The organism is Leclercia sp. UBA7405, from assembly GCF_037152215.1.
GTDB classification, from domain to species: Bacteria; Pseudomonadota; Gammaproteobacteria; order Enterobacterales; family Enterobacteriaceae; genus Enterobacter; species Enterobacter pneumoniae.
Map to the genome: position 1 here is coordinate 228,491 of NZ_JBBCMR010000003.1, position 57,529 is coordinate 286,019.

The 57,529-nt window shown below is 53.1% G+C and carries 55 protein-coding genes and 1 tRNA gene (2 of these 56 cut by a window edge); 27 read left to right on the top strand and 29 right to left on the bottom strand.

The annotated features are described in order from the left end of the window. Positions 1-952, top strand: partial view of a nucleoside permease gene (locus tag WFN75_RS16355; protein ID WP_046887158.1) — the 3' portion only. 308 nt of this gene lie to the left of the window's left edge; the window shows 952 of its 1,260 coding nt (coding positions 309-1,260); its start codon lies off the left edge, out of view; it ends in the stop codon at positions 950-952. 36 nt (positions 953-988) lie between these two features. Here WFN75_RS16355 and WFN75_RS16360 read toward each other — a convergent pair whose 3' ends face one another. Further along, positions 989-3,124, bottom strand: coding sequence for an ornithine decarboxylase (locus WFN75_RS16360; RefSeq protein WP_336996504.1), 2,136 nt, complete (start codon positions 3,122-3,124; stop codon positions 989-991). A 399-nt stretch (positions 3,125-3,523) separates the two neighbouring features. Here WFN75_RS16360 and WFN75_RS16365 point away from each other — a divergent pair, with 399 nt between their 5' ends. Both WFN75_RS16365 and WFN75_RS16370 read left to right on the top strand, forming a co-directional pair. Beyond that, positions 3,524-4,234 carry a DUF554 domain-containing protein gene (locus WFN75_RS16365; protein WP_040074057.1) on the top strand — a complete coding sequence of 237 codons (711 nt, stop codon included), beginning with the start codon at positions 3,524-3,526 and terminating at the stop codon, positions 4,232-4,234. A 95-nt stretch (positions 4,235-4,329) separates the two neighbouring features. After that, positions 4,330-4,405: transfer RNA gene (locus WFN75_RS16370), tRNA-Phe, on the top strand. Positions 4,406-4,996: 591 nt separating this feature from the next. On the opposite strand, the gene WFN75_RS16375 is transcribed toward WFN75_RS16370, so the two are convergent. Then, complete coding sequence (locus tag WFN75_RS16375) at positions 4,997-5,875, bottom strand: restriction endonuclease (RefSeq protein ID WP_063848607.1); 879 nt, start codon at positions 5,873-5,875, stop codon at positions 4,997-4,999. Between the two features lie 341 nt (positions 5,876-6,216). Between WFN75_RS16375 and WFN75_RS16380 the strand changes: the two genes are divergently transcribed. The 8 genes from WFN75_RS16380 to WFN75_RS16415 all read left to right on the top strand — a co-directional run bounded on the left by WFN75_RS16380 (position 6,217) and on the right by WFN75_RS16415 (position 12,256). Continuing rightward, a complete protein-coding gene (locus WFN75_RS16380; protein ID WP_181634129.1) occupies positions 6,217-7,773 on the top strand; it encodes an AAA family ATPase in 1,557 nt (518 codons plus the stop codon). Further along, positions 7,766-8,623 carry an HNH endonuclease gene (locus tag WFN75_RS16385; RefSeq protein WP_097758101.1) on the top strand — a complete coding sequence of 286 codons (858 nt, stop codon included), beginning with the start codon at positions 7,766-7,768 and terminating at the stop codon, positions 8,621-8,623. Before WFN75_RS16380 ends, WFN75_RS16385 begins: the two co-directional genes overlap by 8 nt. A gap of 564 nt (positions 8,624-9,187) precedes the next feature. Next, complete coding sequence (locus WFN75_RS16390; protein WP_336996505.1) at positions 9,188-9,607, top strand: Arm DNA-binding domain-containing protein; 420 nt, start codon at positions 9,188-9,190, stop codon at positions 9,605-9,607. A 40-nt stretch (positions 9,608-9,647) separates the two neighbouring features. Beyond that, positions 9,648-9,869: a lecithin retinol acyltransferase family protein gene (locus WFN75_RS16395; protein ID WP_442913313.1), complete on the top strand. Its 222-nt coding sequence runs from the start codon at positions 9,648-9,650 to the stop codon at positions 9,867-9,869. Further along, positions 9,848-10,087, top strand: coding sequence for a DeoR family transcriptional regulator (locus WFN75_RS16400; protein WP_336996506.1), 240 nt, complete (start codon positions 9,848-9,850; stop codon positions 10,085-10,087). Before WFN75_RS16395 ends, WFN75_RS16400 begins: the two co-directional genes overlap by 22 nt. Positions 10,088-10,161: 74 nt before the next feature. Next, positions 10,162-10,548, top strand: a complete 387-nt coding sequence (locus WFN75_RS16405; protein ID WP_336996507.1) for a hypothetical protein — start codon at positions 10,162-10,164, stop codon at positions 10,546-10,548. A gap of 142 nt (positions 10,549-10,690) precedes the next feature. Next, the gene (locus WFN75_RS16410) at positions 10,691-11,440 is read left to right on the top strand and encodes a DUF3944 domain-containing protein (RefSeq protein ID WP_336996508.1); all 750 of its coding nucleotides are present in this window, start codon (positions 10,691-10,693) and stop codon (positions 11,438-11,440) included. A 102-nt stretch (positions 11,441-11,542) separates the two neighbouring features. After that, a complete protein-coding gene (locus WFN75_RS16415) occupies positions 11,543-12,256 on the top strand; it encodes a helix-turn-helix transcriptional regulator (protein ID WP_336996509.1) in 714 nt (237 codons plus the stop codon). A 529-nt stretch (positions 12,257-12,785) separates the two neighbouring features. Here WFN75_RS16415 and WFN75_RS16420 read toward each other — a convergent pair. Together WFN75_RS16420 and WFN75_RS16425 are read right to left on the bottom strand one after the other, a co-directional pair. Beyond that, positions 12,786-13,601, bottom strand: a complete 816-nt coding sequence (locus WFN75_RS16420) for an ImmA/IrrE family metallo-endopeptidase (protein ID WP_336996510.1) — start codon at positions 13,599-13,601, stop codon at positions 12,786-12,788. Between the two features lie 7 nt (positions 13,602-13,608). Further along, positions 13,609-13,932, bottom strand: coding sequence for a helix-turn-helix domain-containing protein (locus WFN75_RS16425; RefSeq protein ID WP_032664388.1), 324 nt, complete (start codon positions 13,930-13,932; stop codon positions 13,609-13,611). A gap of 264 nt (positions 13,933-14,196) precedes the next feature. Here WFN75_RS16425 and WFN75_RS16430 point away from each other — a divergent pair, with 264 nt between their 5' ends. From WFN75_RS16430 to WFN75_RS16445, 4 genes are all read left to right on the top strand, one after another. Then, positions 14,197-14,859: a multiubiquitin domain-containing protein gene (locus tag WFN75_RS16430; RefSeq protein WP_053069300.1), complete on the top strand. Its 663-nt coding sequence runs from the start codon at positions 14,197-14,199 to the stop codon at positions 14,857-14,859. Beyond that, positions 14,834-16,027, top strand: coding sequence for a ThiF family adenylyltransferase (locus WFN75_RS16435; protein WP_336996511.1), 1,194 nt, complete (start codon positions 14,834-14,836; stop codon positions 16,025-16,027). Before WFN75_RS16430 ends, WFN75_RS16435 begins: the two co-directional genes overlap by 26 nt. Then, complete coding sequence (locus WFN75_RS16440) at positions 16,024-16,470, top strand: DUF6527 family protein (RefSeq protein ID WP_336996512.1); 447 nt, start codon at positions 16,024-16,026, stop codon at positions 16,468-16,470. The genes WFN75_RS16435 and WFN75_RS16440 overlap by 4 nt, the downstream gene beginning before the upstream one ends. Positions 16,471-17,332: 862 nt before the next feature. Continuing rightward, positions 17,333-17,896, top strand: a complete 564-nt coding sequence (locus WFN75_RS16445; protein ID WP_046886034.1) for a fimbrial protein — start codon at positions 17,333-17,335, stop codon at positions 17,894-17,896. Between the two features lie 80 nt (positions 17,897-17,976). Here the strand turns inward: WFN75_RS16445 and WFN75_RS16450 are convergent, their stop codons facing one another. Next, a complete protein-coding gene (locus WFN75_RS16450; RefSeq protein ID WP_046886033.1) occupies positions 17,977-19,353 on the bottom strand; it encodes a PTS transporter subunit EIIC in 1,377 nt (458 codons plus the stop codon). 274 nt (positions 19,354-19,627) lie between these two features. On the opposite strand from WFN75_RS16450, the gene WFN75_RS16455 reads away from it, so the two are divergent. Further along, entirely contained in the window at positions 19,628-20,827 is a 1,200-nt protein-coding gene (locus WFN75_RS16455; protein WP_336996513.1) for an enolase C-terminal domain-like protein, read from the top strand. Here WFN75_RS16455 and WFN75_RS16460 read toward each other — a convergent pair. Next, positions 20,815-21,534, bottom strand: coding sequence for a GntR family transcriptional regulator (locus WFN75_RS16460; protein WP_336996514.1), 720 nt, complete (start codon positions 21,532-21,534; stop codon positions 20,815-20,817). The genes WFN75_RS16455 and WFN75_RS16460 overlap by 13 nt on opposite strands. Before the next feature lie 81 nt (positions 21,535-21,615). Then, positions 21,616-22,353 (bottom strand): alpha/beta hydrolase, encoded by a 738-nt coding sequence (locus WFN75_RS16465; protein WP_336996515.1) that lies wholly within the window; start codon positions 22,351-22,353, stop codon positions 21,616-21,618. Between the two features lie 291 nt (positions 22,354-22,644). Here WFN75_RS16465 and WFN75_RS16470 point away from each other — a divergent pair, with 291 nt between their 5' ends. After that, the gene (locus WFN75_RS16470; RefSeq protein ID WP_336996516.1) at positions 22,645-25,686 is read left to right on the top strand and encodes an autotransporter family protein; all 3,042 of its coding nucleotides are present in this window, start codon (positions 22,645-22,647) and stop codon (positions 25,684-25,686) included. Positions 25,687-25,801: 115 nt separating this feature from the next. Then, entirely contained in the window at positions 25,802-26,425 is a 624-nt protein-coding gene (locus tag WFN75_RS16475; RefSeq protein WP_040074049.1) for a DUF2238 domain-containing protein, read from the top strand. Here WFN75_RS16475 and cobT read toward each other — a convergent pair. The 10 genes from cobT to gss all read right to left on the bottom strand — a co-directional run bounded on the left by cobT (position 26,415) and on the right by gss (position 35,929). After that, on the bottom strand, positions 26,415-27,464 hold the full coding sequence (gene cobT / locus WFN75_RS16480; protein WP_207292391.1) for a nicotinate-nucleotide--dimethylbenzimidazole phosphoribosyltransferase: 1,050 nt from the start codon (positions 27,462-27,464) through the stop codon (positions 26,415-26,417). The genes WFN75_RS16475 and cobT overlap by 11 nt on opposite strands. An 11-nt stretch (positions 27,465-27,475) precedes the next feature. Next, complete coding sequence (locus tag WFN75_RS16485) at positions 27,476-28,084, bottom strand: adenosylcobalamin/alpha-ribazole phosphatase (protein WP_286791400.1); 609 nt, start codon at positions 28,082-28,084, stop codon at positions 27,476-27,478. Between the two features lie 3 nt (positions 28,085-28,087). Then, complete coding sequence (gene cobS / locus WFN75_RS16490) at positions 28,088-28,846, bottom strand: adenosylcobinamide-GDP ribazoletransferase (protein ID WP_336996517.1); 759 nt, start codon at positions 28,844-28,846, stop codon at positions 28,088-28,090. Continuing rightward, on the bottom strand, positions 28,843-29,388 hold the full coding sequence (gene cobU, locus WFN75_RS16495) for a bifunctional adenosylcobinamide kinase/adenosylcobinamide-phosphate guanylyltransferase (RefSeq protein WP_336996518.1): 546 nt from the start codon (positions 29,386-29,388) through the stop codon (positions 28,843-28,845). The genes cobS and cobU overlap by 4 nt, the downstream gene beginning before the upstream one ends. Continuing rightward, positions 29,385-30,902, bottom strand: a complete 1,518-nt coding sequence (locus WFN75_RS16500; RefSeq protein WP_233800615.1) for a cobyric acid synthase — start codon at positions 30,900-30,902, stop codon at positions 29,385-29,387. The genes cobU and WFN75_RS16500 overlap by 4 nt, the downstream gene beginning before the upstream one ends. A 32-nt stretch (positions 30,903-30,934) precedes the next feature. Next, the gene (locus WFN75_RS16505) at positions 30,935-31,564 is read right to left on the bottom strand and encodes an NrsF family protein (protein ID WP_336996519.1); all 630 of its coding nucleotides are present in this window, start codon (positions 31,562-31,564) and stop codon (positions 30,935-30,937) included. Further along, a complete protein-coding gene (locus tag WFN75_RS16510; protein WP_336996609.1) occupies positions 31,551-32,108 on the bottom strand; it encodes a sigma-70 family RNA polymerase sigma factor in 558 nt (185 codons plus the stop codon). Before WFN75_RS16510 ends, WFN75_RS16505 begins: the two co-directional genes overlap by 14 nt. A 20-nt stretch (positions 32,109-32,128) precedes the next feature. Further along, positions 32,129-33,361 (bottom strand): protein-disulfide reductase DsbD family protein, encoded by a 1,233-nt coding sequence (locus WFN75_RS16515; RefSeq protein ID WP_046886022.1) that lies wholly within the window; start codon positions 33,359-33,361, stop codon positions 32,129-32,131. Between the two features lie 18 nt (positions 33,362-33,379). Next, positions 33,380-33,931, bottom strand: a complete 552-nt coding sequence (locus WFN75_RS16520; RefSeq protein ID WP_040078395.1) for a peroxiredoxin — start codon at positions 33,929-33,931, stop codon at positions 33,380-33,382. Positions 33,932-34,066: 135 nt separating this feature from the next. After that, positions 34,067-35,929 (bottom strand): bifunctional glutathionylspermidine amidase/synthase, encoded by a 1,863-nt coding sequence (gene gss / locus WFN75_RS16525; protein WP_040074037.1) that lies wholly within the window; start codon positions 35,927-35,929, stop codon positions 34,067-34,069. Positions 35,930-36,082: 153 nt separating this feature from the next. Between gss and WFN75_RS16530 the strand changes: the two genes are divergently transcribed. Beyond that, complete coding sequence (locus tag WFN75_RS16530) at positions 36,083-36,631, top strand: DsbA family protein (RefSeq protein ID WP_336996520.1); 549 nt, start codon at positions 36,083-36,085, stop codon at positions 36,629-36,631. Between the two features lie 41 nt (positions 36,632-36,672). On the opposite strand, the gene WFN75_RS16535 is transcribed toward WFN75_RS16530, so the two are convergent. The 5 genes from WFN75_RS16535 to WFN75_RS16555 all read right to left on the bottom strand — a co-directional run bounded on the left by WFN75_RS16535 (position 36,673) and on the right by WFN75_RS16555 (position 42,072). After that, on the bottom strand, positions 36,673-37,650 hold the full coding sequence (locus tag WFN75_RS16535; protein WP_207292398.1) for an ABC transporter ATP-binding protein: 978 nt from the start codon (positions 37,648-37,650) through the stop codon (positions 36,673-36,675). Next, the gene (locus WFN75_RS16540; RefSeq protein ID WP_286808818.1) at positions 37,647-38,624 is read right to left on the bottom strand and encodes an ABC transporter ATP-binding protein; all 978 of its coding nucleotides are present in this window, start codon (positions 38,622-38,624) and stop codon (positions 37,647-37,649) included. The genes WFN75_RS16535 and WFN75_RS16540 overlap by 4 nt, the downstream gene beginning before the upstream one ends. Beyond that, complete coding sequence (locus WFN75_RS16545; RefSeq protein WP_040074033.1) at positions 38,617-39,462, bottom strand: ABC transporter permease; 846 nt, start codon at positions 39,460-39,462, stop codon at positions 38,617-38,619. The genes WFN75_RS16540 and WFN75_RS16545 overlap by 8 nt, the downstream gene beginning before the upstream one ends. A 5-nt stretch (positions 39,463-39,467) precedes the next feature. Beyond that, on the bottom strand, positions 39,468-40,421 hold the full coding sequence (locus WFN75_RS16550) for an ABC transporter permease (RefSeq protein WP_207292399.1): 954 nt from the start codon (positions 40,419-40,421) through the stop codon (positions 39,468-39,470). Positions 40,422-40,482: 61 nt separating this feature from the next. Further along, positions 40,483-42,072 carry an ABC transporter substrate-binding protein gene (locus WFN75_RS16555; RefSeq protein WP_046886017.1) on the bottom strand — a complete coding sequence of 530 codons (1,590 nt, stop codon included), beginning with the start codon at positions 42,070-42,072 and terminating at the stop codon, positions 40,483-40,485. 246 nt (positions 42,073-42,318) lie between these two features. On the opposite strand from WFN75_RS16555, the gene yghU reads away from it, so the two are divergent. Continuing rightward, complete coding sequence (gene yghU / locus WFN75_RS16560; protein WP_336996521.1) at positions 42,319-43,185, top strand: glutathione-dependent disulfide-bond oxidoreductase; 867 nt, start codon at positions 42,319-42,321, stop codon at positions 43,183-43,185. Positions 43,186-43,212: 27 nt separating this feature from the next. On the opposite strand, the gene WFN75_RS16565 is transcribed toward yghU, so the two are convergent. Further along, complete coding sequence (locus WFN75_RS16565) at positions 43,213-43,884, bottom strand: substrate-binding domain-containing protein (protein WP_336996522.1); 672 nt, start codon at positions 43,882-43,884, stop codon at positions 43,213-43,215. Further along, positions 43,884-44,936, bottom strand: coding sequence for an ABC transporter substrate-binding protein (locus tag WFN75_RS16570; RefSeq protein ID WP_336996523.1), 1,053 nt, complete (start codon positions 44,934-44,936; stop codon positions 43,884-43,886). Before WFN75_RS16570 ends, WFN75_RS16565 begins: the two co-directional genes overlap by 1 nt. Positions 44,937-45,117: 181 nt before the next feature. Here WFN75_RS16570 and WFN75_RS16575 point away from each other — a divergent pair, with 181 nt between their 5' ends. Continuing rightward, positions 45,118-46,101, top strand: coding sequence for a sensor domain-containing diguanylate cyclase (locus tag WFN75_RS16575; protein ID WP_336996524.1), 984 nt, complete (start codon positions 45,118-45,120; stop codon positions 46,099-46,101). Continuing rightward, positions 46,098-46,814, top strand: coding sequence for an L-fucose operon activator (gene fucR, locus WFN75_RS16580; protein WP_336996525.1), 717 nt, complete (start codon positions 46,098-46,100; stop codon positions 46,812-46,814). The genes WFN75_RS16575 and fucR overlap by 4 nt, the downstream gene beginning before the upstream one ends. 50 nt (positions 46,815-46,864) lie before the next feature. Here fucR and WFN75_RS16585 read toward each other — a convergent pair whose 3' ends face one another. Then, entirely contained in the window at positions 46,865-48,496 is a 1,632-nt protein-coding gene (locus WFN75_RS16585) for a methyl-accepting chemotaxis protein (RefSeq protein WP_212476595.1), read from the bottom strand. Positions 48,497-48,999: 503 nt separating this feature from the next. Between WFN75_RS16585 and WFN75_RS16590 the strand changes: the two genes are divergently transcribed. Next, positions 49,000-51,600 carry an autotransporter domain-containing protein gene (locus WFN75_RS16590; RefSeq protein ID WP_336996526.1) on the top strand — a complete coding sequence of 867 codons (2,601 nt, stop codon included), beginning with the start codon at positions 49,000-49,002 and terminating at the stop codon, positions 51,598-51,600. Positions 51,601-51,644: 44 nt separating this feature from the next. On the opposite strand, the gene yghX is transcribed toward WFN75_RS16590, so the two are convergent. Beyond that, positions 51,645-52,532 (bottom strand): YghX family hydrolase, encoded by an 888-nt coding sequence (gene yghX, locus WFN75_RS16595; RefSeq protein ID WP_286808811.1) that lies wholly within the window; start codon positions 52,530-52,532, stop codon positions 51,645-51,647. Between the two features lie 83 nt (positions 52,533-52,615). On the opposite strand from yghX, the gene WFN75_RS16600 reads away from it, so the two are divergent. After that, positions 52,616-53,656: an aldo/keto reductase gene (locus WFN75_RS16600; RefSeq protein WP_336996610.1), complete on the top strand. Its 1,041-nt coding sequence runs from the start codon at positions 52,616-52,618 to the stop codon at positions 53,654-53,656. A 47-nt stretch (positions 53,657-53,703) separates the two neighbouring features. Here WFN75_RS16600 and WFN75_RS16605 read toward each other — a convergent pair whose 3' ends face one another. Then, complete coding sequence (locus WFN75_RS16605; protein WP_046886010.1) at positions 53,704-54,195, bottom strand: TIGR00645 family protein; 492 nt, start codon at positions 54,193-54,195, stop codon at positions 53,704-53,706. A gap of 82 nt (positions 54,196-54,277) precedes the next feature. Then, on the bottom strand, positions 54,278-54,781 hold the full coding sequence (locus WFN75_RS16610; protein ID WP_046886009.1) for an ESA_00282 family adhesion-associated protein: 504 nt from the start codon (positions 54,779-54,781) through the stop codon (positions 54,278-54,280). 101 nt (positions 54,782-54,882) lie between these two features. Here WFN75_RS16610 and WFN75_RS16615 point away from each other — a divergent pair, with 101 nt between their 5' ends. From WFN75_RS16615 to WFN75_RS16625, 3 genes are all read left to right on the top strand, one after another. Next, positions 54,883-55,287 carry a hypothetical protein gene (locus tag WFN75_RS16615; RefSeq protein WP_046886008.1) on the top strand — a complete coding sequence of 135 codons (405 nt, stop codon included), beginning with the start codon at positions 54,883-54,885 and terminating at the stop codon, positions 55,285-55,287. A gap of 1 nt (position 55,288) precedes the next feature. After that, positions 55,289-55,726, top strand: a complete 438-nt coding sequence (locus tag WFN75_RS16620) for a hypothetical protein (protein ID WP_046886007.1) — start codon at positions 55,289-55,291, stop codon at positions 55,724-55,726. A 151-nt stretch (positions 55,727-55,877) separates the two neighbouring features. Continuing rightward, the gene (locus WFN75_RS16625; RefSeq protein WP_040074018.1) at positions 55,878-56,774 is read left to right on the top strand and encodes an SDR family oxidoreductase; all 897 of its coding nucleotides are present in this window, start codon (positions 55,878-55,880) and stop codon (positions 56,772-56,774) included. A gap of 472 nt (positions 56,775-57,246) precedes the next feature. Here the strand turns inward: WFN75_RS16625 and exbD are convergent, their stop codons facing one another. Next, positions 57,247-57,529: the 3' portion of a TonB system transport protein ExbD gene (exbD, locus tag WFN75_RS16630; RefSeq protein WP_040074017.1), read on the bottom strand. 143 nt of this gene lie beyond the right edge of the window; only the last 283 of its 426 coding nucleotides appear in the window; its start codon lies beyond the right edge, outside the window — the gene reads right to left on this strand; the stop codon is at positions 57,247-57,249.

Sequence of the window (57,529 nt, forward strand, 5' to 3'; positions counted from 1 at the left end):
ACTGGCTTATATGCCAACGCTTGGGCTGATCAACTCGATCTCCTACTATCGCCTGAAAACGGCAGGTATGGATATCGTGACCGACTTCCCGCCAATCCGTATCTGGGGCACCATCGGCTTTATCATGGCGATGTGGGCGGTGAGCTTCTCTGGGTTCGAACTGAGCCATATGCAGCTCTATATCGGCGCGGCGCTCTCCGTACTGCTGGTGCTGTTCACCCTGACGCTGCCGCATATTCCGGTTTCCAACCAGCAGAAAAACCAGAGCTGGAGCAGCATGCTCGGTCTGGATGCGTTTGCGCTGTTCAAAAACAAACGCATGGCGATCTTCTTTATCTTCTCGATGCTGCTGGGCGCTGAACTGCAAATCACCAACATGTTCGGCAATACGTTCCTGCACAGCTTTGATAACGATCCGCTCTTCTCGGGTAGCTTTATCGTTGAACACGCGTCGGTAATGATGTCGATTTCGCAGATCTCCGAGACGCTGTTTATCCTGACTATCCCGTTCTTCCTGAGCCGCTATGGCATCAAGAACGTGATGCTGATCAGTATCGCCGCGTGGATGCTGCGCTTTGGTCTGTTCGCTTACGGTGACCCGTCTGCCTTCGGCACCGTGCTACTGGTGCTGTCGATGATTGTCTACGGCTGCGCCTTCGACTTCTTCAACATCTCGGGTTCCGTGTTTGTCGAGAAAGAGGTTCGCCCGGAAATTCGCGCCAGTGCGCAGGGGATGTTCCTGATGATGACCAACGGCTTCGGCTGTATTCTCGGTGGGATTGTGAGCGGTAAGGTTGTGGAGATGTATACCACTAACGGCATTACCGACTGGCAGCCGGTATGGCTAATCTTCGCCGGTTACTCCGTGGTGCTGTTCTTTGCCTTCATGGCTCTGTTCAAATACAAACATGTTCGTACTGCGGATGGCGTTCAGCCCATCGCACACTCATAAGATGTTGCCCCTCTCCCGCGGGAGAGGGGCTGTGCATCACTTCAGCACATAGCCGTACAACCGCTTAATTCCGTCCGCATCCTTTTCGCTGTAGACCCCCTGTAGCTCCGGCGAGAAGCCGGGCAGAAGATTAACCCCCTCTTCCAGCGCCAGGAAGTAACGCTGTACCGCCCCGCCCCACACTTCGCCAGGCACAACGCACAGCACGCCCGGTGGATAAGGCAACGCCCCTTCAGCGGCGATACGCCCTTCCGCTTCGCTAATACGCACCAGCTCCACGTCGCCGCGGATAAACGCCTGGTTAGCATCCTGCGGGTTCATCGCCACCTGCGGCAGACTCTCCTGTCGGAACATCGCTTTTTGCAAATCTTTCACATCAAAGCTGACGTACAGATCGTGCATTTCCTGGCATAGCTGACGCAGGGTGTAGTCGCGGTAGCGCACCGGATACTTCTGCCAGATGGTGGGCAGCACATCCGCCAGCGGCGTATCGTCTTCAATGTGCTGTTCAAACTGGCCGAGCATCGCCACCAGCTGCGCCATCTTGTCTGCGCTCTCCGCCGGGGTGAGCAGGAAGAGGATTGAGTTGAGGTCGCATTTCTCCGGCACAATCCCGTTTTCACGCAGATAGTGCGCCAGAATAGTAGCCGGAATACCGAAGTCGGTGTACTCCCCGGTTTGCGCGTCGATGCCGGGGGTGGTCAGCAGTAGCTTGCAGGGATCGACAAAGTATTGCTCACTGGCGTAGCCCTCAAAGCCATGCCATTTCGCTCCCGGCTCAAAGCTAAAGAAGCGCAGTTCACTGGCAATCGCGTGGGTGGGATGGTCCTGCCAGGGGCGCCCGCCTACCTCCGGCGGAATAAACGGACGTATCATTTTGCAGTTAGCGATAATCGCTTTACGCGCTTCAATACCCAGCGCGACGCACTCAGCCCAGAGACGGCGTCCGCTCTCCCCTTCGTGCATTTTGGCGTTCACATCCAGCGCGGCAAACAGCGGATAGAACGGGCTGGTAGAAGCATGCAGCATAAAGGCATTATTCAGGCGCTTATGCGGGCAGAAGCGTGCCTGGCCGCGAATGTGGTTATCTTTTTTGTGAATTTGCGAGGTTTGCGAGAACCCGGCCTGCTGTTTGTGCACCGACTGGGTGACAAAAATACCTGGATCGTTCTCGTTCAGTTCCAGTAACAGCGGTGAGCTGTCAGCCATCATCGGGATAAACTGCTCATAACCGACCCATGCCGAGTCAAACAGGATGTAGTCACAGAGGTGACCAATTTTGTCGATGACCTGACGAGCATTGTAGATGGTGCCATCGTAGGTGCCGAGCTGGATCACCGCCAGGCGGAACGGACGTGCATCGTTCGCCTTCGCGGGTGCCACCTCACGAATCAATTTACGCAGATAGTCATCGTTAAAGCAGTGTTCATCAATCCCGCCGATAAAGCCAAACGGGTTTCGCGCCGCCTCCAGATAGACCGGCGTCGCACCGGCCTGAATCAGCGCTCCATGATGGTTTGATTTATGGTTGTTGCGGTCAAACAGCACCAGGTCGCCACGGGTGAGCAGCGCATTGGTCACCACTTTGTTAGCGGCAGAGGTGCCGTTCAGCACGAAGTAGGTTTTGTCGGCGTTAAAGACCTTTGCCGCGAATTTCTGCGCATGCTTGGCCGAGCCTTCGTGGATCAGCAGATCGCCCAGTTTGACGTCGGCGTTGCACATATCGGCGCGAAAGAGATTCTCGCCAAAAAAGTCGAAGAACTGACGCCCGGCCGGGTGCTTTTTAAAGAAGGCTCCGTGCTGATGGCCAGGGCAGGCAAAGGTGCTGTTCTCCATGGCAACGTACTGGGTCAGGGTGTCAAAAAATGGCGGCAGCAGCGTCTCTTCGTAGTGGCAGGCGGCGTTTTCGAGCTCCAGCCACTCCTGCGCTTTACCCGCGATGACGGCGGCAACCCCGGCAGGCGCATCCAGCGGCTCTTGCGAGAACATAAATACAGGTAGCTGGAACCCCGTGCGTTTCAGTAAGGCCAGGATACCGCTGTGACTATCAGCGAGGGTAATGACGACTGCCGCCACATCCGTAAAATCGGTGTTATCCAGCGTCACCACTTCCCGGTGCGTGGACAAGGCGGAAACCAGCTCGCGGCTGACGGCAATTTTCATTGTTTTCATAAGCGCAAATACCCGTTAAAGGCGAGAAAAAGCCCCGGACAGGGTGACAACCCTGCCCAACGAATGTGTCTGACCGGAGTTCAGCTCCGACCGCCAGACATCAGTAAAAGCAGAGCATGTCTGATTTTACTGCTGTCCTGCAGCGAGCGTGCGATACCCTCACCGCATGGTGAGGATAGAGGAGAAAGCGGAGATACGGCCAGCCATTCGCAAAGCGACATACAACATATTCATAGGCGGCCCCGTATCCTGAAGGAGAAAATTCGCGCAATAATGGCACCTTTCGCCAGGGGGCGCAAGGAAGAATCCTTATGCAGAAAAGCGGCTAAGAATTGGCGATTACTCTCTGAAAAGAGTAATAATAATGCAATATCAATGAGTAATTAACAGGAGTCCATTTTGGTTATCGGCCCCTTTATCAATGCAAGTGCCGTGCTGCTGGGCGGCGTGCTTGGCGCGGTTTTGAGCCAGCGTTTACCTGAGCGTATTCGCTCCTCCATGCCGTCGATTTTTGGTCTGGCCTCGCTGGGTATCGGCATTCTGCTGGTCATCAAGTGCGCCAACCTGCCGGTGATGGTGCTGGCGACCCTGCTCGGTGCGTTGATCGGCGAATTTTGCTATCTGGAAAAAGGTATTAACGGCGCCGTCGGCAAAGCCAAAAATCTGATCTCGCGCGGCAAGAACGCCGCCGGCGCGCACGATTCATTTATTCAGAGCTATGTGGCAATCATTATTCTCTTCTGCGCCAGCGGCACCGGTATTTTTGGCTCGATGCAGGAGGGGATGACCGGCGACCCGAGCATTCTTATCGCTAAGGCGTTTCTCGATTTCTTCACCGCCACCATCTTTGCCACCACGCTGGGTATCGCCGTGGCGGCGATTAGCGTGCCGATGTTGCTGATTCAGCTTGCTCTGGCGACCTGTGCCACGCTCATATTGCCGCTCACCACTCCCGCGATGATGGCCGATTTTACTGCCGTGGGCGGCCTGCTGCTGCTGGCAACCGGGTTGCGGATTTGCGGCATTAAAATGTTCGCCGTGGTGAATATGCTTCCCGCGTTGATCATCGCTATGCCGCTCTCGGCCCTGTGGACGGCCTTTTTTGCCTGAGTTCGCAGCAATCTGGCGAGAGAGTGTGCAGTCTGTAGCGAAAACAACAAATTTCGTTGACGCGAATGGGCGGATCGGGTTTAATGCGGCCCGTTGCCCGGATAGCTCAGTCGGTAGAGCAGGGGATTGAAAATCCCCGTGTCCTTGGTTCGATTCCGAGTCCGGGCACCACTATTCATAAGGCCTCGCTGCAAAGCGGGGCTTTTTTCTTTTCTGGCTATGGTAGATTTCTGGTCGTTGCAACACGTTATTTGTTTGCTGGATTTCTCGCCATTTTCGCTGATATTCGTTACTTTTAGACACCTCAACATCCTCTGATGTACCTTTTCCTAACCTCACTGCTACGGTCTTTCTACGGTCCTTTACGGTTCCTTTCTCTCAGATCATTCATAAATACGGGGAAAACGGGGGGATTATCATTTCTCCTTAATCCGCTGGTCTTAACGTGATTTTGTCGCGGGGAATAGGGTGGGGAAACCCCCAATAGCAAGCGGGGAAACTTGGCAGCATACACCCTCCACCATTCACATGGGGATTTTCACCAGTCCGTCCACCTGCAACAAGCTCTTCTTGCCCTTTCACTTCTTACCGTTTTCAGAATCCCCCGTCCTCCACGCCATCATAAAATGGTTTATCCGTAGTACTACTTGAGCTAAACGTATTGGACTGTTAAAGCTGAGTGTCCGCTGTCGAGGGATATGCGGGCATTACTAGCAGCATTCTGAGTGAAACAACGGGGAGCATGTCACGCTTCCCAACCCGTTATTTCAGCGTGCCAAACTGTTTGTTCTTCAGTGCATATAGTCGGTCGAACTCAGCATAGGGCTCTCCCGTTTCAGCTGCGTGCCGGATTTTAGCGTCCAGAAGGTCGGGCAAAGGGATCCCATGACTCAGTGAGTGGTAAAGATCATAACCACTGACACAGATAACACGCTTCCCTTTACCAAAAGCCGTCAGACCTTCAGGCGTAAACCCCATCCAGCTGATAAAAACGCCGCGTGTCCAGGTTGCCTTGGTACTGAGCTTTCCTTCAAATACATGGAGATCGGCAGCCGACGTTCTTTTCTGATGCCACTTTGCCTCCATCAGGTAAAATTCATCATTCAGTCGGAAACTTCCGTCAATCTGTTCGCCTGTATTTCGGAAAGACGAACGGGGAGCGAGCTTAAAGATACTGAACAGTTCAGCAAGCCAGGCTTCAAACCGAAAACCACGTGGATGTGGCGGCAGAGATTTCATCTCGTTCATTTCAGCGATAAGTGAGGGCCAGTCAACGCCATGCCATACCTGGACAGGCTTTACGCCTTTGGCTTCATCGGTGTCAGCGTTTTCTAAGCGGGAAATCAGTGCAAGATAGTCATTACGGCTTTGTTCAGCCTGTTCAGGCATGGATTCCGTTTTATACTGCCAGAGAGCGCCAAGAACCCGCAGAGCGGTCTCACGATCTGCCTGTTTCAGCAAACATCTAACTCGTTTGGCCTTTGACGTCCCCTCTTCCTGATAACGTTCATCATCAATATCAATGTTTAGTTCTTCATCAAAAAAAGCAGACAAGGTGCGGTTAGAGAAATCCAGTATCCAGCCAGGATCGCTCTCAAACACGAGATTAAACAGCCTCAAATCCTGCATTTTTAGTTTCACGCCTACCTCCTTTTTTTCACAGTATAACGGTATGAAAGTGGAGGAGGAAATGAGTCAGCACCTGTACACCAGCACTAGCGTGTTCCGCTATTGGCAGAACGCGGCAAACTAACTGTGCAGAAGGTCCACTATGAGCGAACAGCGGACATTAAAGACATCGCAGTATATTAATCATCGCGTAGCAGGTAAAAGCGATGGTATTTGACTGGTGATTAAGTTAAAAAGATTACTTAGGGAATCCTGATTCTCTAAAGAATATCAACCTTAGCCATAGGTAGATTCTTATGTTAAAGGCTGTATTATTTTGCTTACTCTGAAGGGAGTTGTTAAGGAGTTTTAAATTGCCTAGGTATATTTCTTTAAATAAAAATATTTCAAGTGCCATGAAAAGCAGTGATACCGTTTATCTTATCTTTTCAACTTGGAATGACTATTCTTATCGGACTCTGTTCAATTTAGAATATGTTGATGAGCATCGAACTGTTCATCAAATCGGTCAGATTAAAATAGGATTTAAAGGGCAGAGTGAGGAAGTTACTACATTCGAGAAAATGCAAACTCAATTTGCACGATTAAAAAACAACTTCTTCAGTCTTGCAGAAAGTCCGGAATTTTATCAGAAACTTTATGCTTGCGGTAAAGAGTTAAGCTATGAAATATTGCAGGATTTGAATTGTGTTGTCGTTAGTGATAAGGCTATGAATTGTGCAAGGGAAGAGGCAGTATTTAAAAAATCTCTTCTAAGAGATGTAAATATTAACACTGTATATGGCCAATTTAAAAGGTTAGTTAATGGTTTAGGTCAATTAACTGAGTTTGACTTTAGGTTTTTAAGAGTTAATCATAGGTTTTCAGATTTATACCTTGATTTTAACGTGGTTCCATATTCACTGCCTCCAACTAACATACACACAATAATTGGGAGGAACGGGTTAGGTAAAACTACTTTGTTAAATGAAATGGTTAATTCAATAATGAAACCTAATGCTGCTCGCAATGCTTATTTTGAGGATATCTATGACGGTAGGATAACAAATAAATATTTTAGCGCGGTCATTTCCATATCGTTTAGCGCATTTGATTCATTCACTCCTATTAGTGATCAAACTGATCCAACTTTAGGTACTTGCTATTACTATATAGGTTTAAAAAAACCTGGTTCTGTAGATTTAGCCCATCCTATCGAAGACATTAATGCACTTCACGAAAAATGCGCGAAGTCTGTTTATAATTGTTGCTCCGAGGATTCAAAAAGAGAATTATGGTTAGATGCTATAAGTGATTTGGAGTCCGACACTAATTTCCGTGACCTCAATCTTAAAGATCTCCCATACTTTGGTGCGCAAGAGATTGTAGATGAATGCAAAAGACGACTAAAGAGTATGAGTTCGGGGCATGCAATTATATTCATGACAATCAGTAATCTAATTGAGAAACTACAAGATAAGACACTCATATTATTTGATGAGCCAGAGAGTCATCTGCACCCACCGCTTCTTTCAGCATTCATACGTGCACTAAGCAATCTTTTATTTAAGCGAAATGGAATTGCTATCATAGCTACTCATTCGCCAGTGGTCCTGCAAGAGGTTCCAAAAAAATGTTGCTGGGTATTAACACGATTCGGCGAAGTAACAAATTTTTCAAGACCTTCAATTGAAACATTTGCAGAAAATGTAGGTATCTTAACAAAAGAGGTCTTTAAATTAGAAATGGAGAACTCTGGTTTTCATAAGTTGTTAAAAACTAAAGTTGATGAGGGTTTAGGCTTCGATGAAATTATGAGGGAATTCAAGAATAAAATAGGTTTCGAAGGTCAGGCTATTTTAATGAGTATGATTATGCTTAGGGATAGAGGTATTAAAATGGATGCTCCTAAAGGTGATAATCATGAATAAAGTTAATTTCCCTGCATTGCATTGTGATGATGTATATGCGACATGTTTGTTATCGGTTGGGCCTCGAAGCTTAGATTACAAGATTAAATTAAATAGAATCTCAGAGATTGTGGCTACTTCTTGGCAAAAGTTTGATGATCGTTGTACACCAAAAAACCTTCATTTATTCCCTCCTTGCCATCCCAGGAATAAAGAGCAGGTTATCACAGGAAATGTCACTAAAGATGATTTAATGAATCTGTATACACGTCATATGCTAAAGTTAGGCAGTGAATCCAGGAAAATATACGATAAGTTAAGAGCCGCTTCAAATGGTGTATGTCCACTTTGTGGAATCCACGGCGTTGCAACCTTAGATCACTATTTGCCTAAAGCCCGTTATCCTTTGTTCTCCGTTAATCCCAAAAATCTTATACCTGCCTGCCAGAATTGTAATGAAGGTAAGTCAGATAGTGTATTTGTCAATGCATCAGATCTAACTCTCTACCCTTACAATGATGATAATAAATTTTATAAAACTGATTGGATTTCTGCAACAATAGCGACTAGCAATGGGATATTGGTTTTCGATTTTTTTCCAGATCCTCCCAAAAAATGGTTGAATGTTGAACAACAGCGAGTGATAAATCATTTTAAAAATTTTAGCTTGCGTAGTAAGTATTCAATTAATGCTGCACAATTCGTGACCACCATTAATTCTGATATTAGAAGGATGTTATTGAATGGTGATCATAATGTCGTGCAAAGTCATTATCAGGAATTGGCAGGTAAGGTGCCATTTAATTCCACCCTGAGGGTTATGTATAATGCAATAGCTAAAGATTTAAATATTTGTCGCGGTGATTATTAAGTATTGATTCCATTATTATACTAGGCATGCCACTAGACAACTACTTGTGGCATTAGTTGCGTTACTCGTTCGATGAGATCACATATTTTTGCAAAGGCCACCAGATTTTATAACTCCATTTTACAGGGTTTACGATTTTTACCCAGTGCAATTCCTCTGTGCGGTCTAACTTGGATGAGGAATCATTTGAGTTCAAACGATGGATGCAACATCCTGCTTGAACTGCTATGTGGGCCTGACCTGCTTAACATCTCAGGTTGTTGTAACATCAGCTTCTGGCACATAGCCGCCCCACATACAGGCAACGCTACTAGTCCTTATGGCATGTAATTATACCCGACTGAAACACATATTATTTCTGTGGAAGCATCCCCCAACGGCATCTTTCCCCCTAAAGACCAGAATCAGACCGTAAAGGCCGTTTTGCGGTATTTCTCGTCTTCACTCATCTCATGAGGCACCAGCATTCCCTTCTCCACGCCAGAAAATCAACTTAGCCATTAACAACGCCGTGCCGGGGATGGGTCAACCCTGACGTACTTAACACCAGTCACAGGAGGTAATATGTCCAGTCCGAAACGCTTCCGTTTTACCAACCAGCTCATTAAATCCCTTCTTCCTAATTCATCAGATTCACGCAGCACCGATGCCGAATACAGCGACACCGAGATTTCGGGTCTGAAATGCTTAGTCAGTAAGGGTGAAGGACGTAAAAAGTTTTTGCTCCGCTACCTCTACCATGGAAGAAAACGCGCCATCGCTATTGGTCACTGGCCTGAGGTGGATGTCACCTTAGCCCGTAAGATTGCCATGGAACATAAACGCTCACTTGCCACCGGAACTGACCCTAAGCAGGAACGCGAAAACAAGAGACTAGAGATGACATTTGATGAACTCTTTAACCAGCATTATCTGATTTGGGCAAAGTCTGCTAAACGTAGTTGGGGAAAGGATTTCCAGCGCTATCAGAAGTCAGGCCCGTGAGTTTCTTGACCGGCTCGATGGCTGGAATTCCGCTATCTCGGTGTATACCGACTGTATGGATTTAACTCCGCAGGGTTGTGCTCAGGCCGCTGAAAGGGCAATGGCGGCGGTGGGTCAGCGCTATCCCTACAGCCTGCTGGACTTTAACTGCCACCGGTTTACTGCCCGCTGCGTTACCGGCAATTCATGCACTAATATCTGGCTTGCCAGACATCTCGATTCTTTTCAGAAAGGGGACCGATGGCGCGTATGGCAACGATGAAAGCCAGCCGTTGCAGGCAACGTGTCACCGGACAGGGAGAACGGCTTATCCGGCTGACCATGGCTCTGTTTTACGGTCAGACAATATTTGTTCGCTACATCATCCGGCAGTTTGACGTGTCTCCCCGTACAGCAAGACGGGACCTCACCCATCTGGCCTTTGTGCTGGAATCCGCTGGCCCTCACCTCTGGCGACTCTCTCCCTCTCTGAAACCCTGACTTTTTTCTCTGCCGGACATCTCCTGACCACCCTGTATGGCAGGCTGTCTCCGCTTTTCAATCCATAAGGGAACATGATGAAAATTTTTAAACTATTAACCGCCACACTTCTGCTTTCCGCCTTCAGCCACAGTGCGCTTGCCGATGAGCAAGCCGACGCTCAGATGATTACCAACTCGACCTTCTGCGCGATGTACTCCACCCGCCTGACCCAGACCAGTGACAGCGGCCTTCAGGTAAAAGGCGTTAATCTCAATGCTCGCTTCAACGGACCGGTATTCAACCGGGTACTTCAGGTGATGAACAAAACCTATGGCAGAACCTGGCTCGAATCAAATGCCCGTAACGGCAGCATGACCGCCATGCAGCTTTCGCAGTCGGAGCTGCTCTATAACCCGGAATATGCCCGGCAGTGCGATGCCTTTGCGGATAAAGTGGAAAAGGAATGGCGCGGAAAGTAATTCCGACGCGTTATACCTCCATCCGGTGAACAGAAACCTGCTTTCGGGCAGGTTTTTTTTCTCTTTTTCTTTTTCAGCCGGACACGCCCTGTCCGGGGACATCCTTAAACTGTCAGGTCCAATATCCGCTATGAGGTGAAATATGGCTACCTACCGACACGACCCTGACCTTGAGTTTCTGCGCCACTGCCATCGTGACGATCTGGATTTACTGGTTTCTGTACTTATCTGCGATCCGAAAGACGGACTGGCACGTATTACGGAAACGCTGACTTACGATCCTCAGTATAAAAAACACAAGCCCAATCATCCGCGTTACTGGGATGCCATTGCCGCCGAGGTTCAGACATTTGGGGCGAACAGCTATGCCACGCTGCTCCGCTGGGGTAAAGGGGTGCTGTACCGGGAAATTCTTACCGATGCCTGCGATAAAATGAAGGTGAACTACAACAGCAAATCCAGTGTTGAAACCATTGAAATGAATCTGCTGATGAAGATCCTGGAGAAAAGCCTTGAGAAGATGACGCCCGATCAGTTAAAGACCGTGGCGGAAGAGTTGCAGACAGGCTACAGCAATCCCACACCGGAGCTGCTGACCATGGCAATCCAGGCGGGGATAAAAACATCCGGGTTTGCGGCCTATCAGATGGCGCTTGTGGTGACGAATGGCGTGGCGAAAGCCCTGTTAGGCCGAGGGCTGACCGTTGCAGGAAATGCCATGCTGACGCGGACTATGGGCGCTTTTGCCGGTCCCGTGGGCTGGGTGCTAAGTTCTCTCTGGCTGCTGATAGATTTAGCCGGTCCCGCATACCGGGTGACGCTACCATCCTGTATTTTTATTGCCTACATGCGCCAGAAGCATCTTTATTCACCTGAGAATACTGACGTTTAGAATTTACATTTAAGATTTTCAGGCTTTAAAAAACTTCAGAGGGCGGACAAATCCTGTCCGCTACTGCTGGCATCATTTCCGGGCAAAATTCGGGAACGATGTATGACGCTGATAACACAAGAAAACGAACATGACAGACTGGCAACCCGCCTTTCCATCATCCTGAGCCGTTTGTTTCAGGGTGAAAAGCTGCATATCGGGACGCTAGCAGAAGAATTCGGGGTGACAACGCGAACGCTGCGGAGGGATTTCAATGTCCGCCTCACGTATCTTGATATTGAACAGAGCAACGGCGTATATCAGCTTGCCTCACATTACTTTCGTCGCCGCACGGAACGGGACATGAGCATACTGGCGAGACTGCTGCATCTTGACCGTCTGTTACCCGCGATGGATGCCAAACTGCTGAGCCTGATGCTTGACGGGGAACGCCCCTCTCCCTACAGGATTATGCTTCCGGAACCGCGTCAGAAACCCACGCTGTTCGGTGATTTCAGCAGACTAACGCTCGCCATACTTAACCAGACCAAGGTGCGTATCAGAACCGATGAAAACGTCAGCCATACCGTTCATCCCTATCGCCTGCTTTGCAGCCATGCAGAGTGGTATCTTGCCGGATGTGCTTTATCGGGCATGTTCGTTATATCCCTGTCCCGAATCAGGCTGGTTGAGGTATTGCCGGATACAACGTTTGAAATCGATAACGCGCTCATTTCGCTGATTGAACAGTCTGATTTTATGGAAGCGTTACCCCACATGAACATTATTCATCAGATAATGGATTACGGGGCAAAACAACCGAATAATCGAAATTAAAATCACAACATATTATTAGTAATGATTAAATCACATTAACATGGTAAGTGAGAATATTATGATTATCGATAGAGAATACGCACTTGTAGATACGACAGCAAGACTTAACACTGACCTGCGTGACTTTGAAAGAGAAATATACAGAGTCGCCAGCGTAACTTTTGGCAATGACCTAACTGACATAAGCATTTATCAGTTCAGTTTTATCATTAAAGTCAGAACAAATGGTGAGAAGATAAAGCACGGTCTTCTTATTAACTTCGGGAAAAACATAGCAAGACAGGTTTCATCACTTTGTGCATCCGCGATGCGATTCTACCCGAATGAAAGACACAAACCGAGCCGTCAGCTTTTTAGATGCATAAATAAAAATTCGTGACATTGATTATATTTATCGAAAGATAATTAGTGATGCACTTCGGATAGTAAGCCTTAATATTCCAATATCAAGGCGAGGGTTATACTAAACAAATTAACTCTCGCCATAACTGAAATTAATAAAAAGCATTATCAATGCAAATTTATTTAATCATTCACTTTCAAGTTCAAGCACACCCAGAGTATAGTCATATCCTTCAGTTGCAACAAACACATGTTCAATTAAATGTAAATCTTTCGGTTCATCAGGAAACCATAAATTTGCTGGCTGTTTTTTACTTTCACCAACAGGATTCGTTGATAATGAGGACATTAATGAACCCTCTGGAATTGATATAGGTGGAACACCTTTTGTTTTGATATATACTTTGCTTTTATATGCTTTTTGGTTAGAGGAAGCCCATAAAATCATACCATCCCTAGCTGCGACAACTACAATTCGCTTTGGAAGAATTTCCTTCAATTTCAACGCTGCAGCCATAAGAGATACATTATATCTATTGGCGCAGTGAATAAGTAATTCAATACTAAATTGCTGATGAGATGTTTGTTTTCTACAATCGTCCAAAGGCATTAAAAGATATGATGCAAATGTATCTGCCTCATTTTCTATATCGCGGACTGATAGAAATTGCTCACCAACTATAGATGTACATAAAAATTCATCCATTTCAGCACGATGCAACATGTAGTGCCCTAACTCATGTGCAATCGTAAATCTTTTACGACCTTCTGAACGAATATTTTCTTTATATAAAATCATCCATTGGCTTTTATCTGGATGTTTAATTAAGGCACCTTCAAAATTATCAACATCACTCTTTTTTATTTTCACTATAGGATCACTAGGAGAAGTTTCTTTAGAATACTCTAGCGCTAAAGATTCAACATCAACAGGAAACCTATCCTCTCCCAAAAAAATGCTCAGGATCTTTGATAACTTATTTGCCTCTGCCTTTGGCTTCATTTATTATTCAATCCTCGTCATCCCAAACATCTATTAACTTCCTCACTTTTTTCTTATCGCTATCTGAAAGACCTTTATATTTCCTAAAGAATGCCTCATCTATCACATCCTCATCAGGATTAGCACTTTTACTTTCGAGCAAAAATTGAGTTGTCACACCTAATGCTTTTGCTATATTTTCTATCTTTTCAGCTGAAGGGTTAGAGCTTTCCCTATTTTCTAACTCCCAAATATAGCTTTTACTTGTTCCAGACAATTCAGCAAGTTTATCAATACTAAATTTCAACTCTCTACGCCTTGCATTGATTTTATTACCCAATGTAGAACTCATGCTTTCTCCTTGGTGCTCTATTACTCGTTATAATCATTATAGTTTTGAAGTTAGCCAAAACATATGCCTATTAGTATAGCGAACATTTTTGTACTTTTACATAGTAACTATTGAGCAAAAGATCAACACATTTTCGGTAAAAAGAACGATAAAAACACACTTGACCGAACGAAAAAATCGATCAATGATAGCTGCAAGTTCGATGAGTCGAACAAAATCGTTCAATACCTCTGACCTTACAGGGTTCTATACCAAGGAGAACACATGAAAAATAAATTCATAAAAATCAATGACAAAATTGTTGAGATCGATGATCTCACTCCTACAGGGGCTCAAATCCTTCTTGTAGCTGGTGTCAAAGACATTGTTGAGTATGTTCTGTTCCAGAAGCTGAAAAATGGTTTGCTTGAAGAGATTCGTCCTGAAGAAAAAACGACTCTCGATAAAGAGGGGGTTGAAACGTTCCTGATGTTTAACTCCGATCGCACTTATCGTTTTACACTTAATGGCAAAATGTTTGATTGGGGAGCACCAAGCTTAACAGGGGCCACAGTAAAATCTCTCGCAGAGTGTGATTTTGACAGTAATGACGTATGGCTTGAAATGAAAAATGAGAAAGACAAACTCATTACTGACCATGAACATATTGACCTTACTCAGCCAAATGTTGAGCGCCTTTATACCCAGGAAACCAGTATTAACATCATTGTCAATGCAAAAATGCGGGTCGTAAATCGCCGCGTGATTAGCTACTGGGATGTTGTTCATCTGGCATATGAACATGCCGAAAATAAGGAAACATCAATCTATTCTGTAGATTACGCTAAAGGGCCAATTAGCAATCCAGAAGGCTCAATGGTTGATGGTCAATATGTTCAATTAACCGACGGGATGATTTTTTATGTCACTCAAACTGATAAATCTTAATCCTTGCCTGAAAAGACTTCAGGATGAGGGCTATGAACTCGAAATTAGAGATGGTTTCCTTATGGTTCACTCAGTACCATATGTAAACTCCAATAAAGAGGTCCTGAAAGGGACCCTTATCACTAATCTTGTTTTAGTATCCCCCGATGTTGTTGGTAAACCTAATACACACCAAATGTATTTCAATGGGGAACATCCCTGCCACCCTGATGGAAGAATATTAACAGCCATTCAGCACACCACTCCAAATCAAACACTTGGGAATGGCATCATAGGGAATCATTGGTTTTCCAATAAACCACCGTCAGGTAGCTATGATGATTATTATCATCAGGTTACTAGTTACGTTAGAGTTATTGAGAGCCAAGCCAAAGCTATTGATGAAAATGTTTCAGCGAAAACATTTATTTCGCATTACCTTACTAATGATGAAGACATTTTCACATATCAAGATACAGCTTCAGCTCGTATTGGAACTGTTCAGCTCAACAATCTAATTGCAAATCAGAAACTAGCTATTATCGGGTTGGGTGGAACTGGCTCTTATATTTTAGATATGATATCTAAGACCTGTGTAAGTGAAATACACTTATATGATAAAGACCAATTCCAACAACATAACTCATTTCGTGCTCCTGGAGCCGCATCGATAGATGACTTAGAAAAAAAACAAACAAAATGTGATTACTATTATCAAACGTATAGTAATCTGAGAAATGGAGTCATTCCTCATAATGAAATGCTGTCAGAAACTAACTTACATGAACTAATTAATTATGATTTTATCTTCATAAGCATAGACAGCGCCACTTCACGTAAGATGATCACTGATTATCTATACCAACATAAAATCAGCTTTATTGATGTAGGTATGGGATTAAGTTTTACTGAAGACAAAAGCAGTATTTTCGGCACTTGTCGTTCTACATTATATAAAAAAGATATGGATGATACGCCTTTAAAATCACTGCCAACCATATCAAGAGATGATGAAGTATACAGATCAAATATTCAGTTGGTAGAATTAAACTGCCTAAATGCAGCATTTGCTGTCATACAATGGAAAAAACTATTTGGTTTTTATTGTGACGACATGAGTTCGTATGAAATGACTTACAGTTTAGGGTTAAACAAAATAGCAAATAAGGTTATGGAGAGAGTAGAATGAAAACTCTATCCATTACTTTTACTGAATTTATCCCCGAGCAATTAGAAGAAGGCATCCTGTATGTTTCGATGCCATATTCTACGATAACTCATCTATGTGCATGCGGATGTAAGAATGAGGTAATTACTCCACTTTCTCCACTTGATTGGAGTATGACTTATAATGGAAAAGAAATTTCATTACATCCATCTATAGGAAATTGGCAATTCCCATGTAGATCTCACTATTGGATAAGAGGCAATAAAGTTGTCTGGGCCGGAAATATGCACAACGATATAATAGAAAATAATCGTAGTGCAAACTTAGCATTAAAAATGAAGAAATCTGAAATAAATATTACTTCACATAATTATACTGAAACCGGCATGAACGATAAACCTAAGCAAACCTCTTATTTCAATCAATTAATGAACACAATTAGAGAGTGGTTAGGATATAAGTAAAATCATTCTCAACATTATAAGCAGCGCTTTAACATATGCATTTGAACCCAGGGAGGGAAAGTACTCCCTATTTCAATTAACTCACTTAAAATATTCATATCCATTTTCTCATGAATAGTAATTTTCACTTCTCAGTTAACAACAAAAATACTGATTACCAAGGATCTTAGTGCAGATTGCATCAAGAGGAGATAACCACCGTGATAAGCATAGGTAGTGCCGCTATGTTACCTCTTACAAGGTAGAATTCTGGTAAGTTTAATTTGATTACTTTGCAACCGATTATGAAATGATGCCACTGTGAGAACATTTTTTTGATAAGGTAATCCAATGAATCTATCTTTTACATACGCAAAGGAAAGCAGTTCATAGGCACTTTTAAAGGGATTGAAAATCCCCGTGTCCTTGGTTCGATTCCGAGTCCGGGCACCACTATTTAGAAGAACCCGCCTATGGCGGGTTTTTTGCTTTCTGGAGCCGGACTCTCCATCGAACTTCGTTCGATTATTGGCTGCAAACACTTAAATCATTCAGCCTGCAAATCTAAAAAATAAACAACAACCCTTTCTAATATTATTTATAGAAATGGCTCAGGTTAATTATGAAATATATTAATCAGGGCCATAAAAAAATAAATGTATTGTCGAGATGAATCCCAGCCGAATAAATTCCTAATCTACTCCTTTGAGGGAATAATAGCTTTCCGTTTATGAAAATCACTTCAGGTCAGGCTCAGGGCAAGGTAATATTATTTTTGCGAAAAAGCAGAACAGCAAATTCAGTTTGTATCACCAGGAAATTTCAGCGTGATCATTTCTATTTGCCTCAGGAATTTTCATTTTATTAAATATGGATTGTGTAAATGAATAAAAATATTCAAGCCGCTATTATTGCCGTAGCGACGGTGATGAGCGTCCCGGCTATGGCCGCAGGGAATACGGCTCAGGTTGTGATTGACGGCATTGTCATCGATGACACTGAATCCTGTAATATTACTCCGGGCGGCGCCATAACCAGCAATACCGTCAGGCTCGACGATATTAGAGCGAATGAACTTGAAAAACTGGCAGTCAACGCCCCTTCAATGACATTTGCGAAGGACGTGTTCTATACCATTCAGGACTGCAAAACCGGAGGACGTAATTTTACGGGGAATCTGACGGTAAGTATGTCAGGTAACTTCAATGCTGCGATGGATAATGTCCTGGTCAACGAAATTACCACTAACCCAGCCCGCAATGCGGCAATCACCCTCGTCAATTATGACAATAGCCGCATCAAACTTGACGGCTCAAGCACTAAAACGGTCGCGTTTACGCCGGGCGCTCCTACCCTGGTACGCTACAAAGCAACTTACGTGAAAACGGCAAACGGCGTCACTGCAGGTGATATTAAAGGCACCTCCGTCTTCACGATCTCCTACTAAAAGCCAACAAAGCCTGCCGCTGGCAGGCTTTGCTAAATACCCATCGGGTTTTATCGGTAAAGCATTCAGCCTAATGCGCGCTATTTCTCTGCCGTCTGCTCTCTTCCCACCAGTACCGTCGTGATGACAAACGACAGCACCAGCGCAATAGCCACACCCGATAGCGCAAACATAAAGTATGGGCCGATATAGGCGGGCAAACTAAAGATGCTCGACAGAATGTAGCCATACAGGCGCACCCCGAAGAAGGCGATAAACGCCGATGCCAGCGAGCTGGCTACCGTAGCCGCGATAAAGGCTTTTTTGTAGCGGGTCAGTACGCCAAATAGCGCCGGCTCGGTGATCCCCAACAGGGCCGAAATCGCGGCTGACAGCGTGACCGTTTTCTCCTGACGATCGCGGCTCAGGCGCCAGATTGCAAAGGTCGCACCGGCAATCGCCATGTTAGCCATAAACATCATTGGCATCAGCATGTCGTAGCCGCGGTCGCTGAAGTTTTGCAATGCGATGGGCGTCATGGCGTGGTGCATGCCGGTAAGAATGGCCACCGGACGTATCGCACCGACGATTAACCCGGCAAAGCTCGCCGATACGCCGAACAGCCCTTCAATAAAGTAGGCCAGCCCTTTGCCCAGCCAGATCCCGATGGGGCCAATCACCACCAGCGCGGCCAGCGCGCCAATAAACAGCGTAAGCGTGGGCGTAAAGACGGTTTTCAGCACATCCGGCATGATGCTGTCCACCCAGCGATGGATATAGCTCAACGCCAGCACCGAGAAGATGACCGGAATAACGCTTGAAGCGTAGTTAAACACCGATACCGGAATAGCATTAAGCAGCCAGAGCGCGCTTACCGCCCCTTCCTGATGCGCCGCCAGCGCTTTAGCCGCCTCAATCAGCGAAGGATACATCAGGCAGGCCGCAACGGCTGCCGCCAGGTATTCGTTCGTTTTAAAGATCCTGGCCGCCGATACCGCCAGGAAGAAGGGCAGGAAGTAAAAGACGCCGCTGGCGATCAGATCGATAACCATCACGGTATCGCTCTTCGCAGAAACCACCTTCAGCGCAATGAGACCCGCCAGCAGCCCTTTGATCATCCCTGCGCCGGCAATGGCAGGTACGATGGGGCCAAATACGCCGGAAACGGTATCCATAAACATCGAGACCAGGCTCTTGCGCCCTTTTGTCTCCGCTGGTGCGCTGTCGGTGCTCTGTCCCAGCACCTTCAGCATTTGTTCATACCAGCTATTCACCTTTGGCCCGATAATGACCTGAAACTGGTCGCTCTGGAGCTGAGCCCCCAGCACGCCCGGGAGATTTTTAATGGCGGCCTGATCCACTTTATTGTCGTCGATTAAATCGAAGCGTAATCGCGTCATGCAGTGCCAGACTTTATTTATATTCCCCTGGCCACCGACCAGACGAATAATATTGTTGATGGCTTCTTGCGTCCCCATAAAGACTCCTGCCGGTGTTGTTGTTTTAATGTTGTCCAGAAGCATAATTAAACCCATCTGACAAAACAAACCAATAAAAGTTGATTAGCTTCACAGTTACTTATAAACAGAGGCCAAAAAACCATGCTTTAGCAAAATTGGTACGGTTTTTAATTCATTTATTCGCAAATAACTGACCAAAATAAATAATAAAAAAAACGGTTTACCTGCCAACATTTTTAGAGCGATGATAAACCTATCACCTATTCCCAAAGTCGCCGCAAAGGAGTTCTTCGTGACGCCTGTGATTATTAAAGATATTGCCTGCTTTATTACCCGTCCGGACAGACATAACCTGGTGACTGTGCGCGTTACCACTGAACAGGGGGTAATCGGACACGGCTGCGCCACTTTCCAGCAGCGTCCGCTGGCGGTCAAAACGCTGGTCGATGAATATCTAAAGCCGCTGCTGATTGGCCGCGATGCCAGTAACATCGAAGACCTGTGGCAGATGATGAACGTGAACGCCTACTGGCGTAACGGCCCGGCAATGAACAACGCCATTTCTGGTGTGGACATGGCCCTGTGGGATATCAAAGGCCAACTGGCGGGTATGCCGCTTTACCAGTTGCTGGGCGGCAAATCTCGCGATGCGATCCCCGCTTACAGTCATGCCAGCGGCGAGACGCTGGGTGCGCTGTTCGCCTCTGTGGATACGCTACTGGCGCAGGGCTATCGTCATATTCGCTGCCAGTTGGGGTTTTATGGCGGCACGCCGTCAGCCCTGCACGCGCCTGATAACCCCACCCCCGGGGCCTGGTTCGATCAACACGAGTACATGGCTAACACCGTGGAGATGTTCCGCGCCCTGCGGGAAAAATATGGCTGGAAGCTCCAGTTCTTGCACGATGTACATGAGCGCCTCTTCCCTCAGCAGGCCGTTCAACTGGCGAAACAGCTGGAGCCTTATCAGCCTTACTTTGTCGAAGATATTCTCCCGCCGCAGCAGAGCGGATGGCTGGAGCAGGTTCGCCAACAAAGCTGCGTCCCGCTGGCGATGGGCGAGCTCTTTAATAACCCGGCGGAATGGCATGACCTGATTGTGAATCGCCGTATCGACTTCATCCGCTGCCATGTTTCGCAAATTGGCGGCATCACGCCGGCTATCAAACTGGCGCATCTCTGTCAGGCCTTCGGAGTACGCCTGGCGTGGCATGGCCCCGGCGACATGACGCCCATCGGCGTGGCGGTGAATACCCATCTGAACATTCACCTGCACAATGCCGCTATTCAGGAGTTCATCCCGCGTTCGGACACCACCGATCGGGTGTTCCCGGGTGCGCCAGAGGCGAAAGAAGGCTTTATCTATCCCCCTGACGCACCAGGCATTGGCGTAGGGTTCAATGAGGAGCTGGCGCGGGCGCATCCGGTGGTCTATCGCCCACACGAATGGACGCAAAGTCGTCTGCCCGATGGCGCGATTCACACGCCCTGATTTTGCCGCCAGGCTAAGTTATCGCGGTTCCACGGGGTGACGTAGGTACAGGTATAGTTGATATCAATGATATCGCTGACTTCAAAGACGCGCCCTCCCTCCAGAATCCCACGGTTACTGATATGCATTGCCGGGCTGCCTTTTTTGCAGCCCAGCATGACGGCCTGTTCACGGCTGACGCTCACGGCGCGATAGGTCGTGAGCATGTGCGAGATAGTTAAACCTTTACTCACCACATACTGCTGGATAGAACGCTCGATCGCCTGTTGATTGAGGTCGGGAAAGTCCGCGACAGGCATACTGGAAACCTCCAGCTGTACCGGCTGATCGTCGACATAACGCAGACGGCAAAAGTGCCAGATGAAGCTCTCTTCCGCGATGCCAAAGATCTGTTGCGCCGCCCGGTCAGGCCGCCGCTTATGCAGGCTGAGCATCCGGTAACGCATCTGATCAAAGCGCTTTTCGGTGATCGAGTTGTAGATCAGTGGGTTGTTACGCGCATGCTCGTTGATCCAGATCCCCGAGCCCTGCACAATGCGCACCACGCCAATGCTCACCAGTTTTTCCAGCGCCTGACGAATCGTAAAGCGCGACACGCCATACTCTTCGGCCAGTTGCCGCTCAGGGGGCAGTTTACGCGGCTCAGACGTGCTCTCCTGATAAATTTTGCTCAGAAGATCCTGGGTAACAAACTCACTTTTTTTCATGGCTCGGCCCTGCCTATTTTCAACCCTTGCGGCGAGCGATGAGTTTATCATTTTGCGCCTGGTTATTTTATAACGCTTCACTTAACACGCAGGAACCCCCTTCGCCAGCAGCGCTGGCCAGACGGATGCCCAGTCAGATCCATGCGCCATACCTGCTACGCGCACAACCCGAACACAATCGCCGCCCACCGCCTGCTGAAAACGCACGGCGACGGCAGGCGGAACGGTCGTATCCTCTTCACCGCTGAAGTGGGTTTGCGGCACGTGGCGCAGGGTCGCGGCTGCATCCATCGCGCTAAGCGCGTGCGGCATGGGGCTAACCTTGTGCTGCCTATTCACAAAGGCCACATCCAGGTTGCCTGCTACGGTGCGCAGAGTCCGCACATCGCGACGTCGCTCAGCCAGCAGCGCGGCAATATTTCCGCCGCCGGAGTAGCCAATCACATCGAGTTGCACGCCCGGGTAGCGCTGCACGACCTGGTCGAGCGCCTCGTTCATGGCATCAATCACCGCGGGAGAAAAACGATCGTTTGTCCACATGTTTACCTGGCACTGGCGCGGCAGAGGCGAAGATAAAAACTGACAGGGCCGGGCGAGATAGAGCACATTGGCCGCTGTATCGCTGGCGGCCAGTTTCAGGCCAACCGGATTATGCGGGGTGGGGTTATTTGATGGCTGGGTACGACTTTTCCATGCAAAGCCGTCCCCTTCAATGTACACCCGCAATAAATTAACCGGAGGGGTAATTCGGCTCCAGCTAACGAGGATAAATTGATTAGCCTGCAAATCAGTGCTGATCAGACCAGAACGGGCAGCCATTTTATTTGCCGCCTGATTAAGATCCCCTGAAACACACCCTGTTAATAAAAAAGATAAATGAATCAATAGCACCAGAAAGAATATATTTTGTTTTTGCTGCATTTAATTCCAATCCCTAAGTTAAATTAAAAGGCACATAAAAAAGAGGCCTTTGTTTCAATAACAAATAATTAAGCAGCGCTTATTGTTTTTGGCAACAAAATGTATATTCTCCACACCAATGATATCGGATTAATCCGGAGATTAGACCAGCTGCATCTTACAATGTTTGCAACTTTATGATGGTACACCATGGAAAAAAAACGCCTTAGCCAGCTGATTTCTCTGCTGCTGGCCTCCGCGGCTGCGCAGGGTTTGATGACTACGCACGCCTTTGCTGTTGCCTCTAGCGATCTCGTTATCACGACCTCTGCTGATAGCGTCATTATTGATGACCCACTGATCGGTAACCCCACCACGGCGTTAGCGGTGAACTCGGGTATTACTGTTGGAACCCTTATTAATAACAGCCATATTCAGGATATGGCTGACAATAATTCTTATAGCAATCTTAATATTGCCCAAATTGATGGTAATGTCGGTACACTGATTAACAATGGCACCCTTGCCAGCGTCAATCGCTATCACTATGGCAGTATTCTTGAAGTCAGTTCTGCCGGTGTAGTTTCAAACTTCATCAACCATGGCAAAATTGAATTTTCATCCGACAGCTATAGCCTTAATTATTACGATACTGGCGCGATTGATAATGCCGGCAATATCGGCACGCTGACTAACGCAGTTGATGGCACAATTAACGGGCCACGCGGTATCAGTAACCTGGGGCGAATTGATAATTTAAATAACGCCGGGGTCATCGCAACCGAATCGGGAAATATGCCAGGATTTGGCAACAATGGCGCTATTTACAACAGCGGCTCCATCGGTACGCTGCATAACACCGGAAGTCTGATCGCCACTGAGGATATGATGGGTGACAGCTCAGGGGTTTATAACCAGGGCACCATCACCACGCTGATTAACGATAATACCATTGAGGCCAGTAACAGCGGCATTCACAACTACGGTATCATCAATACCCTCGAGAATAATGGCACGATCCACGGTAGCATTGGTATCTTTGACAGTACCTCCGGCACTACCTCAATCAAGAGTATCGTTAATAACGGCGAGATCGTTGGTAGTTACTCAGGTATTTACCTGATTAATTTCAATACCACGCCGGATGCCATGACCATTGTGAATAACGGCGTGATAAGCGGCCAGACCTACGCGCTCTATATTTACAGCGACATCAATAATGGCAATGCCAGCGCTGACGTGACGCTGACTAACACCAATATGGTGAAGGGCATTATTGAATCCCGTAGCCCTGTCGCGCTGAAAATTAACGGCGGCGATCACTCTGTGGGCGTGCTGACCGGCCTTGATGGGCTCAACACTGTCGGCACCATTACCACCACCAAATCCGATCTCATCTTTGGTACCGGTTCCCTGTTGCTGAATGACAACGTGTTGACCAACAACAGCACCGTGGTGAACGACGCGGCCTCGCTGCAGGTGAATAACGCCATCAGCATCACCGGCGATTACCATCAAAAAGCCGCTGCGACGCTGATTTCCGGGATCTCCGATCTGGCGACCCAGGACCTCGACCTGCTGAGCGACAGTGGCTACGGCCGCCTGAACGTTAGCGGCAACGCCGTCATCGACGCGGGTTCCAGCGTTAACCTACTGCGTACCGGCAGCACCTACAAATTCGCTGAAGGTCAGCGCTATGTGGTGATTAACGCGCAGGGCGCGGACACGCAATACAACGCCAGCGCGTTGAAATATAAAGCCGTCGGTTATAACGGCAAGGTTTACGGTTCAGTGTATGAGGTTGATGCCAATAAAGCCCTGGTGCTGACCGTGGGCCCACAGAACAGTGAACCGGATGTGGTGACGAACCCAACCAAACCTGAGCCGACAACGCCGACGCAGCCGACGCCAACTCAACCGACTACGCCAACTCAACCGACTACGCCGACAAAGCCGACTCCAACTCTGCCGACGAAGCCGACTCAGCCGACGCCGACGCCGACGCAGCCCACTCAGCCAACTCAGCCGGCGCAACCTGAGCCGACTCTGCCGACGCAACCGACTCAGCCATCACAACCTGAGCCGACAGAACCTGCACAGCCAGGTAAACACAGCTGGGCTACCACGCCAACCGCAACCGCGGCGCTGGGCGGTCTGAGCAACTACTCTGGCATCGCCTCTCCGCAGCTGCTTGAACTGTATAACGCCTCTTTAGCGATCGATGGCACTGCAGAAGCCAACCGCGTGGGCGAGAAGCTTTCTCCGGGTCAGAACATCAACACCAGCACCGCAGCAGGGGTAGCAACCTCTACCGCGCAGGCCGTGGTTGGCGCACACATTGATGCCGTACGCAATCCACAGGCCTCCGGCACCACGGGCGTGGCGACCGGCGACGACTATAGCGCGAACTGGATCGTCTGGGGTCAGCCGTTTGGCGGTTATGCCCGTCAGGACAGCACCCGCGATATCAGCGGTTACTCCGCCAAATTCGGCGGTCTGATCCTCGGCGCCGACCGCGCGCTGGGCGACGACTGGCGTCTGGGTGCGGCGGTGAACTACAGCAACACCTCTGTTCACGGTAAAGACAACCTGAGTGGTAACACCTCTACCGCCGATAACTACGGTGTGATTGCTTACGCAGGTTATACCGGCGAACCCTGGTACCTGAACCTCTCCGCAGGGCTGAACCGTCAGAACTACAGCTCCGTTCGTCGCGCTGAGTTCACCGGTTTCTCCGGCTCCGCTCAGGGTAAATTTAACGGCTCTTCCGTCACCCTGCAGACCGAGTTCGGTTACCCGATCACCCTGCCGGCAGACGTGGTCGTCACGCCGCTCGCCAGCCTGACTTACGGTTATCAGCATGTTGATGGCTATACCGAGACAGGCGGAAACGGCATGGCGCTGGACGTGGGCAGCACCCACTCTGAATCGGTGGTGAGTGATATCGGTGCCCGCATCGAAAAAACCTTCGACACCGGTCTGGGTAAGCTGACGCCATTCGCACAGGTTTCCTGGATCCACCAGTATGACAACCGTCAAATGAGCAGCCGTGCGACCTACGCCGCAGATACCATTGGTGAAACCAGCTTCATCACCAAAGGCGCGGCCCCGGTCGAAGATATGGCCGGTCTGGCGGTTGGTAGCACGCTGTATGACGCAAACGAGCTGAGCATTGATGCCCGTTACGATCTGCAGGCAGGTGACCGTTACCAGGCGCATACCTTCAGTCTGCGTTTACGTAAGATGTTCTGATAACCACAGCTGAAAAACGGGGCCACTACGGGCCCCGTTTTTTTATCCCTTTGCCAGCCATTGAATTTTTACCCCTGCAGGTCGATAGTAGTCATTTTTCAATAAGTAGAATGCTATGACTGCAACCACGCTCTCCCCGGCATTAAAAGGCGGCGCGCTGATCCTGCTGCTTGTCCTGATCTACACCGGTGTCTATACCGGCGACCGTATCACCTGGCTGATGGAAGTCACGCCGGTGGTGATCGTTGTGCCTCTACTGCTGGCAACACATCAGCGCTATCCCTTAACCCCGCTGCTCTACATTCTGATTTTCTTCCACGCCCTCATTTTGATGGTCGGCGGGATGTACACCTATGCCAAAGTGCCCATCGGTTTTGAGGTGCAGGCGCTGTTTGACCTCAGCCGCAACCCCTACGACAAACTGGGTCACTTCTTCCAGGGGCTGGTGCCGGCCCTGGCCGCGCGGGAGATCTTGCTGCGCGGTCATTACGTTCAGGGGCGCAAAATGACCGCGTTTCTGGTCTGCTGCATTGCGCTGGCCATTAGCGCCACCTATGAGCTGATCGAGTGGTGGGCGGCGCTGGCAATGGGACAAGGCGCGGATGATTTCCTCGGGACCCAGGGCGATCCCTGGGATACCCAGTCGGATATGTTCTGCGCCCTGCTCGGCGCGCTCACCACCGTCCTGCTGCTCGGGCGCACTCATCAGCGACAGCTAATGAGGACGGTTAAGCCTTAAGGTCAATGCCGCTGTGCGCCAGCACGCCCATCTGGCTATACATGGCGCAGGCGGCGCTGACGATCGACATGCCCAGCGCGGCGCCGCTCCCCTCGCCAAGCCGGAGGTCGAGCCAGAGATAGGGCTGTAAACCAAGATGTTCCAGCGCACGCTGCGATCCCTTCTCTGCTGAGAAATGGGAAGGGATGCAGTAGTGTTTCACCGCCGGCGCGATCTGGCAGGCCGCGATTGCCGAAGCGTAAGAGAGAAAACCGTCGAGCACCACCGGCAGTCCGCAGGCCCCGGCCCCCAGGATAACCCCGGTCATCCCCACCAGGTCATACCCCCCTACCTTCGCCAGCACGTCCAGCGCATCGGCGGGATTGGGCTGATTAACGCGGATGGCCTGCCTGACAATCGCCTCCTTGTGCTGCAGCCGCTCGGGGGGCAGGTTTGCACCATGCCCCACCACCTCATGCGGATCGCAGCCGCACAGGACGCTGATCATCGCCGAGGCGGGGGTGGTGTTCGCCATCCCCAGCTCACCGGTACCCAACACCGCGATCCCCGCTGCGGCCCGCTGTTTTACCAGCTCAGCGCTCGCCAGCAGAATCTGTTCCGCCTGCTCGCGACGCATTGCCGGGCCGACGGCGATGTTATCGCTGCCCCGCGCCACTTTCAGGCTGAGCATCCCGTCGAGTGGGTCGCCGTTAATGCCCACATCCACCGGCAGCACCGTCGTCTGGTTGCTTTTCGCCAGCACGCAGACGCCAGAGGAGCCATTGAGCATATTCTGCGCCTGAAGACGGGTGACCGCCTGCGGAGCCAGTGCCACCCCCTCCTGATAGACACCGTGGTCGGCGCACATCACGATAATCTCTTTGGCCAGATCGCCCAGCGGCGGCAGCCCCCGCATACCCGCCAGTTGAATAGCCAGCGCTTCCAGCCTGCCAAGGCTATTCAGTGGCTTCACCAGACCATCAATGTGCTGCGCGGCCTGCGCCATTTTCTCTGCGTCCAGCGGGGCGATCGCCGCCACCAGCGCTTCTATGCTCTGCATCGGTGTTATTCTCACTGTTCTGAACGGAAGGGACTTTGATGATTAAAGTGGCGTAAGATCATAAACCCACCGCGATTTTCCACCATCGTCCAGCTGCCCTGCTGAAACGGAAAGTGCCACATCGCCTCTGCCGGCATACGTAGCCAGTGGGCCAGCATCAGGCTTAATACGCCCTGATGAGCGACGACCAGGCTGTCGCCGTCTTCCTGTTGTTGCGCCAGCTCGTCGGCAACGCTTTTTACCCGTCCGGCAAATTCGGCAAAGGGCTCACCGCCGCCGGGGGTGACGTTCTGCCAGTCATCCACCCAGCGCTGCCACGCCTGGGGTTCCTCTTCGGCAATGCTGCTGTGGTGGCGCATCTCCCAGCTGCCGAAGTGCATCTCGTTGAGCCGGGGATCGCTGTTAGTGATAATGCCGTTGGGCACCACCAACCGGGCGGTTTGCTGCGCGCGCTGAAGCTGGCTGCAGTGAATTTGCCCGAAGGTGAGCGTCGCCAGACACTCCCCCACTCGCCGCCCCTGCTCAATGCCTTTATCGGTTAATGGCAGGTCGGTGCTGCCGTAAAAGAGGCCGCTCTCATTGGCTGCGGTTTGCCCGTGACGTACCAGAACCAGGCGCATGATTTAGCTCCACATCAGGGCCAGCAGAAACAGCGTCTCGCCGGTTTCTGCCAGCGCGCCAAGGGTATCGCCGGTCTGGCCGCCTAAACGGGTACGCAAATAGCGCACCAGGCACGCCATCAGCCCCCAGGTGACCACCATCGCCGCCACGCCGTGGAGTCCGGTCAGCGCCACCACGATAAGCGCGCCGATGAGCAGCGTTATCGCCGCTTCGTGAAACAGAATGCCGCCAATGTACAGCGTACCCAGCCCCTCGCCTTCCCGGGCATAGCGCTGACCATACATCCCCAGCACCAGCCCTGCCCGTGAGACAACCGGCGCACAGACCAGCAGCGCGAAGAGTTCCGCAGGGGGGCGAGAGGATAGGCCCGACACCGCCATCACCTTGAGCAGAATGCAGAAGATCAGCGCCAGCCCGCCGAAGGTGCCGAGGCGGCTGTCCTTCATGATCGCCAGCATCCGCTCCCGGCTACGGGCAGAGAAGATCCCGTCGCAGGTATCGGCCAGCCCGTCGAGATGGAAGCCGCCCGTCAGCAGGGCCATCGCCAGCGCCCAGACGGCGGCCCCCAGGTAAATGCCGCCCCCGGTCTGGCTCACCAGCAACGCGGCCAGCGCGGCCACCACGCCGACAAACAGCCCCACCAGCGGGAAATAGGGCACGCCGCGCCCAAGCTGGCGAAACTTGACCCCATCGGCCCACTTCTCCGGAACCGGGAAACGGGTCATTAGCCGCAGCGTGGCCCAGAGTAAATTCAGCTTCATTTAATTTTGACTCCAATCCCTGAGACCATCAGCCATACGTCGTCTGCGGCCCGGGCCAGCTTCTGGTTGGCCCGCCCGGCGATATCGACAAAGTGACGTGCGAGGCGATTTTCCGGGGTGATGCTCATCCCCAGCTCATTGGTAACAATAAATACCGGTGCCGCAGTGTGCTGGCAGGCGGCAATCAGCGCGTCCACCTGCTGCTGCAGCCAGATCTCCAGCGGCGCGAAATCGAGCGTATCCGGGTCGGCACCGCCGGAGGCCTCGTACAACAAGTTCGCGAGCCAGGTGGTGATGCACTCCAGCACCACCCCTTCTCCCGGCTGCACCTGTTCGCGTAGCACCCGATCGAGCGCACGGTATCCCTCCCAGGTGCGCCAGTGTGCGGGGCGCTGCGCCTGATGCTGCGCAATGCGGCGAGCCATCTCCTCGTCCGTCACGACGGAGGTCGCGATATAGAGCACCTGCTGACACTGTCCGGCAACCAGCTTTTCAACCTGCGCACTTTTGCCGCTGCGCGCCCCGCCCGTGACTAAAATCATGCCATCGGCTCCTGATGCTCGCGCATAATCCGGTAAATGCTCTGTAGATCGAGATGCTGGCGCATGCTCGCCGCCAGCTTGTCAAACTGCTGCGCTTTATAGGCCGCGTAGTCTGGCAAGGTTTCCAGGGGGGCGAGCCCTTTTCGCACCCGCAGGCTGTCCACCAGGGTACGGGTAAAGATGTCGTTGTCGAACAGACCGTGCAGATAGGTACCCCAGACCAGACCATCGTCGCTCACCGCGCCGTCGGCGACGGGCTGGCCATTTTTTTGCAGGTACAGGGCCGGCTGCGCGCCGGTAGCCAGGGTGGTTTGTCCCATATGGATTTCGTAGCCGCGCAGCGTCAAGCCTGAAGCGCTGGCCAGCCAGCCGGGAAGTTCAGCCAGTCTGGCATCGACCAGGGTAGTGGTTTTAAGTGGGGCGAAACGGGTGACGGTCTCCAGCAACCCCAGCCCTGGCAGCGTACCGAGGCCGGACTCCACCTCATCTATCAGGGTGTTGCCTAGCATCTGATATCCGCCGCAGATCCCCAGTAGCGGCACGCCGTTCCGGTGTTGCACCCGCAGCGCCTGCGCCATCGCGCTCTCCCGCAGCCAGGTGAGATCCTGTAATGTACTTTTGCTACCCGGCAGGATAATCAGATCTGCGCCTGCAAGCTGGTGCGGATCGCGGACATAGCGCACCCGCACGTCCGGCTGCGCGGAAAGGGCATTAAAGTCGGTGAAATTGGACATGTAGGGCAGTTGCACCACGGCGATATCGACGCTGCGCTGCCCCTGCTGCATGGCGCGGCGTTGTAACACCACGCTGTCTTCCTCTTCCAGATCAAGCTCCAGCCAGGGCAGCACGCCCAGAACCGGCACGCCGGTGAGCGCCTCAATCTGACGCAGCCCAGGAGTCAGCAGCGACACATCACCGCGAAATTTATTGATGATGACCCCTTTCACCCGCCAGCGCTCATGCTCCTGCAGCAGGGCCAGGGTGCCGTAGATCGCCGCAAAGACGCCGCCGCGATCGATATCGGCCACGAGGATCACCGGACAGCGGGCAATCTCGGCCATGCCCATATTGACGATATCCCGGTCGCGCAGGTTGATCTCTGCCGGGCTGCCCGCCCCTTCCAGCACCAGCCGGTCGTACTCCTGCGCCAGGCTCTGGTACACCGCGGCAATCTGCTCGCGAAGCCGGGGTTTGAAATCGTGGTAGCGAACGGCATCCATATCGCGCAGCACCTCGCCCATCAGCACCACCTGCGCCTGGCAGTCAGAGGTGGGTTTCAGCAAAATGGGATTCATACGCACGTCCGGGAGGATCCCCGCCGCTTCGGCCTGCATGATCTGCGCCCGCCCCATCTCTTTACCGTCAGGGGTGATGCCGGAGTTGAGCGCCATGTTTTGTGATTTAAAGGGGGCGGTGCGCCAGCCATCCTGATGGAATATCCGGCACAGCCCGGCCACCAGCACGCTTTTTCCCACGTCCGAGGCGGTGCCCTGCAGCATGATTGCCTGCGTCATTACTTCTCCTGAATACCTTCACTGAGAGGGATTCAGCTTATCACTACATGCCTCCAGCCCAACACTATCGTTGCGCTGACAATGGTGAGGATGGCGGCAATATGCAGCAGAAAATCCATCGGGTGTATCTCAACGGGGTGGCAAAAGGTGAGCAGCGTCAGCGCCATGCTGGCGACACCGGCCCCGGCGGTCGCCAGGGTGCGCAGAGGATAGAGCGACCGGGTGCGGCGCAGATACGCAATGACAATCACCACCATCGGGGCGCTGACCGTGAGCATAAAGGCATAGCAGTTCACTTCGTCGCTGTGATGCCCGGCAGGAGGCGATGAATTGAGGCTGAACAGCGCCCCTACGGCCCACAGCAGCAAGGGCAGCGCAAACCAGCGCCAGCTCAGCGGCTTGCGCCCGGCAATACTCAGGGTGAACGCATTCGCAATCGCCATCCCCCCTACCAGGAAAGCGAGAGAGAGTTGCACCACCGCCAGCCAGGATCCCGCTGCAGACCAGTCGGTGGCGGCACGGTTCACCAGCAGGCTGCTTAATCCTGCGCAGGGGAGCGCCAGCAGCATCCAGGTGAGCACCCGCAGATTGCGGGCCTGCGGGCGCGTCACGGGCGTCGCCTCGCGGCTCAATTGTTTAATTAAGAGATCATGATCGGCCATGGTTCGCTCCCATCCGGCGAAGATTGGTTAAGGCTCTGTGCAGGAGAGATTTGACCGCCGAAATGGTCAGGTTATGCCGTGCGGCGGCCTCGGCGAGGCTCATCTCCTGCAGGTGGATATGCTCCACAATCTGGCGCTGTCGCGCCGGAAGCTGGTCTAAAATCGACGCCAGCTCCTCTTCGGTTTCTTGTTGACCGATATTACCGGTCCAGACCCCTTCCGCCAGCGGCTCATCGTCGCTTTCCCGCCGCTGTCGCCGTCCGCGCTGGCGTAACGCATCCACGGCACGCGCCTGCGCGATCGCCATCAGCCAGGGTAAAAAGGGGCAGGCCGGATCGTAGGTATGACGCACCCGGTGCACGGTGAGCAGCACCTCCTGAATCACATCATCGATCAGCACAGGATCGGCAATCTGCTTACGGACCAGCGCCCGAATCACCGGCACCAGGGCCCGGAGCAGCAGGGAATAGGCGTCGCGATCCCCGGCCTGCGCACGTGCCATCAGCCCGGGCCAGGACTCGCGGGGAGCCAGATTGCTATCCATCATTCGCCATGCGAACTACCTCACGCTTTTTTACCGGCCGCCCGATCGAGGGCGTTCACCACAATCGACGGGGTTAGCACCTGCGGCAGCACCTTAGGTTCGCTACCGTCGGCCGGATAGACGACGTACAGCGGCAGCCCTCCCTGCCCGAAGGCCGTCATGGCATCGTCGATATCGGCGTTAAATTTGGTGGAATCCGCCACCATATAAATAGTGCCAGTGCGCGACAGCGCCTGCTTCACCGCCGCGGTAGAGAGCGAAGTGCGATCGTTCACCTGACAGGTGATGCACCACGAGGCGGTAAAGTTCACAAAGATAGCTTTGCCGTGGCCGCGCATCTCTGCCACCGTTTGCGGCGACCACTTCACCGGCGCGACCTGGCTCGCAACGGCCGGTTCTGCCGTAACGGACTGCGTCTGCATGATGCCCGGCAGGGGGGTAATCGCCGCCACGAAGAGCACCACCGTCACCGCCAGCAGCACTTTATACGAACGCCCGGCGAAACGTCTGCGCTGGGCCATCCCATACAGCCACGCGGTGAAGCTCACCACCACGGCACAGGCCAGCATTGCCGCCAGCGCGGTGGTTCCCGCCTGTTGCGCTAATACCCACACCAGCCAGGCAAAGGCGCCAAACATCGGAAACGCCAGCCCGCGCTTGAGGATATCCATCCAGGCGCCCGGTCTGGGCAGGCGAGCGGCGATCGCCGGGAAGAGCGAAATCAGGGTAAAGGGGGCGGCGAACCCCAGCGCCAGGGAAAGGAAGATAACCAGCGAAACCGCCGGCGGCTGCACCAGCGCATACCCTACTGCACCCGCCATAAAGGGGGCTGAGCATGGCGTAGCGACCACAATCGCCAACGCGCCGGTTAACGCCGAACGGGTAAATGCCCCGCGCCCGCCTGAGATCTCACCTGCCCGCTGCAGGGATAATCCCACCTCAAACACCCCCAGCAGGTTCAGCGCCGCGCCGAGGATAATCAGCGCCAGCGCGGTAATGACCAGTGGAGATTGCAGCTGAAAGCCCCAGCCCACGGCGGTACCGCCAGCGCGCAACGCCAGCAACACGGCAGCCAGCGCCAGCATGGTAAAAATCACGCCCAGTAAAAAACCGAGCCCTTCGGTGCGGGCGCTGGCCCGGTCTCCCTGATGTCGCAACAGCCCCAGCGCCTTCAGCGAAATCACCGGAAAAACGCACGGCATAAAATTGAGGATAATGCCGCCGGCGAAGGCGGCCAGAATGGCGGTTAACATAGCGGGCCCCAAAACTAATTATGAATGTGTGTTCGCGTATTGCTTCACGGCATCCATGGACTTCTGGATATGCTGGTCAGGGTTACGGTCGGTATAGCTCATCAGAATTTTACCGTCGGGGGCGATGACGTAGGAGGTGCGGTCAGAGACCGTTTTACCGTTCATCTGCATCAGCGTTTTGTACTCGCCCGCCACTTTCGCGCCGGGATCGGCGGCCACGGCAAATTTATCACGGCACTCCAGCTTCGAGAACTCATCCACCTGATCGACATTCCCGGCGGTGACCCCAACCACGGTCGCCCCCAGCTTTTTAAAATCATCGCTCGCTTCGGCGAAAGCATGTGCCTCCAGGGTGCAGCCTTTGGTAAAGGCTGCCGGGAAGAAGTAGAGCACCACCGGGCCTTTCTGTAATGCCTGCTGAAGCGAGAAGGTGAGCGGCTTGCCCCCCAGCGCCCCTTTCAGGCTGAAATTGGGCGCGTTATCCCCCACCTCGAGCGCCGCGTTGGCATTCAGGGTGAAGAGGGAAAAGGTCAGTACCGCAGCAGCAGAGAGGGTGTTTAACAGTTTCATGGTCAGCTCCATCAGGAAAAAACGTACTTTATGAATCATAGTTCGCACGCCAAGGCCCGAAGGTTTCGCTCGCCGATAAAAAAAATCCGCAAGGGTCGCTTGCGGAGGGGAAGAGAGCGTCAGGATGGGTGGAGGTTACCGATCTTTTTCCACCATTAACGGTTCGATATCGCTCTCTTTCTTAATCACCAGCGAAGTATCACCGCGCAGGCAGGTACCGCCGTAATTGCCGCCGACGGTAAAGGTACAGACCTGGATATACTTCTCGTCCACCTTCGGCAAACACCACAGCTGCTGGTAAATATTTTTGCGATCGACAAACTTGCCGCTCGATTTATCCAGTAGCTCCTCCTGCGGGCTGATGAGATCGATATTGCTGCCGCAGCGCCCGGCGATAGGCTTCACGGCGTACCCGGTCTGGCTAAGCAGTGCGTTGACCTCAAAATCGGTATCCAGCAGGTAGCGGTGGTGAGGGAAGAGCTGCCACAGCACCGGCAAAATGGCTTTGTTGCCGGGGATCACCGTCCATAAAGGTTCAAAGACCAACACTTCCGGGCGCAGCAACACATCGATTAAGCGCACCTCGTTTTGCGGATGGCCGGTACGGATAGGAACCGCCGCGTACTCGGTTTCACTGACTTCGCGGATCTGCTCGATGGCCGTCTCCCACGCCCAGGTTTTCCAGACGCAGTTAACCAGCCGCCCTTCATCATCAATTAATTGGCCTGCCGCATCCCAGCTTAACGCCCCCAGCCCATGCAGGATTTTGGTTTCAAACCCGGCCTGAAGCAGCGAACGCTGAATAAAGAGGGCGTGGTAATCCTCCTCCACATCGTTGTCCTGCATGATGTGCACAAAGGGGCGGGCCTGGCTGTGCTTCCAGGCGCCAGAAAGCTCTTCCAGTAACCCTTCCGCCGGGTTATGTCCGCCGCCGCGATAGCCATTTTTCACCCACTCTTCCAGGATCAGGCCACCTTCGGTGTGGCACGAAGCGGAGTCGGCGTTGTACTCATACACCTTGATGCCGCGCTCATCCATGCAGAAATCCATGCGGCCGGTAATCATATGGTGACGACGCCACTGCCAGGAGAGACGCAGGCGCGGCCAGAGAATTTTCGGAATGTCGAAAAGCGCCAGTAAGTTGTCATCTTTCAGCACCTTGTCGGTGGCATGCAGATACATCAGGTGCAGCTCGTTGGTCGCTTTGATCAACTCCTGCTCGGCGCTTTCGGTGATGGTGAAATAGTGGCAGGGATCGTGATTGATAAAATGGCCGTTGGCACGCACGTAGGCCTGCTGCAGCGCATCGTTCTCATTGAGCCATTTGCCATCAAACTGGCGGTTGTTTTTCAGCCGCGCGCCGCGAATATTCAGCAGTTCGCCGTTAACTTCTGGCTGCGGGAGGCTGTGTTCGGTGTCGCTGGTCTGGATCATCCAGCCCAGAATTTCGGTGTCGCTGAAGGTGTCATGAAGCCGGTAGCAGCCGTTCTCCACGCTCATTCTGAGTTCGCGCGTCCACTGCTGTCCCAGCGGCAGCGGAGAGTGAATAACATTCTGCTCCGCAATGCGCACCTTATCACCCAGCCGTTGCGTGATGACGGCCACGTGGCCGGTTTCGTGGAACTCACCACCCTTTTGCCAGATAAGCAAAGCCCCCGCCTCCGGCGCGCGCTGAGAGCCGTTAGCAAAGGCCTGCAGCGGCAGGATATCGTCATTCACCACCTGACGAACAAAGCGTAAAGAGAAGATCTCCCACGCCATGCGCACATCGGTAAAGACAAAGCCGTAATTCAGGAACAGGAAGCGGCGGGCAAACTCAACGCACTGCCACTTGTGCCCCATATATTCATTGCCGGTATAGCTGCGAAAATCGGCATCTTCCGGATAATTTCGCGGATCGAGGGAGCTGTAATTCGAGGAGTAGATCGCCACGCCTCCCGGCGCATAGCCTAATAATGTCCCGAATGGCGCATCACTGCTTAACGTTCCTTTACGCATGTTTCCAACCTAATAAAGGCAGGCGGCAATTTTTTAGGGGGTTGTCGTCGTCTGCACGTTGTAATTAACCTGACAGAGGTGGATTTATCATACACCCGCGTGGCAAATTATTCGCCGCAGCAATAACGAAAAACAGACAACACAGGAGTCAATATGAGCGTACAGGCGCAGCCGCTGGAGTGGGGTCACGGCCCACGCATCTTTGAAGTGTTCCTGGAACCGACCTGCCCGTTTTCGGTCAAGGCCTTTAATAAGTTAAACGCGCTGCTGGAACAGGCTGGCGAGGATAAGATCACCGTCAAAATCCGTTTACAGTCGCAGCCCTGGCATCTCTTTTCCGGCGTGATTGTGCGCTGCATTCTGGCGGCGTCGACGCTGCCCGAGGGGAAAGCGGCGGCACACAAGGTGATACAGGCGGTGGCCGATCGCCGGGAAGAGTTTGAATTTACCGACCACTGTAGCGGGCCGAATATGCAGGCGACGCCTGAGGAGATTATCGCGCGCATCGAGGGTTACAGCGGGGTGCAGCTTGCCGACGCCTTTGCGCGCCCGGAACTGCAAACGGAAATTAAGTGGCACTGTAAATATGCGCGCCAGAATGGGATCCATGTCTCCCCAACCTTTATGGTCGATGGTCTGGTGCAGCCCGATTTGGGCAGCGGCGACGAGGTTGCGGTATGGGTGAAGCGACTGCTGGGATAAACGCCACCCTCTCTCGTACGGGCGAGAGAGAGTGGCTCCTGTTACGTTTTAAATAACCAACAGGCGGTAAAGTGCCCCGGCGCGATCTCCTGCATCGCCGGTTCCTGCGCCTGACACACCGGCATCGCATGGGGGCAACGGCTGCAAAAACGACAGCCTGGCAGCGCCGAGGTCGGCCCTGGGATCTCGCCCCGCAACGTGGCGTTATCAAGATTGCGGATGCGCGGATCGGGCTGGGGCACCGCCGCCAGCAAAGCACGCGTGTAGGGATGGGCCGGATGCTGATAGAGCGCATTCGCGGGTGCAACCTCCACCAGCTTACCGAGATACATCACCCCAATGCGGCTGGAGATGTGGCGCACCATCGACAGATCGTGGGCGATAAACAGATAGGTGAGCCCCAGCTCCTGCTGTAAATCCTGCAGGATATTCACCACCTGCGCCTGCACCGAGACATCCAGCGCCGACAGCGGCTCATCGCACAGTACAAACTCCGGGCGCACGGACAAGGCGCGGGCAATGCTGATGCGCTGACGCTGGCCGCCGCTGAACTCATAGGGGAAACGTTGCAGATGTTCCTGTTTGAGCCCCACTTTATAGAGCAGCGTTTCGGTACGTTCACGCTGCTCCTCCCGACTGTAGCCGTGGATCTGCATCGGCTCGGCAACCAACTGCTGCACGGTCATGCCGGGGTTGAGCGAGGAGTAGGGATCCTGAAAAATCGCCTGCATCCTTCTGCGCAGCGGTTTCAGCTGTTTCTCGCTGGCCTGGGCAATGTTCTGCCCGGCAAAGTGGATCTCGCCGGAGGTGATAGCAAACAGGCGTAAAATGGCGCGTCCGAGGGTCGATTTGCCGCAGCCTGACTCCCCCACCAGGCCAAAGGTTTCACCGGGCATGATGTCAAAACTGACGCCATCCACCGCTTTCACCGCCGCCCCCTTTCGCAGTAGCCCGCCGTTTAGAGGATAGTGTTTGCGTAGCTCACGCACGCTGACTAACGGAGTACGTTGTTCGCTCATGCCTGAACCTCCTTATCGGCCCATAGCCAGCACGCGGCGCGGTGGCCTTCGTCCATCCGGTAAAACGCCGGCTGCCGATCACACTGCGGCATCCGCTTCGGACAGCGCTCAGCAAAGGGGCAGCCGGGAGGCGGATTGAGCAAGCCAGGTGGCGTGCCCTCGATCGGCGATAATCGCTGATTCACCTCCCCCGGACGGGGCAATGAGGCCAACAGCCCCTGGGTATAGGGGTGCGCCGGACGGTAAAAAATGTCCTCAACGCTCCCCTCCTCCATCACCAGCCCGCCATACATCACCACGACGCGGCTACACACTTGCGCCACCACGCCCAGATCGTGGGTGATGAGCAGGATGGCGGTCTGGGTTTGTTGTTGCAGGCTTTTCAGCAGACGCAATATCTGCGCCTGAATCGTCACGTCCAGAGCGGTGGTCGGTTCGTCGGCAATCAGCAGCTTTGGGTTACAGGAGAGCGCAATGGCTATCATCACCCGCTGGCGCATGCCGCCGCTGAACTCATGGGGATACTGATTGTAGCGCCGTTCCGCCTCGGCAATGCCGACCTGCTCCAGCATCGACAGCGCCGCCGCTTTGGCCGCTTTTTTGGCCAGCCCTTTATTACGCATCAGGATCTCAGACATCTGCTTGCCGATGGTGAGCACCGGGTTAAGGGCGGTCATCGGATCCTGGAAAATCATGGCGATCTCATTGCCGCGAATGGCGCGCATCTGCTGCGGCGTTTTTTGCGCCAGATCGGCATTCTGAAACCGAATACTGCCACCGGTGATGCGGCCGTTACTCCCCAGAAGCTGGATAATGGATTTACAGGTCACGCTCTTGCCGCAGCCGGATTCGCCAACAATGCCGATAAGTTCCCCCGGCTGCACCTGAAAGCTCACACCGCGAACTGCATGGACATCTCCCTGTCGGGTATGGAAGGTGGTTTGCAGATTATCGAGTTCGAGCAAGTTACTCATCGCGGTTCGCTCCCGGCTCAAAGGCGGTACGAAATACGTCGCCTAATACGTTAAAGCTGAACACCGTCAGCAAGATCAGAATGCCGGGGAACATCGCCAGCCACGACGCTTCGCCAATGTACGACTGGGCGTTGTTGAGCATACTTCCCCAGGAGGCGGCCGGTGCCTGTACGCCAAGCCCAAGGAAGCTCAGCGTCGACTCCATCAGGATCGCCGAAGCGATATTGAGCGTGGCGGCCACGATAATGGTCGGCAGCACGCCGGGAATGATATGGCGCACGATGATCCGTAGCGGCTGTTCGCCGGAAGCACGGGCATAAAGCACATATTCGCGCTCTTTAACCGAAAGCGTTTCGGCACGTACCAGCCGGGACATGTTCATCCACGTCAGCAGGCTGATGATAAAAATGATGTTATCCACGCCTGGCTTGAGGTAAGCGTTCACCACCAGCAGCAGGAAGAAGGCCGGGATCGCCATCAGAATATCGACGATACGCATCATCAGGTTATCGAGCCAGCCGCCAAAATAGCCGCTGATCGTGCCGACGAGGGTGCCAATCAGCGTAGAGAAAACCATCGCCAGAAAACCCACCATCAGCGAGATCTGCCCGCCGTAGAGGGCGCGGGTAAAGTAGTCGCGCCCGTACTCATCGGTACCAAACCAGTGAGTACTGTCCGGCGGCAGGGTACGGGCGTTCAGCGCCATCTGATCCGGGTCGAACGGGCTCAGCCCCGCGCAGAGCGCGGCGACAACAAAGATAAAAAGGACAAATAACGAGAACTGCGCCGGACGGTTGCGGCGCAGCTGGTGACGAACTTGCTGCCAGCGTCTGCTCATCCGGGTTACCTCAGAGTACGAATGCGGGGATCGGCGAAGCGATACAGTAGATCGGCGATCAGGTTGCCCACGATCAACATCATGGAAGAGAGCATGATGATCGCCATGATCAACGGGTAATCCAGCGAGGTGATCGACTGGATCCCCAGCAACCCCATGCCCGGCCAGGAGAAGACGCTTTCCGTCACGTAGGCCCCGACCACCAGCTCCCCAAACGACAGGCCGAACAGGGTAATCACCGGCAGTAGCACGTTTTTCAGCACATGGCGGAACAGAATGCCGGAACGGGTCGCGCCGTACGCGAGCTGGGTCTGCACGTAGTCGGCAGAGAGCTGCGTGATGGTATTGGAGCGAATGTAGCGCACATAGCTTGAGAGATTGTAAAAGGTGAGCGCAATGCACGGCAGCACGCCGTGGCGAACCACATCCAGCCAGTTATCTTCCATGCCGATGGTGCGCATCCCCATGCTGGGAAACCAGTTGAGTTGTACGGCAAACACGGTGATCAGTAGTATGCCGAACCAGAAGATCGGCACCGAGATGCCAATATAGGCAAACAGATTCAGCAGATGATCCAGCCAGCGATGTTTAAACGCCCCGGCAAGCAGCCCGAGGGGAATGGCCAGCACGATGGCCAGCAGCAGCGACGCCCCCATCAATCCCAGGGTGGCCGGAATGCGCTCGGCGATCATCTCCAGCACCGGGCGGTGATAGATAAGCGAGTAACCCAGGTCGCCCTGCGCGACGTTTTTCAGCCACAGCAGGTACTGGGTGACCAGCGGCTTATCCAGCCCCAGGCTTTGACGGATGCGCTCGATATCTTCCGGCGCCATCCGCGGGGTGATATAGGCGGCAACCGGGTCGCCAGGGGCGAGTTTGACCAGCAAAAAGGCCACCAGCGAAATAAAGAACAGCATCGGCAGCAGTTGCAGCAACCGACGCGTGAGTAATGTGTTCACGACATGCCCTTAAACGACTTACCTTGACGTAAGACCCCGGCGAAATGGCCGGGGCAACCGCTTATTTCTGATAGATTTTTGATAAGTCCTGGAACAGATAAACCGGCTTCGGCTCCGCCTCTTTTGTGCCGCCGAAGCGTTTATCCACGGCAACGATCGCATTGGTATAGGCGATCGGGTAATAGGTCATGTCGCTCGCCACGGTCTGCTGGATTTGCTTGTAGATCTCCGCACGTTTTTTGGCATCGGTTTCCACAGCACCTTTATCCCACAGGGCATCGAACTGCGGATTTTTATAGTGCGCGTAGTTGTAGGCCTCGTTACTCATAAACAGTGATTTGTAGCCGTCCGGCTCTGCGCCCATGATGTAGCCACCCAGATTCAGATCCCACGCGGTGTTGTTCATGTCCAGACTGCGCTGCGACATGGCGTTGGAATCCAGCGGCATCAGCTCAACGATCACCCCAATTCCCTTCAGGGCCTGCTGGATGTACAGCGCCTGGCTCTCCTGGGTTTTATTGGTATTCACGTAGGCCAGACGCAGCTTCAGGTTTTCTGGCGCGCCTGAGTCCTTCAGCAACGCTTTGGCTTTTTGCTGATCGAACTTGTACTGCTCTACGTCGGCGGTCTGGTAGAGGGTATCCGGCGTCAGGAACGAGGCGGCGGGTTTCGCATAATCCAGCGAGGTGAAGGCGGTCTGGGTCAGCTCGTCTTTGTTGATGGCGTAAGCGATAGCCTGGCGCAGCGCTTTGCTCTTCATGACCGGTACGTTCTGGTTGAACGTCATATAGGCCAGACGCCCTTCCGGATAGACCACAAAGTCGAATTTACCGGTGTTTTTCAGGCGTGACACATCCTGCGGATCCACCATCTTCATGTTGATCTCGCCATTTTGCAGCGCAAGGTTGGCAGAGTTGCTGTCTTTAGCAAAACGGTAGGTGACGGAATCGAGCTTCGCTTTGCCGTTCCAGTAATCGTCGAAACGCGTCAGGGCATAGTACTGCCCGGCGCGATACTCTTTAAATTTGAACGGCCCGGAACCGACCGGCGTATCGTTTTTGGCGCTCTTTTCAAAATCGCTTTCACCGGCGAATACGTGCTGCGGGATGGGGTAAATTTGTACCAGCGTGCCGGTAAATGCCGCACTCACCTGCGGTAGGGTGAACTTAACGGTGCGATCGTCAACCTTGCTCACCACCACGGGTTTGCCGCCATAGGTGAACATGCTGCGGAAGAAGCTATGCTGGCTGGGGTCGAGCAGTTTATTGAAGGTGAAGACCACGTCGTCGGCGGTCAGCGGCTGGCCATCCTGCCACTTAAGATTGGGTTTTAAGGTCAGGGTATAGCTCAGGTTATCGGCGGCGGGCGTCAGGCTTTCGGCCAGCCCCCATTCGATTTTCCCCTCATTGAAGCTATATAGCGGTGCATACAGCGCCTGCATGATAGTTAACGTAGTACGGTCGCTGGCATAGAGCGGATTCACGGCCAGCGGGTCGCCGGAGGTGATGCCGATAATTAACGAACCGCCCGCTTTAGGCGCGTCATTGTTGGCGGCAGGCGCGTTGGCCGCCTCTTTATTTTTTGCCTCATCACAACCCGCCAGACCTAACGCGAGCGAAACCACAACTGCCGAAAACAGAAGCTTACGCATCTCACTAACTCCTTGCCTGATAAAGTGTTTATTACTGCCCGTTTTTATATATGTGCAAGCATCATAGGCAGCTTTACGCCCTTTCGCATTAACAATGAAAATGCGATTTTCGATTAAGCTTATACCGAATTTGATATATATAAGCGCAATGTGGAATAGCGCATAACCTTATGCGCTCGCAACGTTAAAGGGTTCACGAATCTCCTGCTAAACTGCCTCAACACATCATGCAAAAGGCAGGTCAACATGTCAGACAACAACTATCAGCCACCGAAAGTGTGGGAGTGGAAGCAGAACACCGGCGGCGCGTTTGCCAATATCAACCGCCCTATTTCCGGCGCAACGCATGAAAAAGCGCTGCCCGTCGGCGCGCATCCGTTGCAGCTCTATTCGCTGGGTACGCCGAACGGCCAGAAGGTGACCATTCTGCTCGAAGAGCTGCTGGCTCTGGGCGTAACCGACGCCGAGTACGATGCCTGGCTGATTCGCATTGGTGAGGGCGATCAGTTCTCTAGCGGGTTTGTTGAGGTGAATCCTAACTCCAAGATCCCGGCGCTGCGCGACCACTCCACCACCCCGCCGACCCGGGTGTTTGAATCAGGCAATATCCTGCTCTATCTGGCCGAGAAGTATGGTCATTTTCTGCCGAAAGACCCGGCAGGCCGTACCGAAACGCTGAACTGGCTTTTCTGGCTGCAGGGGGCTGCCCCCTTCCTTGGCGGCGGTTTCGGCCACTTCTATAACTACGTCCCCGTGAAGATCGAATACGCGATCGATCGCTTTACCATGGAAGCGAAACGTCTGTTCGACGTGCTGGATAAACAGCTGGCGCGCGGCCGCTACGTGGCAGGCGATGAGTATACGATTGCCGATATCGCCGTCTGGCCGTGGTTTGGCTGCGTGGCGCTGGGCAGCGTGTACAACGCCGCCGAGTTCCTGGATGCAGAGAAGTACACAAACGTGCAGCGCTGGGCGAAAGAGGTCGCCAACCGCCCAGCCGTCAAACGGGGCCGTATTGTGAACCGTACCTATGGCGAGCTGAACGAACAGCTGCATGAACGCCACGCCGCCAGCGATTTTGACACCAACACAGAAGATAAGCGCCAGGCATAAGCGCAGGCCGGGTGGTTCGCCGCCCGGCTATGCCTCAAATCCCGCTTCGCGTAAGATCCCCTTCGCAATCTCTGACTGTAAAAACATGCCCAGCCGCTGCCCTGCAGGGGTTATCACCGCACAGCCATACTCCGCGCAGGGGTTGTAAGGCGCCGGGAGAGGTATCACGGTTAAGCCGGGGATCGTGCGCAGCCTGGAGGCATAGCTGGCGTAGCCGATAAACAGCTCTGCCTGGCCGCTGTGGATAATCCACTCCGCCGCCAGCTTGCCCGCAGGAATCGGCGCAGAGTGTCGCCCACCGACCAGCCCCCTCGCCCGGGCTCTTACCCCCTCGCCGCTATCGCCCATGCGATCAAATAACGTCTGCGCATAATCTCCGCAAGGATCTTCCCCCGCCGTCGAGGTGGCGAGGCGCAAATCGGCGCGGGTCAGCAGCGATAGCCAGTTATCCCCCTGCTGCAGCACATCACTGCGCACGGTCAGGCAGAGTGAATTGCGGGCGAAGGGGATGACGGCGAGCGGATTAAGCGCCCGGGGATGGGCAAGGTTTGCCGAGGCGAAAAGGTCGCACGCTTCACCCGCCGCAATACGCGCCCGCAGCAGCCCCGCCGGGCCAAACGCGGTCTCTACCGGCTCCGGGAAGTGGCGCAGTAACGATGGCCAGACCCCGCGCAAACTGCCTGCCGCCAGGACGCGCATTAATCGATGCCCTGGTAGTCAGTGCGGTAAAAACGGTGATACCAGGCGTTAGCCTCTTTACGCATATCCACGTCTTTGAACTTCCCGGGATAGAGTTTTTTGGCCATCCACAACTCGCCCAGCCCCATCGCTTCCGGCATCGGGTAACCCCAGGCTTTCGCGTAATCGGGCATCAGGTAGACACGCTGATTTTTCACCGCATCGAGGGTTTGCCATTGCGCAGAAGTTTTAATCTCATTGACCACGGAGGGGTAGCGATCCTGCACGAAAATTACCTGCGGGTTCCAGGCGATAACCTGCTCCATCGCCACGGTTTTAAAGCCCTTGATGGTGGCGGCGGCCACATTCAACGCCCCCGCATGCGCCATCATTAAACCGGTATATTTTCCGGAGCCGTAGGTGGTTAACGCCGGGTTCGCCATATAGGCACGCACGCGCTCTGCGGCCGGGATCGCCTGCAGGCGATCGCGCACCTTTTTGCGTCCCGCGTCCGTTGCCGCAATCAGCGCCTTCGCTTCTGCCGGCTTATTCACGATCTCGCCAATCAGGGTGATCCCTTCCCGCAGCCCCAAATCGTAGGCTTTCTCTTCATCGGCCTGGGTGGGGTTCAGTTTGTCTTGTTCACCGGGGGCGTCGTGGCGTAGCGAAATCGCCACCACCGGGATCCCAAGGCTAGCGATCTTGTCGATCATCTCCCGCGGCGCATAGTTTGTGACAAACACCACCTGCGGTTTTAGCGCAACCAGCTTTTCCGGATCCACATGGGTGAGATCGCCGAGCATGGCTTTCTGGTTCAGCTCGGGCGCAAGGCGGGCATAGCCATCACCGAGTTGTTGCTTCCAGTTCGCCATCACCCCAACGATTTTATCGCTGGCGTTCATTTGCACCAGCAAGTTCAGCGTCTGGTGCTGCAGTACCACCACGCGATTCACCTCATCCGGGATCGTTACCTGACGGCCAATCTGGTCGGTAATCTGGCGCGACGCCTGAGAAGAGAACGGAGAAATGGTCAGAAAAAGAAAAGGTAATACCTGCCAAAAGCGCTGTTTCATCGTAGCCTCACATTCGTTATATAATTTATTATATAACGATTACACAACCCGTGTCCCGGCCCCTTTAGAGGTAGAGCGGGCAGGCGTGCCTTAACGCAAATCCCTCTCTTTTTTCAACGGCATGTTTACAACCATCCGGTAATCGCGCAAGAATCATTCTTATTTACCGATGAGCCTTTTCATGTCAGAGCAGGCGTTAAGACAACAGATCCAGAATCTCAAAAAGCACAATGCCCGGCTCGTCAGGCTAGCACGTGACGCCCGCAGTAAGCTGAGCGCTGCGCTGGATGGGACGGGTCTCTGTCTCTGGCAGCTGGATATTCCCAGCGGCAAGCTGATTATCTTTAACCGCCGATGGGGCTCGATGCTGGGCTATCAGCCGAAAGCGCTTAGCGCCCAGTTTGAGGTCTGGCGGGAACACCTCCATCCCGATGACAAGCAAGACGTGCTGGACGCGTTTTACGATCATCTGAACGGTAAGACCCCCTTCTATGAAGCGCTGCACCGTATGCAGCACAGAAACGGTACCATCACCTGGGTGCTTGACCGGGGCCGCGTGACCGAATGGGATGAAAACGGCGCGCCGCTGAAGGTGACCGGCACCCATATTGATATGACCAAAGAGAAGCAGTACGAAGAGCAGCTGGCGCAACTGGCTAACCACGACCCGCTCACCGGGCTGGCTAACCGTCATGCCCTGCTGCAACACTTTGCACAGCTTAAAGCCCGCGGTCCGCTGTGCGTGGCCTTTATTGATCTTGATGATTTCAAAGCCGTTAACGACGCCTTCGGGCACCGCAGCGGTGACGAACTGCTGATCCAGCTTAGCCAGCGTTTACGGGAAAGCTGCCCACCAGACAGCATCGTCGGGCGCCTCGGTGGCGACGAATTTGTGCTTTTACTTCCCCTTGCACTCTCCAGCCTGCAGGTGACGCGCATTGCTCAGCAGTGCCTGCACGCCGCCCTCACCCCCTTTGAGCTGGACAATGGCCAGGCGCGGGTGGGCGCGTCGGTAGGCATTGATGAAGTGCAGGAGGAGGATGACTTTGTGAATGCCCTCAAGCGCGCCGATCGGTCGATGTATCAGATCAAACATACCGGTAAAAACGGCGTCGCCCTCGGGCAGACGCCCCTCTCTCTCCTCCGTCTGGAAACCGGAACATGAAAAACAGCCGTCAGCAGGCCATTATTCAGCGGCTGGCGACGTGCGACTGGCTGACGACGGACGCGCTGGCCGACGCGCTGGCGGTGAGTAAAGAGACGATACGCCGGGATCTGAAAACGCTGCAGGAGCAGGGGAAGATTGTGCGCCATCACGGGCGGGCGCGGGCGATCCACCCGGACCGGCAAGACGGTGGTGAGCCCTTTGGCGCGCGGCTGAAAAGCCATTACGCCGACAAAGCCGATATTGCTCGCCTCGCACTGGACTGGGTGAGCGAAGGGATGACACTGGCGCTGGATGCCAGTTCGACCTGCTTTCATCTGGCAAAACAGCTCCCCGATATCGCCCTGACGGTGTTTACCAACAGCCTGCCGATTTGCCAGGAGATGGCCAGACGCGAACGCGTTACGCTAATTTGCTCCGGCGGTACGCTTGAGCGTAAATACCGCTGCTATGTGAACCCCATGCTGGTCACCCAGTTGAAATCGCTGGAGATCGATCTGTTTATCTTTTCCTGCGAGGGGGTAGATGAGCAGGGCATTATGTGGGATCCCTCGCCCGATAATGCCCGTTTTAAAACCCAGCTACTTAGCCGCGCCAGCCAGTCCTTGCTGTTGATCGACAAAAGTAAGTTCCGACGTTCCAGCGAAGTGAAAATTGGCCACCTGTCACAGGTCACCCAGCTCATCTCAGACGCGGAGCTCGTCAGGCGATAGCGCCGCGTCAGGCCGAATGCTGGCCGCGCGAGGCGGCCATTTTCAGATCCTTAGAAATTGGTCCAGTCGTCTGCGGCTGACGCCGCGGCGGGTTTCAGGCGAACCGGAGCGCTCGGCGGCGCGGCGACGGGCTCCTGAGCTGAGAGACGGAACTTCTGCACCGACCGCTGTAGCTCTTCGGTCTGGCGCTCAAGCGCAGAGGCGGCGGCGGAAACTTGCTCCACCAGCGACGCATTCTGCTGAGTCACGCCATCCATCTGGGTGATGGCGACGCCCACCTGCGAAATGCCCTTGCTCTGCTCTTCCGAGGCGGCGGCAATCTGCTTCATGATGGTGGTCACTTCGGTTACCGCCCGCAGCACCGCTTCCATGGTGGTGCCCGTGTCGTTAACCAGCTGCGAACCCTGCTCCACCCGGGAGACAGAATCAGCGATCAGCCCTTCGATCTCTTTCGCCGCATTGGCGCTGCGGCTGGCCAGATTACGCACCTCGCCCGCCACCACTGCAAAACCACGTCCCTGCTCGCCCGCACGCGCCGCTTCCACCGCAGCGTTCAGCGCCAGAATGTTGGTCTGGAAGGCGATGCTGTTGATCACATTGGTGATCTCAGCGATTTTCTTCGAGCTGTCCGAGATGCCGGTCATGGTGCTGATCACATCTTCAACCAGCGCACCGCCCCGGCTGGCGGTAGTCGAGGCCACATCCGCAAGCTGGCTGGCCTGACGGGCATTATCTGCGTTCAATTTCACCGTGGCCGTGAGCTGCTCCATGCTGGCGGCGGTCTCTTCCAGCGCGGCCGCCTGCTCTTCGGTGCGTGAAGAGAGGTCGTTATTGCCGCTGGAGATCTCCGTCGCCCCGCGCCAGATGTTATCGCTGCCCGAGCGGATAGTGCTGACCGCTTCGCGCAGGCTATCCTGCATGGCGCTCAGCAGCGGCACCAGTTGGCCGACGCAGTTACGGCCAAACGGGGTGATAGGCTGGCTGAGGTCGCCCTGCGCAATCTGGCGGAAATGTTCGCGAATACGATCCAGCGGTTTCACCAGCATGGCGACCAGATAGCGATCGGTAAAGAGCAGGATCAACAGGCCAATGATGGTCGCCACGATAATCACCGTGCGGGTGATGCTGGTGAAGTTGTCTACCATCACGCGGGTCGTATCCAGCAGGCGATCGGCGGCTTTATTGAAGTTTTCAGCGCTGGCGCCAAACGCACGACTGAGCGGCGGCGTGACGTTATTGGCCTGCTGACGGTAACCGTCCACGTTGCCCTGCTGTGCGAACTGCATCTGAGGGATGACGCCGTTTTCCAGTAACGCCTGCCAGCTGGCAATGACCTGGGCTGAGACCTGCGCATCCATCGGCCCCGGAGACATGGCTTTCATCTCCGCCAGTTTTTTGCTCATGTTATCCAGCGCCTGCTGTACAGGCGCGAGATCTGGCGAGCCTCCTGCCGCTTTAACATCCATAGCGCGGGTCAGGCGGGTCACGAAACGAAAATACTGATCGTTGCCCTGGCTCAGGACCGTCATCTGTTTGACCAGCTGGCGGTCGATTTCATTACCGTCCGACATTTTAGAAAGGGACCAGGTGCTATACAGCCCGACGCCTGCCCACATTAAACAAAAGATCCCAAGAATCGTCAGCAGAACGAAACGGATCGTGAAATTACGAAGCATTTGCATTTTTTTTCCTTACCGTGAGGAAGATATCGCCCGAAAGCGACTCCTGATCCCGTTATCGGCAGAAAAAAGCGAAGTTATACCTTTTCGCGAGTAATTTTATAAAACTTTTCATTCACCTTTAATTAGCGGAGAAACGATAATCATGCTGGGGAAATATCCCTGGAAATAACGTGTTTTTACATTTCATAGAATTAACAAATGTAAGTCATCCTCGCCATTCATTACCCGCATAATCCGAAAGGATTAGGGCGTTGAGAAGCGTTGCCAATGAATCGCCCGCCTTCAGCCTAAAAGCCCCGCTTTTTGTACGTTAATAAAACCATCACATTCACCTTAAGAATATATTTATTTTGATTAATCAGGTTTAATTAAGTTAATTGCCATATTTTTAGCGCGGTCAATTTTTAAATTTCATTACATCCTTTACCCGTCAGACGTTTCTGAATTACGCAATTTTAAATTAAAAAGAGTCCACTTTTTTCTGGACTCAAAGAGGATTTGAAATGCGTCATTCCGTAAAACGGACAGTATTGTCACAATGTGTATTACTGGCTTTAACATCTTTCGCCGCGCAGGCCCAGGCGGGCACCGCCACCCCTTGTCAAAATGGTGATACGACCCAAACCTGCGGCCTCTCCCATTACGATGACGGCAATTATTATCAGGATAAGGGCGCGACTAACGCCGTTATGGCCGATAAAACCGCAACCGATATCTATATGGATGGTCACCGCTCGCCAACCGATAGCCAAACCTTAACCGTCTCTGGCACGGATATGACAGGCTATTATATTCAGGGCAGTACCGGCGGTACCGCCGATATTAATGTCACCAATAACGCTAAGGTGGATATGGTCGAAGTCGGATCGGCTAAGGATACTACCAATACTACGGTCAATATCGATCATGCCACCCTGAACGGCGAAAACAGCGCGATCGAATACGGTGGGAAAAATAAAAGCTATATGATGGGCGCCGCCATCTATGTTGACCCTCTTGATAAGGGGGCCCACAACGTGAATGTCAGCAATGGCAGTGTCCTGCACGGCAGTATTATCAGCGCGGGGGCGGGCACGCAAAATATTGCTATCAGTAATAGCACCATGGACAACGCCGGCATTTATACCGGCAGTGCCACTTCGGATGTCACCGTCTCGCTGACCAACGCCACTCTCGACGCCAGCAACAGCCAGGTGGCGAAGAAGATGAAAACACTCGTGGACACACTGAGTAAGACCGAACCGTTCAGCGATATCAACCTGGATGCCTTTAGCGATGTGGCGATTGCGATGTATGGCACTACCCACGAAAGTTTAACCCTGAATAACAGTACCGTGACCGGGGATGTGGGCATCATCAATGATAAAGGTCAGGTCGATCTCTCCGTCACGAATAACAGCGTGGTGAATGGCAATGTGACCCTCAACGGCAATGCCACCGACACCATCCTGGTGGATAACAGCACCATTAATGGTGATGTGAATACCAGCCAGAATAGCGGCAATACCACGGTTACCCTGCAAAATAACGCCAACGTCAATGGCGATATCACCACCGGTACCGGCAACGATACCGTCGTGCTGGTCAATAACTCCCACGTCAGCGGCAACGTGTCAGGCGGCGACGGCACCGATACCCTATCCATGGATGCGGGCAGCTCTATATCCGGGCAGATTAATCAGTTCGAAACCATCAACACCACCAGCGCGAACAGCATTACTATCGATACTATTAACGATGCCACGAGCTGGAATCTACAAAATGGCTCACGTCTTGTCTCCGCTACCACGGGCAGTAATGCCGTTGTGAATATGAGTACCGATAGCTTTGTCGATTTCGGACAGATTACCGGCAGCGACAACGCGGTCGTGGTGAATAACATCACCCCCTCGGCGCTGAATCAGCAAAACCTGGTGATCGGCACCTTTACGACAAACACAGAGGGTGCGCCACAAGATTACGCAGCCGCCCGTTTTACCAATGGCGAGCAGCAGGTTGAGAACCGGAGTGGAGCCTATAACTACGATAACAGCCTGGACATTGTCGCCGCCAATGGGGATGTCACCCCCCAAACGATGCTCGCCGCAGACAACAGCCAGAGCTGGAATATCGTCTTTAACAGTGAGCGAGGCTCTCTGGCGAGCGATGTTCAGGGGCTGATCGCTGGGCTGGATGCCGCCGAACAGGCGGGCCACCAGGTAACTGACGACATTACCAGTCACCTGGATCGTCTGCATCTTGCTGCCCTGACCGGGACGCAGCAGGAGGGGGCGCAGGTATGGGGAGATTTCCTCTATCAGAACGGCACCTTCAGCAACGATGTGGATTACACCAGCATCACCCAGGGCGCGCAGGGCGGCGTTGACTGGACGCACGCGCTCGCCAACGGTGACAGCGTGACCGGCGGTATCGCCCTGGCCTGGACCCGCAGCCGCGTGGACGATACCCAGAGCGGCCCGGATAGCTTCAAAGATACCGTCTACGGTAACTATTACAGCCTTTATGGCGGCTGGCAGCAGGCAATGAATGGCCGTGACTGGGGCCTGTTCGCGGACGGTAGCTTCAGCTATGGCGATATGCGCTACACCCTCTCCGCCAACAACGTGACCGGCAACACCAGCGGCATGACCGAAGCCCTGCACGGCTCCACCGACGGCAACCTGTATATGGCGCAGGCGCGTGCTGGGGTGAACGTGCTCCTGCAAGGGGAGACGCTGCTACAGCCGTACGCCATTCTTGGCTGGGATCAGACCAAAGCCAACGGCTTCTCTGACAAGGAGGTGACCTTCGCCGACAGCCAGGTCTCCTCCTGGAACGGCGGCGCAGGGCTGCGTCTCTCCACCACCCTCACCGATCTCAATAAGAACGTACAGATCACCCCCTGGGTGGATGCCCGCTTCCAGAAAGAGTTCAGCGATGATACGGATATCCAGGCGGCGGATTATCACAACACTCAGGGTCATAACAATACGATGGGCATGTTCGGTGCGGGGATCAACGCCACGGTTGCCCATAATTTCTCGGTCAATACGGGCATTTACTATGGCACCGGCGATGTAGATAACGACGCCAGCGTGCAGGCCGGTTTAAGCTATAGCTTCTGATAACCTTATGCCCGGTGCCCTTGCGCGCACCGGGCGCTTTGCGCTTAGCTCAGATACTTTTCAAACCATCCTAACGTGCGCTTCCACGCCAGCTCCGCTGCCGCTTCGTCGTAACGTGGCGTCGAGTCGTTATGAAAGCCATGATTCACGCCGGGGTAGATATAGGCCTCGTAAACCTTATTATTGGCTTTCAGCGCCGCCTCCCAGGCGGGCCAGCCTTCATTAATGTTTTTATCCAGTTCGGCAAAGTGCAGAAGCAACGGTGCCTTGACCTTCGCGGCATCTGCCGCCGGGGGCTGACGACCATAGAACGGGACGGCGCAGGCGAGCTCAGGCCAGGCGACCGCCGCCGCGTTAGAGACCCCGCCGCCATAGCAAAATCCGGTTATCCCCACCTTGCCGGTGGCCTCCGGATGCTGCTGCATAAACGCAATAGCGGCAAAGAAATCGTTCATCAGTTTGGTGGGGTCGACCTTCTGCTGTAACACCTTCCCCTCTTCGTCGTTACCCGGATAGCCGCCGACTGAACTCAGGCCATCAGGCGCCAGGGCGATATACCCCGCCTTTGCGACCCGACGCGCAACGTCTTCGATATAGGGATTCAGGCCACGGTTCTCATGCACCACTACCACTGCCGGGATCTTGCCGGCGGCTTTGGCCGGTTTGACCAGATAGCCCCGCACTTCACCGTGACCCTCGGGCGAAGGATAGGTGATGTACTCCGGCACAATATCGGGATCGGTAAACTTCACCTGCTCTGCCAGGGCATAGTTGGGCTTGAGCATGTTAAACAGCGCCAGCGCCGTCACGCCGCCAACAGCATACTTTGCCGCCAGGTTGAGGAATTCGCGTTTGCTGATTTTGCCGTGGGCATAGTAGTCGTAGCAGTCGAGCAACTCTTGCGGAAAATCTTTGGCGGTGAGACGTGTCATAGCATATATCCATGAATTGTGGGCTCTGTAAGGATAGAATGAAAACGCTGTTTCGAAAATTTATCGATAATAAAGGAGACATCATGCCCTGGAACGCCTCCCCCGAACGTTACGAAACCATGCAGTACCGCCGCTGTGGTAACAGCGGCCTGCGTCTGCCCGCACTGTCGCTGGGCTTATGGCACAGCTTCGGTCACGTTCATCCCCTCGAATCCCAGCGCGCCCTGCTGCGTAAAGCCTTCGACTGTGGGATCACCCACTTCGATCTCGCCAATAACTACGGCCCACCGCCGGGCAGCGCCGAGGAGAACTTTGGCCGTCTGCTGCGTCAGGATTTCGCCGCCTACCGCGACGAGCTGATTATCTCCACCAAAGCGGGATATGACATGTGGCCCGGCCCCTATGGCTCAGGCGGCTCGCGCAAGTATCTGCTCGCCAGTCTCGACCAGAGCCTGAGCCGGATGGGTCTGGATTACGTGGATATCTTTTACTCCCACCGGGTAGATGAGGCGACGCCCATGGAGGAGACCGCCTCTGCGCTGGCCCAGGCGGTGCAGAGCGGAAAAGCGCTCTATGTGGGTATCTCGTCCTACTCGCCCGAGCGGACGCAGAAGATGGCTGACTTACTGCGCGAGTGGAAAATTCCGCTCCTGATTCATCAGCCCTCTTACAACTTGCTGAACCGCTGGGTCGATAAAAGTGGATTACTGGATACGCTCAGGGCCAACGGCACGGGTTGTATCGCCTTTACCCCGCTGGCGCAGGGTCTGCTGACCGGCAAATACCTGAATGGCATTCCTGAAGGGTCGCGCATGCAGCGTGAAGGCAAAAAAGTGCGTGGACTGACGGAGAATATGCTGACCGAAGCGAACCTCGCCAGCCTGCGGTTATTGAATGAGATGGCGGAACAGCGCGGCCAGACCATGGCGCAGATGGCGCTGAGCTGGCTGTTAAAAGATGAGCGCGTTACATCCGTGCTTATCGGCGCCAGCCGACCAGAACAGCTGGAAGAGAATGTGAAGTCGCTGAATAACCTGCACTTTACCGCAGACGAGCTGGCAAGGATTGATCGCCATGTGGCGGATGGGGAGTTGAACTTGTGGCAGGCGTCGTCAGATAAATAGAGGTAAACGGACAGCCCCGCGCTACAGCAGGGCTGTCCGGGTTTGGCTTACTTGCTGCGATTCAGCTTATCCAGATACCCCATCACAAACGCCGATAACACGAACGTCAGGTGGATAATCACATACCACATCAGTTTGTTATCCGGGATATTTTTGGCGTCCATAAACACCCGCAGCAGATGAATCGATGAGATTGCAACAATCGACGCCGCCACTTTGTTCTTCAGCGAAGACGCATCCATCTTGCCCAGCCAGTTGAGCTTCTCTTTATCGGCAGAGATATCCAGCTGAGAGACGAAGTTCTCGTAGCCAGAGAACATCACCATCACCAGCAGACCGCCCACCAGGGTCATGTCTACCAGCGATAACAGAACGAGGATCAGATCGGATTCGGCGACGCTGAAAATATGGGGCAGGACGTGAAAGATTTCCTGAAAGAATTTAATACCGAGGGCAATTAACGCCAGCGAAAGGCCAAAATAGACCGGGGCTAATAACCAGCGGGAAGCATACATTGCGTTTTCGAAAAAGCGTTCCATAGGATCCTGTCCGCGAAAAAAAACCAGCGTGCAGTATATCGCAAGGTGGCAATTCGTATGCAACAACTAAACGATAAAGACCTTACACATGCTCAGGCTTAACCATCGGGCGCTGGTATTCCGGCCACACCAGCACCACCAGTGCCGGATAAGCCTCCATGCTAAATTCGCGGAAACACTGGCGCAGGTTCAGCACATCGAGATCGGAGTGGGAGACCTTTTCTCCGTTCAGGCAGCGCTTTTTGATATTATCGTAATATTTGTAGACCGCCGAGTTGAGATCGCTACAACGGCGTTGAGCGTCAAACAAGCCGGGAATACTATTTAATTCCGCCATGTTCATTCGTTTAATTGTGGCATGGAGAAAATCAATATATTCATGATTAACCCGCCAATACCACACCGGGGTAATGGCATTCATTAACAGCGAAAAATGGTCCTCCCCCTCCTCTTTGGACAGAGGCGGTGGCGGCGGCGAGGCCTGCCCGACTGCATCATTGCTGCTTTTATTGAAATCGCGCATCAATACAAGAACAACCGCAGTAAGCAATAACAATGTAATGACAGTATAAAAAATGCTGTTCATGAGAGGCTCCATTTTTTTTGATTTTAAATTTGCCTCATGTTATTGTCAACGAATCTCACGCTTCGAACAACCTCACCCCGTTGAATTTAAAGGACATATAAATGCTGCCTGAGAATCTGGTTCCGTCCAGGTTTCACATTTCTTCAGTGGAGCCGAAACAGGCGGAAGCAGAAACTGACGCTAATTTAACTAAGGGGAAAAGAACGCTCGCTGATTATGCGCCAGATATATTAATTGGCGTAACCCGCAATGGTCAGTCACGCAATATGTTGCTGGAAGAGCATGACCGTCATATTAAAGACCGTTTATTTCGCGTTTTTAAAATCGAAACCTTTGCCCGCTTGCTAAACGATCTGCAAGCTGAAGGGGAAATTGACGCGCAGGAACTAAGTCAAATATTGGCGGAAAAGACCGAAGAAATAAATGAAGCGGGTAATGAAATTTGGCTTAATTTAATTACCTGCGAAAAGGAAACGCCCCTTTTTTATCAACTTGAGGACGAATAAAATGAAAGAAGTTGATAATAACAATGTGTATTTGACTTTAGATGATAAAAATAGCGACGAGTTTATCTTAAAGCAGAATCTCGACACGCTTAAAATGATCAAAAATGAAGAGATGGCGCGCATCGCCAAAGAGCTGGTGTCGATTCCGGCCGCGCTGGTTCGTCTGAAGTGGCATAATCGCCGCGAAATTTATCCCCTGCAGGTCAAAGAAGAGATCTACGGCGCCACTCTCAGCGCCATAATTGAACGCCAGCCCGCGCTGAAAGATAAAATTATGGCCCGACTGGAGAGCAACTATCAGTATCTGCTGGCCCGCGAAACGGCCACCCTGCGCATTACGCGTAAACTTGCTGATGAGGGCTATCGCACCTCTTGCGTCACTACCGTCGCGCTCGACGAGGAGTATCTGGCAAAGCATCAGCAAAACGACCCTGTCTGACCCACCTTTTCTGCGTCACCCACTCGCCCGACTAACGTCTACCGCTTCGCTTCCCGTTGTAAAAAAACTTAAGGATTATCCTGAATATTTCTCAAAGTGCAGTTGATTCTCCTAAGCTTAGATTCTCTCTACGCAAACAAGGAGCGCAGTTATGGCTAAGAATCAAACCGAACTTCAGGACCCAACCACCCAGTACTACACCGGCGAGTATCCGCAGCAGAAGCAGCCTGCGCCGGGCGTTCAGTCGAAAATGGATCCGGTACCCGATTGCGGTGAGCAGAGCTATAAAGGCAGCGGCCGACTTCAGAATCGTAAGGCACTGGTGACAGGGGGCGACTCCGGCATCGGGCGTGCTGCCGCCATTGCTTACGCGCGTGAAGGGGCGGATGTGGCGATTAACTATCTGCCTGCCGAAGAAGAGGATGCGCAGCAAGTTAAGCAGCTGATTGAAGAGGCTGGCCGCAAAGCGGTGCTGTTACCCGGCGATTTGAGCGATGAGAGCTTTGCCCGCTCGCTGGTGCATAAAGCGCATGAGGCGCTGGGCGGACTGGACGTGCTGGCGCTGGTCGCGGGGAAACAGACGGCGGTCGAGGACATTGCCGACCTGACTACCCAACAGTTTAAAGAGACCTACGCGGTGAACGTGCTGGCCCTCTTTTACATCACGCAGGAGGCGCTGCCGCTGTTGCCAGCCGGTGCGAGCATCATTACTACCTCCTCTATCCAGGCTTATCAGCCAAGTCCACACCTGTTGGATTACGCCTCTACCAAGGCGGCGATCCTTAACTACAGCCGCGGGCTGGCGAAGCAGGTGGCGGAGAAAGGGATTCGCGTGAACGTGGTGGCACCGGGTCCAATCTGGACAGCGCTGCAGATTTGTGGCGGCCAGCCGCAGGAGAAAATCCCGCAGTTTGGTCAGCAAACGCCGATGAAACGCGCCGGTCAGCCGGCAGAGCTGGCGCCGGTATATGTTTATCTGGCAAGTCAGGAATCTAGCTATGTTACCGCAGAAGTGCATGGGGTATGCGGCGGGGAACATCTGGCATAACCCCTCTGCGGGCTGATGCCCTCACCCCAGCCCTCTCCCACAGGGAGAGGGAGCTGATATGCAAAAAGGCAACTGAGGTTGCCTTTTTGTTTTGGCTTCTATGCGGGCTGATGCCCTCACCCCAGCCCTCTCCCACAGGGAGAGGGAGCTGATACGTAAAAAGGCAACTGAGGTTGCCTTTTTGTTTTGGGTTCTGTGCAGGCTGATGCCCTCACCCCGGCCCTCTCCCACAGGGAGAGGGAGCTGATACGCAAAAAGGCAACTGAGGATGCCTTTTTGTTTTGGCTTTTGTGCAGGCTGATGCCCTCACCCCAGCCCTCTCCCACGGGGAGAGGGAGCTGATAAGTAAAAAGGCAACTGACGTTGCCTTTTTGTTTTGGGTTCTGTGCGGGCTGATGCCCTCACCCCGGCCCTCTCCCACGGGGAGAGGAGGCTGATATGCAAAAAGGCAACTGACGTTGCCTTTTTACTTTTATTTCGCTGCCGTTTTCTCTTCGCCGACCAGACCAATCTTCAGATAACCCGCCTGGTGCAGCGTGTCCATTACCTTCATCATGGTTTCATAGTCGACGGTTTTATCGGCGCGGAAGAAGACCGTCGTGTCTTTCTTGCCCTGCGTTAGCGCGTCGAGCGCCGGGATCACAGACGCATCGGTCACCGGGTCATTGCCCAGGAACATCGATTTATCTGCCTTAACGGACAGGTAGATCGGTTTTTCCGGACGCGGCTGCGGCTGGCTGGAGGAGGCCGGCAGA

Bases quoted from the DNA above. Each gene is read 5' to 3' on its own strand.
- WFN75_RS16460 (WP_336996514.1), bottom strand. From the start codon at position 21,534: ATGAAAAAAAGTGAGTTTGTTACCCAGGATCTTCTGAGCAAAATTTAT.
- fucR (WP_336996525.1), top strand. From the start codon at position 46,098: ATGAAAAACAGCCGTCAGCAGGCCATTATTCAGCGGCTGGCGACGTGC.
- gss (WP_040074037.1), bottom strand. From the start codon at position 35,929: ATGCGTAAAGGAACGTTAAGCAGTGATGCGCCATTCGGGACATTATTA.
- WFN75_RS16425 (WP_032664388.1), bottom strand. From the start codon at position 13,932: ATGAGTTCTACATTGGGTAATAAAATCAATGCAAGGCGTAGAGAGTTG.
- WFN75_RS16360 (WP_336996504.1), bottom strand. From the start codon at position 3,124: ATGAAAACAATGAAAATTGCCGTCAGCCGCGAGCTGGTTTCCGCCTTG.
- WFN75_RS16470 (WP_336996516.1), top strand. From the start codon at position 22,645: ATGGAAAAAAAACGCCTTAGCCAGCTGATTTCTCTGCTGCTGGCCTCC.
- WFN75_RS16510 (WP_336996609.1), bottom strand. From the start codon at position 32,108: ATGGATAGCAATCTGGCTCCCCGCGAGTCCTGGCCCGGGCTGATGGCA.
- WFN75_RS16400 (WP_336996506.1), top strand. From the start codon at position 9,848: ATGGCGCGTATGGCAACGATGAAAGCCAGCCGTTGCAGGCAACGTGTC.
- yghX (WP_286808811.1), bottom strand. From the start codon at position 52,532: ATGACACGTCTCACCGCCAAAGATTTTCCGCAAGAGTTGCTCGACTGC.
- WFN75_RS16440 (WP_336996512.1), top strand. From the start codon at position 16,024: ATGAAAACTCTATCCATTACTTTTACTGAATTTATCCCCGAGCAATTA.
- WFN75_RS16415 (WP_336996509.1), top strand. From the start codon at position 11,543: ATGACGCTGATAACACAAGAAAACGAACATGACAGACTGGCAACCCGC.
- WFN75_RS16520 (WP_040078395.1), bottom strand. From the start codon at position 33,931: ATGAAACTGTTAAACACCCTCTCTGCTGCTGCGGTACTGACCTTTTCC.
- WFN75_RS16530 (WP_336996520.1), top strand. From the start codon at position 36,083: ATGAGCGTACAGGCGCAGCCGCTGGAGTGGGGTCACGGCCCACGCATC.
- WFN75_RS16590 (WP_336996526.1), top strand. From the start codon at position 49,000: ATGCGTCATTCCGTAAAACGGACAGTATTGTCACAATGTGTATTACTG.
- WFN75_RS16605 (WP_046886010.1), bottom strand. From the start codon at position 54,195: ATGGAACGCTTTTTCGAAAACGCAATGTATGCTTCCCGCTGGTTATTA.
- WFN75_RS16430 (WP_053069300.1), top strand. From the start codon at position 14,197: ATGAAAAATAAATTCATAAAAATCAATGACAAAATTGTTGAGATCGAT.
- WFN75_RS16385 (WP_097758101.1), top strand. From the start codon at position 7,766: ATGAATAAAGTTAATTTCCCTGCATTGCATTGTGATGATGTATATGCG.
- WFN75_RS16435 (WP_336996511.1), top strand. From the start codon at position 14,834: ATGTCACTCAAACTGATAAATCTTAATCCTTGCCTGAAAAGACTTCAG.
- WFN75_RS16505 (WP_336996519.1), bottom strand. From the start codon at position 31,564: ATGGCCGATCATGATCTCTTAATTAAACAATTGAGCCGCGAGGCGACG.
- WFN75_RS16485 (WP_286791400.1), bottom strand. From the start codon at position 28,084: ATGCGCCTGGTTCTGGTACGTCACGGGCAAACCGCAGCCAATGAGAGC.
- WFN75_RS16475 (WP_040074049.1), top strand. From the start codon at position 25,802: ATGACTGCAACCACGCTCTCCCCGGCATTAAAAGGCGGCGCGCTGATC.
- WFN75_RS16540 (WP_286808818.1), bottom strand. From the start codon at position 38,624: ATGAGTAACTTGCTCGAACTCGATAATCTGCAAACCACCTTCCATACC.
- WFN75_RS16535 (WP_207292398.1), bottom strand. From the start codon at position 37,650: ATGAGCGAACAACGTACTCCGTTAGTCAGCGTGCGTGAGCTACGCAAA.
- WFN75_RS16420 (WP_336996510.1), bottom strand. From the start codon at position 13,601: ATGAAGCCAAAGGCAGAGGCAAATAAGTTATCAAAGATCCTGAGCATT.
- yghU (WP_336996521.1), top strand. From the start codon at position 42,319: ATGTCAGACAACAACTATCAGCCACCGAAAGTGTGGGAGTGGAAGCAG.
- WFN75_RS16465 (WP_336996515.1), bottom strand. From the start codon at position 22,353: ATGGCTGCCCGTTCTGGTCTGATCAGCACTGATTTGCAGGCTAATCAA.
- WFN75_RS16575 (WP_336996524.1), top strand. From the start codon at position 45,118: ATGTCAGAGCAGGCGTTAAGACAACAGATCCAGAATCTCAAAAAGCAC.
- cobU (WP_336996518.1), bottom strand. From the start codon at position 29,388: ATGATTTTAGTCACGGGCGGGGCGCGCAGCGGCAAAAGTGCGCAGGTT.
- WFN75_RS16610 (WP_046886009.1), bottom strand. From the start codon at position 54,781: ATGAACAGCATTTTTTATACTGTCATTACATTGTTATTGCTTACTGCG.
- WFN75_RS16545 (WP_040074033.1), bottom strand. From the start codon at position 39,462: ATGAGCAGACGCTGGCAGCAAGTTCGTCACCAGCTGCGCCGCAACCGT.
- WFN75_RS16570 (WP_336996523.1), bottom strand. From the start codon at position 44,936: ATGAAACAGCGCTTTTGGCAGGTATTACCTTTTCTTTTTCTGACCATT.
- WFN75_RS16585 (WP_212476595.1), bottom strand. From the start codon at position 48,496: ATGCAAATGCTTCGTAATTTCACGATCCGTTTCGTTCTGCTGACGATT.
- WFN75_RS16405 (WP_336996507.1), top strand. From the start codon at position 10,162: ATGATGAAAATTTTTAAACTATTAACCGCCACACTTCTGCTTTCCGCC.
- WFN75_RS16625 (WP_040074018.1), top strand. From the start codon at position 55,878: ATGGCTAAGAATCAAACCGAACTTCAGGACCCAACCACCCAGTACTAC.
- cobT (WP_207292391.1), bottom strand. From the start codon at position 27,464: ATGCAGAGCATAGAAGCGCTGGTGGCGGCGATCGCCCCGCTGGACGCA.
- WFN75_RS16620 (WP_046886007.1), top strand. From the start codon at position 55,289: ATGAAAGAAGTTGATAATAACAATGTGTATTTGACTTTAGATGATAAA.
- WFN75_RS16390 (WP_336996505.1), top strand. From the start codon at position 9,188: ATGTCCAGTCCGAAACGCTTCCGTTTTACCAACCAGCTCATTAAATCC.
- WFN75_RS16445 (WP_046886034.1), top strand. From the start codon at position 17,333: ATGAATAAAAATATTCAAGCCGCTATTATTGCCGTAGCGACGGTGATG.
- WFN75_RS16410 (WP_336996508.1), top strand. From the start codon at position 10,691: ATGGCTACCTACCGACACGACCCTGACCTTGAGTTTCTGCGCCACTGC.
- WFN75_RS16500 (WP_233800615.1), bottom strand. From the start codon at position 30,902: ATGACGCAGGCAATCATGCTGCAGGGCACCGCCTCGGACGTGGGAAAA.
- WFN75_RS16515 (WP_046886022.1), bottom strand. From the start codon at position 33,361: ATGTTAACCGCCATTCTGGCCGCCTTCGCCGGCGGCATTATCCTCAAT.
- WFN75_RS16555 (WP_046886017.1), bottom strand. From the start codon at position 42,072: ATGCGTAAGCTTCTGTTTTCGGCAGTTGTGGTTTCGCTCGCGTTAGGT.
- WFN75_RS16565 (WP_336996522.1), bottom strand. From the start codon at position 43,884: ATGCGCGTCCTGGCGGCAGGCAGTTTGCGCGGGGTCTGGCCATCGTTA.
- cobS (WP_336996517.1), bottom strand. From the start codon at position 28,846: ATGAAGCTGAATTTACTCTGGGCCACGCTGCGGCTAATGACCCGTTTC.
- WFN75_RS16600 (WP_336996610.1), top strand. From the start codon at position 52,616: ATGCCCTGGAACGCCTCCCCCGAACGTTACGAAACCATGCAGTACCGC.
- WFN75_RS16450 (WP_046886033.1), bottom strand. From the start codon at position 19,353: ATGGGGACGCAAGAAGCCATCAACAATATTATTCGTCTGGTCGGTGGC.
- WFN75_RS16615 (WP_046886008.1), top strand. From the start codon at position 54,883: ATGCTGCCTGAGAATCTGGTTCCGTCCAGGTTTCACATTTCTTCAGTG.